This is a genomic window from Glycomyces lechevalierae (assembly GCF_027622945.1).
Classification (GTDB): domain Bacteria; phylum Actinomycetota; class Actinomycetes; order Mycobacteriales; family Micromonosporaceae; genus Glycomyces; species Glycomyces rutgersensis.
This window is the reverse complement of record NZ_JAPZVQ010000026.1, coordinates 1-47,565: the sequence shown is the minus strand read 5'-3', so window position 1 is coordinate 47,565 and position 47,565 is coordinate 1. Positions and strand designations below refer to the sequence as shown.

Annotated in this window: 48 protein-coding genes and 2 tRNA genes; 31 read left to right on the top strand and 19 right to left on the bottom strand. The window is 70.4% G+C overall.

Translation table 11 applies throughout. From position 1 onward, the window contains the following. The 6 genes from O2L01_RS25125 to O2L01_RS25100 all read left to right on the top strand — a co-directional run. A partial coding sequence (locus O2L01_RS25125) for a DNA gyrase C-terminal beta-propeller domain-containing protein (RefSeq protein ID WP_333490298.1) occupies positions 1–419 on the top strand: 419 nt, incomplete at its 5' end. Beyond that, the gene (locus O2L01_RS25120; RefSeq protein WP_270124798.1) at positions 420–1,124 is read left to right on the top strand and encodes a DUF3566 domain-containing protein; all 705 of its coding nucleotides are present in this window, start codon (positions 420–422) and stop codon (positions 1,122–1,124) included. A 228-nt stretch (positions 1,125–1,352) separates the two neighbouring features. Next, positions 1,353–1,429: transfer RNA gene (locus O2L01_RS25115), tRNA-Ile, on the top strand. A gap of 123 nt (positions 1,430–1,552) precedes the next feature. Then, positions 1,553–2,140, top strand: coding sequence for a flavodoxin family protein (locus O2L01_RS25110; RefSeq protein ID WP_270124797.1), 588 nt, complete (start codon positions 1,553–1,555; stop codon positions 2,138–2,140). 115 nt (positions 2,141–2,255) lie between these two features. After that, positions 2,256–2,387, top strand: a complete 132-nt coding sequence (locus O2L01_RS25105) for a DLW-39 family protein (protein ID WP_218125197.1) — start codon at positions 2,256–2,258, stop codon at positions 2,385–2,387. 113 nt (positions 2,388–2,500) lie between these two features. Next, positions 2,501–2,573: transfer RNA gene (locus tag O2L01_RS25100), tRNA-Ala, on the top strand. Between the two features lie 54 nt (positions 2,574–2,627). On the opposite strand, the gene O2L01_RS25095 is transcribed toward O2L01_RS25100, so the two are convergent. Both O2L01_RS25095 and O2L01_RS25090 read right to left on the bottom strand, forming a co-directional pair. Further along, entirely contained in the window at positions 2,628–2,885 is a 258-nt protein-coding gene (locus O2L01_RS25095) for a hypothetical protein (RefSeq protein WP_270124796.1), read from the bottom strand. Then, positions 2,875–3,429 (bottom strand): RNA polymerase sigma factor, encoded by a 555-nt coding sequence (locus tag O2L01_RS25090; RefSeq protein ID WP_270124795.1) that lies wholly within the window; start codon positions 3,427–3,429, stop codon positions 2,875–2,877. Before O2L01_RS25090 ends, O2L01_RS25095 begins: the two co-directional genes overlap by 11 nt. A gap of 241 nt (positions 3,430–3,670) precedes the next feature. On the opposite strand from O2L01_RS25090, the gene O2L01_RS25085 reads away from it, so the two are divergent. After that, positions 3,671–6,784, top strand: coding sequence for an AfsR/SARP family transcriptional regulator (locus O2L01_RS25085; protein ID WP_270124794.1), 3,114 nt, complete (start codon positions 3,671–3,673; stop codon positions 6,782–6,784). A gap of 14 nt (positions 6,785–6,798) precedes the next feature. On the opposite strand, the gene O2L01_RS25080 is transcribed toward O2L01_RS25085, so the two are convergent. Continuing rightward, on the bottom strand, positions 6,799–7,638 hold the full coding sequence (locus tag O2L01_RS25080) for a DUF4097 family beta strand repeat-containing protein (protein ID WP_270124793.1): 840 nt from the start codon (positions 7,636–7,638) through the stop codon (positions 6,799–6,801). 125 nt (positions 7,639–7,763) lie between these two features. Then, positions 7,764–8,537, bottom strand: a complete 774-nt coding sequence (locus tag O2L01_RS25075) for an NAD(P)-binding domain-containing protein (protein WP_270124792.1) — start codon at positions 8,535–8,537, stop codon at positions 7,764–7,766. Positions 8,538–8,733: 196 nt separating this feature from the next. On the opposite strand from O2L01_RS25075, the gene xynC reads away from it, so the two are divergent. Next, positions 8,734–9,999 carry a glucuronoarabinoxylan endo-1,4-beta-xylanase XynC gene (gene xynC, locus O2L01_RS25070; protein WP_270124791.1) on the top strand — a complete coding sequence of 422 codons (1,266 nt, stop codon included), beginning with the start codon at positions 8,734–8,736 and terminating at the stop codon, positions 9,997–9,999. Positions 10,000–10,084: 85 nt separating this feature from the next. Further along, positions 10,085–10,411 (top strand): GNAT family N-acetyltransferase, encoded by a 327-nt coding sequence (locus O2L01_RS25065; RefSeq protein WP_270124790.1) that lies wholly within the window; start codon positions 10,085–10,087, stop codon positions 10,409–10,411. A gap of 46 nt (positions 10,412–10,457) precedes the next feature. On the opposite strand, the gene O2L01_RS25060 is transcribed toward O2L01_RS25065, so the two are convergent. Beyond that, the gene (locus O2L01_RS25060; RefSeq protein ID WP_270124789.1) at positions 10,458–11,018 is read right to left on the bottom strand and encodes an ArsR/SmtB family transcription factor; all 561 of its coding nucleotides are present in this window, start codon (positions 11,016–11,018) and stop codon (positions 10,458–10,460) included. Between the two features lie 67 nt (positions 11,019–11,085). Between O2L01_RS25060 and O2L01_RS25055 the strand changes: the two genes are divergently transcribed. Further along, positions 11,086–11,655 carry a dienelactone hydrolase family protein gene (locus O2L01_RS25055; RefSeq protein WP_270124788.1) on the top strand — a complete coding sequence of 190 codons (570 nt, stop codon included), beginning with the start codon at positions 11,086–11,088 and terminating at the stop codon, positions 11,653–11,655. Positions 11,656–11,704: 49 nt separating this feature from the next. On the opposite strand, the gene O2L01_RS25050 is transcribed toward O2L01_RS25055, so the two are convergent. Beyond that, the gene (locus tag O2L01_RS25050) at positions 11,705–13,012 is read right to left on the bottom strand and encodes a replication-associated recombination protein A (RefSeq protein ID WP_270124787.1); all 1,308 of its coding nucleotides are present in this window, start codon (positions 13,010–13,012) and stop codon (positions 11,705–11,707) included. Positions 13,013–13,086: 74 nt separating this feature from the next. Here O2L01_RS25050 and cutA point away from each other — a divergent pair, with 74 nt between their 5' ends. Then, the gene (cutA, locus tag O2L01_RS25045; protein WP_270124786.1) at positions 13,087–13,422 is read left to right on the top strand and encodes a divalent-cation tolerance protein CutA; all 336 of its coding nucleotides are present in this window, start codon (positions 13,087–13,089) and stop codon (positions 13,420–13,422) included. A 75-nt stretch (positions 13,423–13,497) separates the two neighbouring features. Next, positions 13,498–14,190, top strand: a complete 693-nt coding sequence (locus O2L01_RS25040) for a haloacid dehalogenase type II (protein WP_270124785.1) — start codon at positions 13,498–13,500, stop codon at positions 14,188–14,190. Between the two features lie 82 nt (positions 14,191–14,272). On the opposite strand, the gene O2L01_RS25035 is transcribed toward O2L01_RS25040, so the two are convergent. From O2L01_RS25035 to O2L01_RS25010, 6 genes are all read right to left on the bottom strand, one after another. After that, positions 14,273–15,292 carry a PLL family lectin gene (locus O2L01_RS25035; protein ID WP_270124784.1) on the bottom strand — a complete coding sequence of 340 codons (1,020 nt, stop codon included), beginning with the start codon at positions 15,290–15,292 and terminating at the stop codon, positions 14,273–14,275. Positions 15,293–15,536: 244 nt separating this feature from the next. Then, positions 15,537–17,798, bottom strand: a complete 2,262-nt coding sequence (locus O2L01_RS25030) for a heavy metal translocating P-type ATPase (RefSeq protein ID WP_270124783.1) — start codon at positions 17,796–17,798, stop codon at positions 15,537–15,539. A gap of 30 nt (positions 17,799–17,828) precedes the next feature. Next, the gene (locus O2L01_RS25025) at positions 17,829–18,896 is read right to left on the bottom strand and encodes a heavy-metal-associated domain-containing protein (protein WP_270124782.1); all 1,068 of its coding nucleotides are present in this window, start codon (positions 18,894–18,896) and stop codon (positions 17,829–17,831) included. A gap of 133 nt (positions 18,897–19,029) precedes the next feature. After that, complete coding sequence (locus tag O2L01_RS25020; RefSeq protein ID WP_270124781.1) at positions 19,030–19,671, bottom strand: gamma carbonic anhydrase family protein; 642 nt, start codon at positions 19,669–19,671, stop codon at positions 19,030–19,032. A 92-nt stretch (positions 19,672–19,763) separates the two neighbouring features. Further along, a complete protein-coding gene (locus O2L01_RS25015) occupies positions 19,764–20,138 on the bottom strand; it encodes a hypothetical protein (protein WP_270124780.1) in 375 nt (124 codons plus the stop codon). Beyond that, positions 20,135–20,908: a hypothetical protein gene (locus O2L01_RS25010; protein ID WP_270124779.1), complete on the bottom strand. Its 774-nt coding sequence runs from the start codon at positions 20,906–20,908 to the stop codon at positions 20,135–20,137. The genes O2L01_RS25015 and O2L01_RS25010 overlap by 4 nt, the downstream gene beginning before the upstream one ends. Before the next feature lie 743 nt (positions 20,909–21,651). Between O2L01_RS25010 and O2L01_RS25005 the strand changes: the two genes are divergently transcribed. Then, the gene (locus O2L01_RS25005; protein WP_344469236.1) at positions 21,652–22,692 is read left to right on the top strand and encodes a fatty acid desaturase family protein; all 1,041 of its coding nucleotides are present in this window, start codon (positions 21,652–21,654) and stop codon (positions 22,690–22,692) included. Between the two features lie 25 nt (positions 22,693–22,717). Here O2L01_RS25005 and O2L01_RS25000 read toward each other — a convergent pair whose 3' ends face one another. Continuing rightward, a complete protein-coding gene (locus O2L01_RS25000) occupies positions 22,718–23,041 on the bottom strand; it encodes a hypothetical protein (RefSeq protein ID WP_270124777.1) in 324 nt (107 codons plus the stop codon). Positions 23,042–23,123: 82 nt separating this feature from the next. Next, complete coding sequence (locus tag O2L01_RS24995) at positions 23,124–23,291, bottom strand: hypothetical protein (RefSeq protein WP_270124776.1); 168 nt, start codon at positions 23,289–23,291, stop codon at positions 23,124–23,126. A gap of 202 nt (positions 23,292–23,493) precedes the next feature. Here O2L01_RS24995 and O2L01_RS24990 point away from each other — a divergent pair, with 202 nt between their 5' ends. The 7 genes from O2L01_RS24990 (at position 23,494) to O2L01_RS24960 (ending at position 31,927) form a co-directional block, all read left to right on the top strand. Continuing rightward, positions 23,494–24,699: a cytochrome P450 gene (locus O2L01_RS24990; RefSeq protein WP_270124775.1), complete on the top strand. Its 1,206-nt coding sequence runs from the start codon at positions 23,494–23,496 to the stop codon at positions 24,697–24,699. A 1-nt stretch (position 24,700) separates the two neighbouring features. Beyond that, positions 24,701–25,366: a TetR/AcrR family transcriptional regulator gene (locus O2L01_RS24985; protein ID WP_270124774.1), complete on the top strand. Its 666-nt coding sequence runs from the start codon at positions 24,701–24,703 to the stop codon at positions 25,364–25,366. Between the two features lie 15 nt (positions 25,367–25,381). Next, positions 25,382–25,582 carry a ferredoxin gene (locus O2L01_RS24980; protein WP_270124773.1) on the top strand — a complete coding sequence of 67 codons (201 nt, stop codon included), beginning with the start codon at positions 25,382–25,384 and terminating at the stop codon, positions 25,580–25,582. Further along, complete coding sequence (locus O2L01_RS24975) at positions 25,579–26,772, top strand: NAD(P)/FAD-dependent oxidoreductase (RefSeq protein ID WP_270124772.1); 1,194 nt, start codon at positions 25,579–25,581, stop codon at positions 26,770–26,772. Before O2L01_RS24980 ends, O2L01_RS24975 begins: the two co-directional genes overlap by 4 nt. A gap of 72 nt (positions 26,773–26,844) precedes the next feature. Continuing rightward, the gene (locus tag O2L01_RS24970) at positions 26,845–28,083 is read left to right on the top strand and encodes a cytochrome P450 (protein ID WP_270124771.1); all 1,239 of its coding nucleotides are present in this window, start codon (positions 26,845–26,847) and stop codon (positions 28,081–28,083) included. Between the two features lie 245 nt (positions 28,084–28,328). Next, positions 28,329–30,083 carry an ABC transporter ATP-binding protein gene (locus tag O2L01_RS24965; RefSeq protein ID WP_270124770.1) on the top strand — a complete coding sequence of 585 codons (1,755 nt, stop codon included), beginning with the start codon at positions 28,329–28,331 and terminating at the stop codon, positions 30,081–30,083. Between the two features lie 374 nt (positions 30,084–30,457). Continuing rightward, positions 30,458–31,927, top strand: coding sequence for a glycoside hydrolase family 43 protein (locus tag O2L01_RS24960; RefSeq protein ID WP_270124769.1), 1,470 nt, complete (start codon positions 30,458–30,460; stop codon positions 31,925–31,927). A gap of 64 nt (positions 31,928–31,991) precedes the next feature. On the opposite strand, the gene O2L01_RS24955 is transcribed toward O2L01_RS24960, so the two are convergent. From O2L01_RS24955 to O2L01_RS24945, 3 genes are all read right to left on the bottom strand, one after another. Beyond that, a complete protein-coding gene (locus O2L01_RS24955; protein WP_270124768.1) occupies positions 31,992–32,447 on the bottom strand; it encodes a universal stress protein in 456 nt (151 codons plus the stop codon). Positions 32,448–32,559: 112 nt separating this feature from the next. Next, on the bottom strand, positions 32,560–32,976 hold the full coding sequence (locus O2L01_RS24950) for a VOC family protein (RefSeq protein WP_270124767.1): 417 nt from the start codon (positions 32,974–32,976) through the stop codon (positions 32,560–32,562). A gap of 34 nt (positions 32,977–33,010) precedes the next feature. Next, positions 33,011–33,451 (bottom strand): helix-turn-helix domain-containing protein, encoded by a 441-nt coding sequence (locus tag O2L01_RS24945; RefSeq protein WP_374727636.1) that lies wholly within the window; start codon positions 33,449–33,451, stop codon positions 33,011–33,013. A 119-nt stretch (positions 33,452–33,570) separates the two neighbouring features. Here O2L01_RS24945 and O2L01_RS24940 point away from each other — a divergent pair, with 119 nt between their 5' ends. The 8 genes from O2L01_RS24940 (at position 33,571) to O2L01_RS24905 (ending at position 43,304) form a co-directional block, all read left to right on the top strand. Further along, positions 33,571–35,133, top strand: a complete 1,563-nt coding sequence (locus tag O2L01_RS24940) for an MDR family MFS transporter (protein WP_270124765.1) — start codon at positions 33,571–33,573, stop codon at positions 35,131–35,133. 23 nt (positions 35,134–35,156) lie between these two features. Then, positions 35,157–36,710 (top strand): ABC transporter substrate-binding protein, encoded by a 1,554-nt coding sequence (locus tag O2L01_RS24935; RefSeq protein ID WP_270124764.1) that lies wholly within the window; start codon positions 35,157–35,159, stop codon positions 36,708–36,710. After that, a complete protein-coding gene (locus tag O2L01_RS24930) occupies positions 36,710–37,651 on the top strand; it encodes an ABC transporter permease (RefSeq protein WP_270124763.1) in 942 nt (313 codons plus the stop codon). The genes O2L01_RS24935 and O2L01_RS24930 overlap by 1 nt, the downstream gene beginning before the upstream one ends. Further along, on the top strand, positions 37,648–38,634 hold the full coding sequence (locus tag O2L01_RS24925; protein WP_270124762.1) for an ABC transporter permease: 987 nt from the start codon (positions 37,648–37,650) through the stop codon (positions 38,632–38,634). Before O2L01_RS24930 ends, O2L01_RS24925 begins: the two co-directional genes overlap by 4 nt. Continuing rightward, positions 38,631–40,178 carry an ABC transporter ATP-binding protein gene (locus tag O2L01_RS24920; RefSeq protein WP_270124761.1) on the top strand — a complete coding sequence of 516 codons (1,548 nt, stop codon included), beginning with the start codon at positions 38,631–38,633 and terminating at the stop codon, positions 40,176–40,178. The genes O2L01_RS24925 and O2L01_RS24920 overlap by 4 nt, the downstream gene beginning before the upstream one ends. Positions 40,179–40,183: 5 nt before the next feature. Further along, the gene (locus O2L01_RS24915; RefSeq protein WP_270124760.1) at positions 40,184–40,456 is read left to right on the top strand and encodes a hypothetical protein; all 273 of its coding nucleotides are present in this window, start codon (positions 40,184–40,186) and stop codon (positions 40,454–40,456) included. Positions 40,457–40,587: 131 nt separating this feature from the next. Continuing rightward, a complete protein-coding gene (locus O2L01_RS24910; RefSeq protein ID WP_270122981.1) occupies positions 40,588–42,027 on the top strand; it encodes a basic amino acid/polyamine antiporter in 1,440 nt (479 codons plus the stop codon). A gap of 26 nt (positions 42,028–42,053) precedes the next feature. Further along, a complete protein-coding gene (locus tag O2L01_RS24905) occupies positions 42,054–43,304 on the top strand; it encodes an arginine deiminase (RefSeq protein WP_270122980.1) in 1,251 nt (416 codons plus the stop codon). 62 nt (positions 43,305–43,366) lie between these two features. Here O2L01_RS24905 and O2L01_RS24900 read toward each other — a convergent pair whose 3' ends face one another. Further along, complete coding sequence (locus O2L01_RS24900) at positions 43,367–43,837, bottom strand: carboxymuconolactone decarboxylase family protein (RefSeq protein WP_270122979.1); 471 nt, start codon at positions 43,835–43,837, stop codon at positions 43,367–43,369. 180 nt (positions 43,838–44,017) lie between these two features. Between O2L01_RS24900 and O2L01_RS24895 the strand changes: the two genes are divergently transcribed. After that, positions 44,018–44,899 carry a sigma-70 family RNA polymerase sigma factor gene (locus O2L01_RS24895; protein WP_270122978.1) on the top strand — a complete coding sequence of 294 codons (882 nt, stop codon included), beginning with the start codon at positions 44,018–44,020 and terminating at the stop codon, positions 44,897–44,899. Between the two features lie 210 nt (positions 44,900–45,109). On the opposite strand, the gene O2L01_RS24890 is transcribed toward O2L01_RS24895, so the two are convergent. After that, positions 45,110–45,946 carry an aldo/keto reductase gene (locus O2L01_RS24890; protein WP_270122976.1) on the bottom strand — a complete coding sequence of 279 codons (837 nt, stop codon included), beginning with the start codon at positions 45,944–45,946 and terminating at the stop codon, positions 45,110–45,112. Positions 45,947–46,179: 233 nt separating this feature from the next. Between O2L01_RS24890 and O2L01_RS24885 the strand changes: the two genes are divergently transcribed. After that, positions 46,180–46,650, top strand: a complete 471-nt coding sequence (locus O2L01_RS24885) for a rhodanese-like domain-containing protein (RefSeq protein WP_270122975.1) — start codon at positions 46,180–46,182, stop codon at positions 46,648–46,650. Between the two features lie 21 nt (positions 46,651–46,671). Further along, entirely contained in the window at positions 46,672–47,400 is a 729-nt protein-coding gene (locus O2L01_RS24880) for a PIG-L deacetylase family protein (protein WP_270122974.1), read from the top strand. Positions 47,401–47,565: the final 165 nt, after the last annotated feature.

The window sequence follows — 47,565 nt, the reverse complement described above, 5'->3', positions numbered from 1 at the left end:
TGGGCCGCGCGACCAGCGGTGTGATCGGGATGCGGTTCGTCGGAGACGACGAACTGCTCACCATGATCGTTCTGCGCGATAATATGGACATCCTCGTGGCCACCAGCCGCGGCTACGCGAAGCGGACTCCGGTCGACGCGTATCCGCCGCAAGGCCGCGGCGGCAAGGGCGTCCTGACCGCGAAGATCACGGAACGGCGCGGCGACTTGGTTGGGGCGCTGTCGGTGACGCCGGACGACGAGCTGTTCGCGATCACCTCGGAGGGAGGCGTCATCAGGACTCCGGTGCAGCCGGTCCGCAAGACTTCGGACCGCAACACTATGGGCGTCAAGCTGATCGACCTGCCCGACGAGGTCTCGCTGCTCGCGATCACCCAGAGCGCCGAGGAACCGGAACCCGATGAGGGGCAGGACGAGTAGATGACCGACGCGAAGGCCACCGCTGCGGAGACCGAGCGCGAAGACGACGTCCCGGAGTTCAGCTCCGAGGCGTCCGAGCCGGCCGGGCAGGCGACATCCGATGACTCGGCGTCCTCGGTCTCATCGCCGCCCGCTCCCGCCCAGGACCAGACGCTGACGCTGCGCCGCCCGCCGGGGATGACCCCGCCGCCGGTGACGCCGGATTCGATCCCGTCCTCGCCCACGGGGAACACCGCGGCCAACCAGGCCGCGGGAGTGGCCTCCTCGGCCCGCGTCGCGGACGCCGTCCGCGCCGCGCGCGCCGCGGTGAGCCAGGCGGCCGCGCGCGGTCCGCGCCGGGCCCGCCTGCGGCTCAAGCGGGTCGACCCGTGGTCGGTGATGAAGTTCTCGTTCGCCGTCTCGATCGTGCTGTTCATCGTGATGGTCGTGGCGACCACGGTCCTGTACATCGCGCTCGACGCGATGGGCGTGTTCGACACCGTGAACGACATGCTGCAGATGCTCATGGGCACGAACGCCGACGACGCGGCCGGCGGCGCGGCGCCGTTCCGGATCACCGCGAAGGGCGTCATCGGGGCCGCGGCCCTGCTCGGCGTGGTGAACATGGTCCTGTTCACGGCCTTGGCGACGCTCGGCTCGTTCATCTACAACGTGTGCGCCGACCTCGTCGGCGGCGTCGAGGTGACCCTCGCCGAACGCGACTAGCGACAAGCGACACGGGTGCCCGCGGCCTTCCGGCCGCGGGCATTCGCTTTCCCGGGCCGGCACGGGACGCCGCCCCGCAGAGCACAGGGGCGCCGCCCCGCAGAGCACCGGGGCGCCGCCCCTCGATGTGCAGTGACGGCCGTCCCTTAGGGCAGGGGGCCTGTTCGGCGAATCGCCGGGGCATGAGGTAATCTTTCTCAGCGCTGCCGATGAGGCCGCAACCTGTAAGGGCGTATAGCTCAGGTGGTTAGAGCGTCGAGCTGATAACTCGAAGGTCCCAAGTTCGAGTCTTGGTACGCCCACCAACAACCCGCCGTGAACCGGCGGGTTTTTTCATGCCTGTGGTTCCCGCCGCCCTGCGGAATACCCGGGCGCCGTCGCGGCCTTGCACCGGATGGCCCGTTCCCCCTTCGAGAAAGCAGCCCGCCATGCCCGACGCGCCCCGCTCGTTCCTGTTCCTCCTCGGCAGCGCCCGCACCGGCGGCAACACCGAGGTTCTGGCGCGCGCCGCCGCCGAGCACCTCGAGCCGGAGGTGCCGCAGCGGTGGATCCACGTGGGCGAGCTGGGCCTGCCGCCGTTCACCGACCGCCGCCACACCGGGGACGGGACGACGCCGTTCGCCGAGGGCGCCGAGCAGATCGTCCAGGACGCGACCCTCGCCGCCACGGACATCGTGATCGCCTCGCCCCTGTACTGGTACTCGGTGAGCGGCTCGATCAAGAACTACCTCGACTACTGGTCGGGCTGGCTGCGCGTGCCCGGGCTGGACTTCAAGGCCCGCATGGCAGGGCGGCGGCTGTGGGGCGTCACCGCACACGGAGACGACGAGCCCGGGGTGGCCGACCCGCTGGCCGGGACGCTGCGGCTGAGCGCCGCGTATTTGAAGATGGACTGGCGGGGCGTGCTCCTCGGCTACGGCTCCCGCCCGGGCGACGTGGACCGCGACGAGCGGGCCCGCGCGGCCGCGAAGACGTTCTTCGAGGACGGCGTCGAAACCCCGGACGTTCTGTACTGACAGGTACCGGCCCGGCGGCCGGTCGGGTCGCGGTTCGCTATGCTGAGGCGCATCGTGCAATGCCGATCACGGCGTTGCTGTACGCGGCAATCTCTGATATAGGGGGCCTGGGTCCATGTGGAAGAAGATCTTGATCGTCGCCGGGGTGGCCACGGTCGCGTTCGTCGTGGCCAAGAAGGTCAAGTCGATCAACGACGACCGCACCCTGTGGCACGAGGCCACCACCTCCGCCGAGGACGTTCGCTAGCGAAACGCGTTAGCCAGCTCACTGCGATCCGGGTATCCTCGCTGTTGCGGTGAGCGGGGCGGCGATACTTGGAGGGTCCAGTCTCGTAGGGTTCAGGCCGCGCGACTGACCGAGGGGCCTTAGCTCAATTGGCAGAGCACCTGCTTTGCAAGCAGGGGGTTAGGAGTTCGATTCTCCTAGGCTCCACCGCTGAAAAGGCGGCCGTCTGACGACGGCCGCCTTTCCTCGTATCTCGCCTGGTCAATGGCTGCGCAGCTGGCAGGCGCCGTCCACGCATTCACGCTGGAGGCGGCCCATCGACACCGTCTCGATCATGCCGAGGACCCAGCAGACCGGGCAGCCGCGCAGGGCCAGCAGGCCGACCGGCGCGAGCGCCAGGCTCCACAGGCCGAAGACCGGCAGGAGCGCGAACGCGGCGACGATCGCGCCGAAGCCGATCACCCCGCGCGTCACATGCCGCGCCACGGACTTGCTCGCGAAACCGCCGTTACCGGCCATCGCACTCCTCCGACCTGTCCCCAACGAGCCCTTCCTGGACGGCCGCCCGCGCACGGTGCAGCCGCGACTTCATCGCGGCCGTGCTGATGCCGAGCGCGTCGGCGGTCATGCGGCCGCTGTAGCCCTGGATGTCGCGCATGATGAGCACGCGCCGCTGGTCCCCCGGCAGCGCCGCGATCACATCGGCGACGATCCCGGCTTCCAAGAGCTGCAACGCCTCTTCCTCCGCGGAGGGCGTCGAGCGGTCCGGGAGCGGATCGCGCGGGCGCAGCGCCAGCCTGGCGCGCCTGATGCACTCGTTGCGCACGATGCGGAACATCCACGCCGCGAGCGCCCCGGTGGCGCGCAGCATCCCGATCTTGCGGTACAGGATGATGAGCGCCTCCTGCGCCGCGTCCTCCGCGTCCTGCGGTGTGGTGCAGAGGGAGTGCGCGAACCGCCGCACATGCGGGTGCGAGCCGGAGACGAGCGCGGTGATCGCCCCCGCGTCCCCGTCCTGCGCGGCCGTGATCAGTGCCCCGTCGGGCCATTCGTGCTCAGCCACGCGACCGGCTCCTTCTGCGCAGCACCACGATGCTGCACATGACCATGAGCAGCACCAGGACGCCGACTGCGATACCGATGACCATGAGAACCTCCGAATCAGGACCGGCCCTTCTGACCGGTCGGCTAAGAGAGGCGCGCACGGGCGCGAAGGATTCGCGCCGGCTCCGATTTTCTCCCCTCCCCTGGACGGGCTGACAGCGGCGTTGATCGCCGGTGCGCCGATGCGGCAAGATGGGCCGGTGAGAATCGGATTGCTCGGTGCGTTTGAGGTCCAGGTCGACGGGACCCCCGTGAACCTCCCCGGGGCGCGCTCGCGGGCGCTGCTCGCGGCGCTGGCCCTCGAAGCGGGGCGGATCGTCCCCAAGACCCGCCTGGTGGACTGGGTGTGGGGCGAGGAGCCGCCCTCCGACGAGGCGAACGCCTTGCAGGTCTTGGTGTCCCGGCTGCGCAAGGCCCTCCCGAAGGGCGCTGTCGAGTCGAAGGCCGGCGGGTACGTGCTCGCCGTCGAGCCCGATTCGGTGGACGTGAACCGCTTCGAGGCCCTGGTCGCGCGGGCCCGCACCGCCGAGGACGCCGAGAAGGCGGAGCTGCTGCGCGAGGCCCTGGGCCTGTGGCGCGGCGCCGCCATGGAGGGCGTCGCCCTGTTGGGCAGCAAGGCGTTCGACTCGGTCGTGGTCGGGCTCAACGAGCGGTACGTCGCGGTCCTGGGCGACCGCGTGGACGCCGAGATCCGGCTCGGGCGCGGCGCGGACCTCATCACCGAGCTGACCGATCTGGTCGCGAGGTACCCGATGCGCGAAGGCTTCGTGGCCGCCCTGATGCGGGCGCTCGCCGAGGCCGGCCGCAGCGCCGAGGCATTGACCGTGTACCAGCAGCTCTCGGAGCGGCTGGGCGACGAGCTGGGCGTGGACCCGTCCGCGGAGCTCTCGGCGCTGAACATCGCGCTGCTGCGCGGCGAGATCGGCGGCCGCACCGAGAACCGCCGCACCAACCTCCGCGCGGAGCTGACCGCGTTCGTGGGCAAGGAGGACGACGTGGCGGCCGTCGCCGACCTGGCGTCCCGGCACCGGCTCGTCACCCTCCACGGCGAGGGCGGCGCCGGCAAGACCCGCCTCGCGGTCGAGACCGCCCGCACCATGCTCGGCGACCTCCCCGACGGCGCGTGGCTCGTCGAGCTGGCGCCGCTGCACTCCGGTGACGAACTGGCGCAAGCGGTCCTGACCGCGATCGGCCTGCGCGACCAGCAGGGCGCGGCCGGCGGCGACGCGGCGGACCGGCTCGTCGCGGCGATCCGCGACCGCGTGATGCTCCTCGTCCTCGACAACTGCGAGCACGTGATCGAGGAGGTCTCGGCCTTCACCGACCGGCTCCTCGGCGAATGCCGCTCCCTGCGGATCATCGCCACGAGCCGGGAGCCGCTGGGCATCACCGGCGAGGCGCTGTGGCAGGTCGAACCTCTCGCGCTGCCCGCCGCGGGGGCGAGCCCGCAGGAGGCGGCCGCGTCCCCGGCCGTGCGGCTCCTGCGCGACCGCGCGGAAGCGGTGCGCCGCAACATCGGCGGCGACGAGGCCACACTGTCCACTATGGCCCGCATCTGCCGGGCGCTCGACGGGATGCCGCTCGCCATCGAGCTCGCGGCCGCGCGCCTGCGCACGATGTCCGTGGAGCAGCTCGCCGACCGCATCGACGACCGGTTCCAGCTCCTCACCGGCGGCAGCCGCACCGCCATGGCCCACCACCGCACGCTCCGCGCGGTCGTCGACTGGAGCTGGGACCTCCTCAGCGAGGCCGAACGGGAGCTCCTGCGCCGCCTCTCCGTGTTCACCGGCGGGGTGAGCCTCGAAGCGGCCGAACGGGTCTGCCCCGAAGGCGAGTACGCGCTCGACCTGCTCACCACCCTCACCGAGAAGTCGCTCCTGCGCACCGACGGCGAGGGCGAGCCGCGCTACCGGATGCTCAACACCATCCGCGAGTACGCGGCCCAGCGCCTCACCGAGGACGGCGGCGCGGAGGCCGCCCGCCGCGCCCACCTCGCGTTCGTCACCGAGCTCGCCGAGACCGCCGACCCGCACCTGCGCCGCGCCGAACAGGTCGAATGGCTCGCCCGTGTCGGCGCCGAGCACGACAACATCGCCGCCGCCCTGCGCGCCGCCGTCGCCGCCGGAGCAGCCGAGTCCGCGATGCGGCTCGTCGGCGCCGCCGGCTGGTACTGGTACATCGGCGGCCACAAGGCCGAGGGCACCGACTGGGCCATCGCCGCCGCGTCCCTCGACGGCGACGCACCCGACGCCGTCCGCGCCCTCGCTTACACGATCGTGAGCGTCTTCGTCTCCGCCGGCTTCGGCGGCGACCAGTACGTCGCGCAGGACTGGATCATGAAGGCCCACGAGGCCGCTGAGCGTTCCGGCTCCGACCACCCGATGCTCAGCTTCGTGACCCCCATGGCGCGCATGATCACCCACCCCGCGGACTTCCTCTCCGCGTTCGACCCGCTCGTCGACCACCCCGATCCGTGGGTCAGCGCCCTCGCCCGTCTCAGCCGTGGTCGCCTCAGCCTCACCGTCGGCGGCGACGCGACCGGTGTCGACACCGAGATCGCCGCCGCCCTCGCCGACTTCCGGGCCATCGGCGAACGGTGGGGCATCTACTCGTGCCTCCACGTCCTCGCCGAGCTCTACGCCGCCGCCGGTGACCTCGACGCCGCGTGCGACCACCTCGACCAGGCCGCCGCCGCCCTTGCCGAACTCGGCTCCGACGACGAGGTCGTCTCGCTCCTCGCCCGCGAGGCCGAGCTGCACTGGATGCGCGGCGACGCGACCGCCAGCCGCGCCGCGCTCGCCAGGGCCGAGCGCCTCGCCGACGGCATCACCTGGCCCGGAACAGTCGCCGAGCTGCTCCTCGCCAAGACGAACCTCGCGCGCTGGCGCGGCGACGGTGAGGAGGCCCGCGAGCACCTCGCGCGCATGCCCTCCCGGCCTGAGGGCGACAGTGCCGCGGTCGCGATCTCCGGGTCGATCCAGCGCTCGCTTCTCGCCGACGACCCCGCGGCCGCCCGCGTGCACGCCGCGGCGGCCTTCCGTGCCGCCGCCGATTTCGGGTACCCGCCGCTCAGCGCGCTCGCCCTCATCGCGGTCGCGGACGTCGCCGCGCGCGAAGGCCGGGACGACGAGGCCGTCCGGCTGCTCGGCGCCGCCGACACCGCTCGCGGCACCGCCGACCGGTCGCAGCCGGACGCGGCCCGCATCGCCGCCGCAGCGCGCGAAAGCCTCGGCGAAGCGGACTTCGCCGAGGCGATGCGCCTTGGGCACGAAGGGGATTGGCGGGCGATCGGGGAGGCGGCTCTCGCCTCGTGAAGGGCCGCAACGGCTTAGTTCGCCTGCGCCTCCTTGACGGTGATGTTGCCGCCGGAGGTGCGGGCCCGCACCTTCACGGTCCGCCCGGGCACGCCCGCGACGGCGACGTGGTTGTGGACGCGGCCGGTCGCGGACTTCGCGTCGAGTTCGACGACGGTGCCGACGGAGACGCCGATCTCGAGCCGGCCGACGGCGGTGGTGACCTCGACCGGGCCGGTGCCGATCCGGCCGATCGTGATGTCGCCGATGGCGGTCTTGGCCTCGACGGCGGCGTGCGCCGCGCCGATCGCGATGGGGCCGTTGGCGGAGTTGACACGGAGGTCGCCGTCGACGTCGCCGATCCAGGTATTGCCGCCGATGTTCTTCACGACGGCCTCGCCGCCGACGTGGTTGACGCGCACATCGCCGCTGCCGCTGACCTCGGCCTTGCCGTGGACGTGGTCGACGGTGATCCGGCCGCCGGTGGTCTTGACGCGGACCTCGGCGGCGCGGGCGACCTTGATGTCGCCGATGGCGTTCTTGAGGCGGCAGGCGCCGACCTCGCCTTGGACGACGTACTCGCCGTCGGCGGTGTCGCCCTGGACGTTCGAGCCGGTCGGGAGCTGCACGTGGACGCGCACGGACCCGAACTTGCGGGCGAAGGCGGTGCGGAGCTTCGGGTGCCAGACGCGGAGCTTGCCGTCCTCGAACTCGACGTTGACCTGCTCGGCGGCGGTGACGTCGAGCTTGCGGGTGGGGTCGATCGGGGCGATCTCGACGACGGTGTCGGTGCGGTCGGTGGCGGTGAAGCGGATGTCGCCGAGGATGATCTCGACGGCGGCGGTGATCGGCGCGGGGGTGGTGAAGGTCTGCATGTCAGTGCCTCTTTCGGTGCGGTCTCGCTGGCTTGATGCCATAACGATGCGCCCGCGCGCTGTCACCGGCCTTGCGTTCCCCTTTCACGGCCGCTGACATCCGTCATCGCAGGTAAGTTCGCCGGTCAGTGCGGTTGCTCGAGGTCGGCGAGGAGCCCGTCGAGCGCGGTTCCCAGCGCGGCGCCGTTGGCCTGGTCGAACCAGGTGGTGCGGATGCGCTCGTTGCTGCCGCCGGGCGTCTCGTGCTCCGCGGCGATGGCCTGGAGCGGCTTGGACTCCTCGCCGAGGGAGCGGTTCACGCCTTGGAAGAGGCTGCGCACGTACCGGTCGGCGGCCTCCTGCGGGACGCCGTTCCGGGCGGCCCAGTCGGCAAGGGCGCCAAGGTAGGCCAGGTAGGTGCTCACGGTGCTGGAGACCGCGGAGAGCACGTTGTAGGCGGTCTCGTCGGGGACCGGCTGGGCGCCGCCGAGCCGGTCGAAGAAGGCCTCGGCCACCGGGTGGGCGGGGTAGATGACGGTGACGGAGCCGCGTTCGCGCACGGTGGGGAGGGGGATGGCGGCCACGATGGGCGCGTCGGTGCCGAGGAGTCGGCGCAGCTCGTCGGCGGCGACACCGGGGATGACGTTGACGATGGTCTTCTCGGCGCTGATCCGGAGCCCGGCGAGGGCGTCGTGCCGGTCGGCGCGGCGCAACGCGATGAGCACGATGTCGGAGTGGTCCACGACCTCTTGGTTGTCCTTGCGCACCAGAGCATTCGGGAAGCGCTCGGCGAGGTCGGCGGCGGTGGCGGCGTTGCGCGGGGAGAGGCTGATGGGCGGGGCCTCCTGGGTGCCGTCGCTGAGGCCTTCCACCATCGCCTTGCTGATCTCGCCTACGCCGATGAATCCGATGCGTTCCACCGTGTCTCCCTTCGTCGCGCTCGAGGCTAGCGTACGCGAACGCAGGTTCTGAAACTTTCGGAACTATGAATTGAAGTGCATCAATAAAAATTAGTACTTGAGCTGGGATTGACGGCGCATGAACCCAAATTTATGCTGAATTCGGCAACCGGTATCGCCCGAAAGTTTCGGAACATCTCCAGCTTCAGGAGGAGCAATGGCGCATCACCCGAACGAACCCGAGACCACGAAAGCGAAGCTGAAACGGCGGTCCCTGCTCACCGCCGGCGCGGCCCTCCCGGTACTCGCCGCCGCCGAACCCGCCGCGGCCCAGACCACCATCCTGGTCGAGCCCAACACCGTCCAGCAGACCATCCAGGGCTTCGGCGGCATGAACCACGCGGTCTGGATCGCCGACCTCACCGCCGCCCAGCGCGACACCGCGTTCGGCAACGGCGCCAACCAGCTCGGCTTCTCCATCCTCCGCATCCCCGTCCACGAGGACCGCAACAACTGGAGCCGCGAGGTCGCCACCGCCCAACGCGCCCAAGCGCTCGGCGCGAAGGTCTTCGCGTCCCCGTGGAACCCGCCGGCCTCCATGACCGAGACCTTCTCCGGCGGTAAGCGGCTGCGCTACGACATGTACGACGACTATGCCCAGTACCTCAACGACTTCGACCAGTTCATGGCGAACAACGGGGTCGACCTCTACGGCATCTCCGTCCAGAACGAACCGGACTACGCGCACGACTGGACCGCCTGGACCCCGACCGAGATGCTCAACTTCTGCCGCAACAACGCGGGCACGATCGGCACCCGCGTCATCGCGCCTGAATCGTTCCAGTACCGCAAGAACATGTCCGACCCGATCCTCAACGACTCCCTCGCCCTCGGCAACGTCGACATCATCGGCGCCCACCTCTACGGCACCCAGAACGCCGACCTCCCGTACCCGCTCTTCCAGCAGAAGGGCGGCGGGAAGGAGCTGTGGATGACCGAGGTCTACCACCCGAACAGCACCGACTCGGCCGACCTCTGGCCCGGCGCGCTCGACACCGGCGAGCACATCCACCGCGCACTCGTCTACGGCCGCTTCCAGACCTACGTGTGGTGGTACATCCGCCGCAGCTACGGCCCGATGCGGGAGGACGGCCAGATCAGCAAGCGCGGGGCGAACATGGCCCACTTCTCCAAGTGGGTGCGCCCCGGGTACCAGCGGATCACCGCCACCGCGAACCCGCAGGCGAACGTCTACATCACGGCGTTCAAGAGCGGCGCCAAGATCGTCATCGTCGCCATCAACAAGAACTCCTCGGCCGTGTACTTCCCGTTCACGGTGCAGGGCGGCGGCAACGCCACCGTCGCCAGCTGGGTGACGACCTCGAGCCAGACGCTCGCGGCGTCCTCCTCCCCCACCATGACCAACGGCTCCTTCGGCGCCCAGCTCCCGGCGAGCAGCATCCGCACGTTCGTCATCAACTGACCGGGTGAGAACCCGGCCGCAGCGGGTACTCCTCCCACTCGAAGCGGGCGCCCTCGCGGGCGCCCGCCCACCTGAAGGAGGATCCATGTCCGTCAAGGAGCGCCTCGTCGTCCAAGTCACCGACGCGCCCGAGAAGAGCCGCTATGAGGCTTATGTCGATGGCGAGCTGGTCGGTTACACCGAATACCGCCACAACGACGGCACGACGATGCTCTCCATCACCGAAGTGCCGGAAGAGTTGCAGAACAAGGGCATCGGCGCGGCGCTGGCGCGCTTCGCGCTCGCGGCGGCACGCGAGTCCGGCAGGCGGATCGAGCCCGTCGACCCGTTCATCGCCGGATGGCTCGAACGCCACCCCGAGCACGCCCACATGATGCACGAGAAGGCGATCCACCTCGGCGAAGAGACCTGACGCGGCTGCGTGTCGGCCTTCGCCGCGTTCAGCTGCGGCGCGCGGGTCACTCCGTGCTCGGCAGGCTCGGATGAGCAGTGGGGTAGACGCCGATCGCGAACCCGTAGGTGGTCTCGCCGGACCTCGGCAGCCGGTCGAACTCGTCGACCAGTTCGGCCATGCGGTCCCAGAACGCCGAGGCCTGCTCCTCCGAGAGGCGCGCATGCCGGATGAAACCCCAGAGCTTCCCCTCCTCGAACGCCGCCGCCGATTCGCGTGCGGCCACCTCGAAATCGTTGAAGTCCCCTGACGTCGCTCCGGCGGGCGACGCCTCTGCCGCGACGTAGAACATGCGCGCGGTGCGACCGTAGAAGCGCTCCTCGATCGCCCGCACCTTCCTCGTGCGCACCACTTGGAGCAGGCCGTTGCGGAAGAGCACGTCCACATGGTGCGCGACCGTGCTCTTGGGGCGTTCGATCGCGGCCGCGAGCTCGGTGACGGTCGCGGCCCGCTCGTGGAGGAGCTGCAGGATCGCGGTGCGGACCGGGTGGCCTACGGCCTTCACCTGCGCCGGATCGGTCAAGGCCATCCGATCGGCGAGCTCGTAACCCGGGGGGTTGTCCGTCATGACAGAACAGACTAGCATCGTGGAATGATCCAGAAACGCCGATCAATTGGAGACAGGAGACGCTGACGTGGCCGAAATCCTGCTGTACCACCACATCCAGGGACTGACGGACGGCGTCTCGGCTTTCGCCGACGACCTGCGGCAGTCCGGCCACACCGTGCACACGCCCGACCTGTTCGAGGGCCGCACGTTCGGCGATCACGAGGAGGCGTTCGCATTCGCCCGCGCCACCGGGTTCGACACGATCCGGAAGCGCGGCGCCGCCGCAGCGGACGAGCTCGGCCCCGAACTCGTCTACGCCGGGTTCTCCTTCGGCGTCACGATCGCCCAGCGACTCGCGCAGACACGGCCGGGCGCCCGCGGGGCCCTGCTCATGTACTCCTGCATCCCGGTCTCGGAGTTCGGGGAGGCCTGGCCGCAAGGAGTGCCGGTGCAGATCCACGGCAAGGAAGGCGACGAATTCTTCGACGAGGACCTTCCGGCCGCGCGCGAGCTTGTCGGCGTCGCGGGCGACGCCGAACTGTTCCTCTACCCCGGCGATCAGCACCTCTTCGCCGACTCCTCGCTCGACGACTACGACCCGGAGGCGGCCGCGCTGCTCACGGAGCGGGTGAAGGCGTTCCTCGCCTCGGTCTGATCGCGCGTGCCCTGACGCCAAGCGCCGCAGCAGTACTCGGCCGGGCTGCTCAGCCCTGCTTCTTGGCGCGCAGCTCGGCCCAGTGCTCGAGCCGCTCGCCCACCCGCGCCTCGAACCCGTTGCGCGTGGGCCGGTAGAACCGCTCGCGCTCCATGTCCTCGGGGAAGTAGTCCGCGCCCGAGAAGCCGTCCTCGCTGTCCGGGTCGTACTGGTATCCCTTGCCGTACCCGATGTCCTTCATCAACCTCGTTGGCGCGTTGAGGATGTGCGGCGGCGGCGCGAGCGAACCGGTCTGCTTCGCGCTCCGCATCGCCTCGCCGAAACCCCGGTAGACCGCGATCGACTTCGGCGCGGTCGCGAGGTAGACGACGGCATGCGCGATCGCCAGCTCCCCTTCCGGCGAACCCAGCCGCTCGTAGACGTCCCAGGCGGCGAGCGCCTGCTGCACGGCCTGCGGGTCGGCGATCCCGATGTCCTCGTTGGCGAACCGCGTGATGCGCCGTGCGATGAACAGCGGGTCCTCGCCGCCGTCGAGCATCCGCGCGAGCCAGTACAGGGCCGCGTCCGGGTCGGAGCCGCGCATCGACTTGTGCAGGGCCGAGATGAGGTTGTAGTGGCTCTCCTGGGCCTTGTCGTACAGCGGCGCGCGCTTCTGGATCGTCTCCGCGAGCGCGGCCGTATCGAGGGGCGGCGTGCCTTCGGGCAGTTCTTGGAGCTGCTCGACCATGTTCAGCAGGTAGCGGCCGTCGCCGTCGGCCATGGCGATGAGGGAGCCGCGCGCCTCGTCCTCGAGCGGGACGGGCCGCACTTCCTGCTCGGCGCGGGCGAGGAGCGTTTCGAGTGCGGCGGTGTCGAGCCGGTGGAGGACGAACACCTGGCAGCGGGAGAGGAGCGCGCCGTTGAGTTCGAAGCTGGGGTTCTCGGTGGTGGCGCCGACGAGGATGATCGTGCCGTCCTCGACGTACGGCAGGAACGAGTCCTGCTGGGCGCGGTTGAACCGGTGGATCTCGTCGACGAACAGCATCGTGCCCTGGCCCATTTCGCGGCGCTGCTGCGCGGCCGCGAAGACTTTTCGCAGGTCCGCGACGCCCGAGAATGTGGCCGACAGGGGCTCGAACGCCAGGTTCGTCTGCTCGGCGAGGAGCCGCGCGATGGTGGTCTTGCCGCATCCGGGCGGGCCCCACAGGATCGTGGAGACGGGTTTCCCGCGCGCGACCATCCGGCCGAGGGGCGCATCGGCGGCGAGGAGGTGGTCCTGGCCGACGACTTCGGCGAGAGTGCGCGGCCGCAGCCGGTCGGCGAGGGGCCGCGGCGGGTCGTCGCCGAAGAGCGGCAGTGCGGGCGCCGGATCGGTCATGCCGCCACCTTAACGCTGGGGTGTGACATGCGGGGCGAACGTGAGAGGATGCTCGGGTCTGAAGGAGGCCCAGCGTGCAAGCGATCTGCGAGGTGGTGATCACCGCTCCCGACGCCGGCTGGCTCCGCGAGTTCACGCGGCGGCTGGTCGAGGAGCGCTTGGCGGCCTGCGGGCAGAACGTCACGGAGGTGCGTTCGATCTTCCGCTGGGAAGGGCGCATGCACGACGAGCCCGAGGCCCGGGTCATGCTGCACACCCGCCAGTCGCTGGTCCCGGAGATCATCCGGATCGTGCGCAAGGAGCACCCGTACGACGTGCCGTGCGTGCTCGCGACCCTCATCACCCAGGCCAACCCGGACTACCGCGCCTGGGTGCTCGAGTCGACGCGGGCTCCGGACGAAGAGGAATAGCCGGCGCGGCCCCGGTTGACCCCTCGCGCGGGCCGATGGCAGGATCGACCGTCCGGACAGCGAACAGGAGCGTTCATGACCGAGATCCGCGACATCGAAGTGGTCGTCTTCGACGTGCTGGGCACGTTGGTCGATGAACCGGACGGCATCGCCGCGGCGATCCGCGAGGCCCTGCCCGAAGCGGAGACTCCGGACGTCGATGCGCTGGTCGCCTTGTGGCAGAACCATGTCGAGGTGCAGCAGGCGCTCATCGCCGGTGGCGAACGCGACTACGCGAACACCGAGTTCATCGATGCCGAAGCGGCCCAAGCGGTCGCGGAACGCGCCGGGATCACCGACGAGTCGGTCATCGCGAGGATGGCGACGGCCGGCCAGCGACTGGCCCCCTGGGACGACTCGGTCGCCGGTCTCGAGCGGCTCTCGTGGCACTTCCCGGTCATCGGCCTCTCCAACGCCAGCCGTGCGGCGCTGTTGCGGCTCAACTCTTTCGCTGGTCTGCGCTGGCATCAGGCGTTGTCGTGCGAACTGGCCCGGGCGTACAAGCCTTCGCCTGAGGTTTACCGGCTCGCTTTGGATGCGGCCGGGTGCGCGCCGGAGCGGGTGCTGATGGTGGCGGCGCATGCGTGGGATCTCCGTGGCGCCCAAGGGGTCGGGATGCGCACGGCTTATGTGTCGCGGCCGGTCGGCGACCCGCCGAAGGATTCGGACACGTTCGACGCCCACTTCGACGGGCTGGTCGCCTTGGCCGACGCTCTCGTCGCTGACTAGCCGGTGGCAATACCGCCTCGCTGCGCCGAGAGCGCCGACCTCTAGACCCAGTCGAGCCCTGCCGACTCCGCTGAGCCCCGGTCTACCGGGGAGTGGCGGCCAATGACAGCGTCGCCAGGTCGTTGTCGGTCGTCGGCAGGCCTGCGGTGGGGATGGACCTCACCGACTGCCATGTTCCATCGGCGCGACGGATGGTGTGTCTGCCGACCTGCTTGCCGTCGATCAGTTCGCCGACCCCCAACTGCAGTTCGCCGCCGGCGTTGGCGGCACTGGCGGTAAACGGAAGCTTGCCGGAGAACACGGGCACCTGCTGGAACCGCTGCCAGGTCGCGTCCGCTCTGCGGATGCCGTGGTAGATGCGGTAGGCGCTGGCCAGCGCTACGACATGGAGATTCGAGCCGATCCCCGCCAAGGTCACCTCGTTGATATCGCCGATCTCGCCGGCCGCGCTCTCGATGTTGCCCCAGCCGCTCCAAGTCCCGCCCGAGCTTCGGATCGAGTGGAGGATTTCGCCGTTGGAGACGACGGCGGTGTCGATTGTCGTGCCTACTCTGGTCGTGGCGATGTGATCGATGCTGCTGAAGGTCCGGAGCAGTTTCCAACTGGCCCACCAAGTGCCGTCCGCGTTGCGGACGGTGTGGTACAGGTCGCCGCTGTCGCGGGTCGCGGCGAAGACATGTAGCTGGCTGTCGACGGACGTCGCCGCGACTCTGACGATGCCCGTGGGGCCCGATTGCGAGGGAATGGGACTGAATGCGGTCCAGGAACCGTCGGTGCCGTTCCGGATGGCGTGCTTCGGGCCCTCCTCACCGATGCAAGCGGCGACGTGAACATCCTTGGAGATGCCGACAGCAGAGAGGGAGTAGAGGGCGTAGGGATTGGGGGCGATCTCGTTCCAGCGCGTGTTCCAGCTTCCGTCGCCGGCGCGCATTTGATACATGATATTGCCGCTCAGCGTGTCCGCGAGAAAGTGCGTGTTCCAGTCGGCGGGGGCGGCCGAGGCCGCCGCGGGAGCGAGTGCCCCTAGGCCCGTGCCGACCAGCGCGGCGGCCGGTAGGGCGAGGAGCGAGCGGGTGAATTGCCGGCGGTCGAGCGAGGTCATGTCCGATTCCTTGGAGATCGAGTGAGCTTGTGGGCCATGGCGTTGCGGCGTTCGCCGCGCAGTCGTGGCGCGGCCTTCCCGCAGTACTCGCACAGCCTGCCGTCGCGCGAGGCGTTTGTCGAGGCGGTGCACCGGCGGAAAAGCGGCAGGAATCAGGGCCGGTACCCAGCCAGACTCTGACGAAACGACAAGGCGCGCTTCCCATTTCGATGGGAAGCGCGCCTCGGCGTTGATAAAGCCGGGGTCAGTCGCGGGCGTTGCTCTTGAACGACCTCAGCCGGAGGCTGTTGCCGACCACGAAGACGCTCGAGAACGCCATCGCCGCACCGGCGAGCATCGGGTTGAGCAGGCCCAGGGCCGCGAGCGGGATCGCCGCCACGTTGTAGGCGAAGGCCCAGAACAGGTTGCCCTTGATGGTGCCGAGCGTTCTGCGGGACAAGCGGATCGCGTCGGCGGCGGCCCGGAGGTCGCCGCGGACCAGGGTCAGGTCGGCGGCCTCGATCGCTACGTCCGTGCCGGTGCCCATGGCCAGGCCGAGGTCGGCCTTGGCGAGCGCCGCCGCGTCGTTCACGCCGTCGCCGACCATCGCCACGACCCGGCCTTCGCGCTGCAGCCGCGCCACCTGGTCCACCTTGTCCTGCGGCAGGACCTCGGCGATGACCTCGTCGATGCCGACCTCGGCGGCGATGCGCTCGGCCACGGTCGTGTTGTCGCCGGTCAGCAGGACCGGGGTCAACCCGAGGGCCTTGAACTGGGCGATGGCCTCGGCGCTGGTGGGCTTCACGGTGTCGGCGACGACGAGCACGCCGCGCGCCTCGCCGTCCCAGCCGACCGCGACGGCGGTCTTGCCTTCGCGTTCGGCCTCCGACTTCGCTTCGGCCAGTTCGGCACTGAGCTCGAGGGTCCAGTCGTTGAGGAGGGATTCGCGGCCGACCACGACGAGGTGGCCGTCCACGACGCCCTGCACGCCCTTGCCTTCGATGTTCTTGAAGTCCTCGACCTCGGGCAGCGCGCCCTCAGTAGCGGCGGACTTCGCGATCGCCTGGGCCACAGGGTGTTCCGAGGCGTGCTCCAGCGCCCCGGCGAGGCGCAGCAGCTCGGCGCGGTCGGTGCCCGCGGCCGGGACGGCCTCGGTGAGGGTCATCTTGCCGGTGGTCACGGTGCCGGTCTTGTCGAGCACGATCGTGTCGACCTTGCGCGTCGACTCCAGGACCTCCGGGCCCTTGATGAGCACGCCCATCTGCGCGCCGCGACCGGTGCCGACCAGCAGCGCGGTGGGCGTCGCGAGCCCGAGGGCGCAGGGGCAGGCGATGATCAGGACCGCGACGGCGGCGGTGAACGCGGCCGCCGTCGGGTACCCGGCGCCCAGCCAGAACCCGAGCGTCGCGACGGCGATCGCGATGACGATCGGCACGAAGATCCCCGCCACGCGGTCGGCCAGGCGCTGGACCTCGGCCTTTCCCGACTGGGCGTCCTCGACCAGCTTCGCCATCTGCGCCAACTGGGTGTCGCCGCCGATCGCGGTGGCGCGCACGACGAGTCGTCCGCCCGCGTTGACGGTCGCGCCGGTGACCGCGTCGCCCTCGCCGACCTCGACCGGGACGGACTCGCCGGTGAGCATCGAGGCGTCGACGGCGGAGGTGCCGGTGACGATCACGCCGTCAGTGGCGATCTTCTCGCCGGGGCGCACGACGAACTCGTCCCCCACGGCCAGGTCCTTGATCGGAATCCGGGTCTCGGCGCCACCGCGCAGGACGGCGACGTCCTTGGCGCCCATGTGGAGCAGCGCCCGCAGGGCCGCGCCGGCCTGGCGCTTCGAGCGCTTCTCGAAGTACCGCCCGGCCAGGATGAACATGGTGACCCCGGCGGCCACCTCGAGGTAGATGTTGCCTGCGCCGTCGCTCGGGGCGACCTTGAACGTGAACGGGTGGGTCATGCCCGGCGTACCGGCCGTGCCGAGGAACAGGGCGTACAGGGACCAGGCGAACGCGGCCAGGGTGCCGACCGACACCAGTGTGTCCATAGTGGCCGCACCGTGGCGCAGGTTGATGGCGGCCGCCTTGTGGAACGGCCAAGCGGCCCAAAGGACTACCGGCGCGGCGAGCGCCAGGGACGCCCACTGCCAGTACTCGAACTGGAGCGCTGGGGCCATGGCCATCGCGATCACGGGGACTGAGAGCACCACCGAGCCGATGAGCCGCTGGCGCAGGCCCGTCAGCTCCGGGTCGGGCTTCTCGTCGTCCTCGGACTCCGTCGTCTCGGGCTCCGGCGGGGCCGGGAGCGCCGCCGTGTAGCCGGTCTTCTCGACGATCGCGATGAGTGAGGCCGGGTCGGTGCCCTCGGGGGCCTCGATGCGGGCCTTCTCGGTCGCGTAGTTGACGGTGGCGTTGACGCCCTCGACCTTGTTGAGCTTCTTCTCGATCCGCATCGCGCAGGAAGCGCAGGTCATGCCGCCGATCTCGAGTTCGATGCGGTCGACCGGGCCGGCCGGTAGCGAAGTCGTCATGGGGTGGTCCTTCCTCTCTCGGCTGGGGGCCTAGTGGCCGTGTCCGTCGGTCGCATCGTGCGAGGTGGTCTCGGCGCCGGGTCCGGTGGCGGACTCGCTGGGCGAGGCCTCCGCACTTTCAGTGTCGTGCCCCGAGTCGTGATCGGTGCTCGTTTCGGCTTCCGGGTCGCCCGCGTCGATCACGAAGGCCGCGCTGTGGACCCGGCCCTCGACCTGGAAGTCGAAGTAGAGGAAGTACCGGCCCGCGGTGGGCACCTCGGTCGCGAAGGCGACGGACGGCCCGCTGAGGTCGCCCGCCTGCGGCTCCTCCCCCTCGGGGTGGACGTGCAGGTAAGCGAGGTCCCCTTCGCGAAGGGCCACAAGGTGTCCGAACGCGCCGAGGTAGGGCTCGATGGTGGTGACGGGCTGTCCGTCGCGGGTGACGGTCGCGGTGACCTCGGCGGAGGTTCCGGCGGTGAGGTCGCCGTCGAGGGTCACGGTGTAGCCGTCGACCTCGGCGGTGAGGGAGGGCGCGGTCGCGACGACCGGGCCGTAGTCGCCGGTGACCTCGACGGTGCGGGTGAGGGTGACGTCCGGGGCGTCCTCCGCGGCGCCCGCGCCGCCCTGGCCGTCGCCGCCGTCGGCGGGGACGAAGTCGGCGTAGACGCGGTAGGTGCCGGCGGCGTCCCAGGTCCAGGGGAGGGTCCAGGTGCCGTCCGCGCCGAGCTCGGGGTGCACGTGGCGGAAGTTGGTGCCGTCCGCGCGGACCACGATGAGGTGGAGTTCCTTCTCGTGCGAGAGGGTGTAGTCGGTGAGCGGCCTGCCGTCCGAGGCGGTGATGTGGAAGGCGAGTTCGCCCGCCGCGCCGACGCCCGCGGGGGCGGCGACCTCGCTGAGGACGTAGCCGTCCTGCTCGATCGAGAGGCCGCGAACGGGTTGGGCCGCATCGTGACCGCCGTGTTCCCCGCTCTCGCCGCCATGCTCTTCGTCGTGGCCGGACTGCTCGTTCCAGTCGTCGGCGGCGTCCTCGGGGACGACGGCGGCGGCCGTGCCGAACGCGGCGGCGAACAGCACCGCGAGTCCGCCGCCGTAGAGGCCGAGTCGTGTACCGGTGTTCATTGGCGTTCCTCCCGCTCCGATGATACCCCCTTAGGGTATCTGCATGACTCGCATTCTTACCCCCAGGGGGTATCCAAGTCAAGCGTGGAGCCCAGACGTGAGCCAAGGAACAGGGCTGGTGCACCGGACGGCGCTAGCCGGGATCGACGACCTCATCGTCGGCGTGCGCGCCGAACTCGGCGACGCGCACCTCCGCAATGTGCTCGTACCGGTTGATCCGGTCGGTCCACTCCGTGTCGACACCGAAGGCCACCTGCGCGAAGCCGACCCGGCCGATGGCCTCGGCCAGGCCCGGATCGCCAGGGGCCAGCAGCCGAACCGGCGCGTCGAGTGCCACGGTGTGCGGCGGCACGAAGTACTCGTTCGGCAGAACGGTGCGCGCATGGACGAGCGCGCCGACGGCGACGACCGAGCCGGCCCCCAATCGTGCGCTCTGGAGGACGGTCGCCGCGGTCGCCACGTAGACGCACCTGCCGACCTCGCAGCCCAGCAGCGTGGCATGCGGCCCCACGAAGACATGGTCGCCGACGACCACTGACTGATCGCCGACGACCGCAGACCCGCGCAGCACCGCGTTCTCGCAGATCACCGCCGCCTCCCCGATCTCGATCCGAGACCCCTCGGCATTGAGCACCGCGCCGTACATCACCCGCGCCCGCGGCCCCACGCGGACATCGCCGACCAGCGTGGCCGTCGGGGCGACGTAGGCGGTGGGGTGGACCCGCGGTTCATGCCCGCGATGCCGGATACGGATTCCCTGTGTCTCAGCGATCATGAACGGAGTCTGGCACCACCGATCGCGAACATGCTGGCCAAATTTCGACGTCGCGTCGCCGCGACGAGGACCGGCCGTCTCCCCCGGCCGTACTAGCCGTCGCAATCGCGCAGGCATTCCTGCCAGACGCGCACGGCGGCCTCCTCGATCTGGTCGGCGATGTCGCCGCTCAGGATCCAGGGCCAGGATTCGTGGTCGCAGATCCAGAGGTCGGGGACGTCGTTGACGACTCCGCTGAGGTGCCCGAGGAGGGTCGGGCCCTCCGGGGCGTCGGCGGTGATCCAGATGCGCGGGTGGTTGCGGAGGATGCCGAAGGCGAGCGTCTGGCCGTCGACGACGGCGGTGCCCACGGTCGTGAGCGAGTCGACGTCCGGAGGGAAGACGACGCTGGATTGGACGGGGAGGGCGGCGAGCGCGCGTTGGTAGGCGCGACGGACCTCCAAGGGCGCGTTGCGGAATCGGCTCATCGTCGGCCTCCGACCGGGAGCCGGGACGAGGCGGCGGCCCGGACCATGCGGCCGAGCGATTCGGTCGGGAGTTGCGGTGGGGCGAGCGGGAGCAGCCGGGCGGTCCCGACCGGGGCCGGGCGGCTGGTCGCGCCCACCGGAAAGACGGGAGTCGTGGTCGGGAACGAGCGGGCGAGCGCGAGATTTCGCGGACGGCGGTTTCGGCGGCGCTTGATCGCGCCCCGGCGAGGGTTGACCGGGAAGGTTTCGGAGACGTCGAAGCCCGTCCAGCTTCCCCTGGGCCAGTTGAGGTTTCGGTGGTTCTGGTCGCGGGTCATGCCGTAGGTGTGCAGGAAGATGCGGCGGGTGTCGGCACGGCGGCGGCTCCGAGCGCCGTTTCGCGGAGCCATGACCGGATGGGGCCGGTGCGGTCGGCGTGGCCGCGGCGGGCCGGGACGCCGAACCGGCGCGGGCCGAACCTGCGCGGGGCGGGCGAATGACTGTGTGGCGGTGCGCCACTCGACCGGAATCGCGGGCGGTTCGGTGAGCGCACGCGGATCCGCTGGTGGCGGCTCGGCTGCATCGATCGTTTCCACCGACTCGGCGACCGGAGCGCGACCGACATACCGATTCGGCTGGCGCGCTTCGCATGAGGCACGTGAACGTCGGCAGCGCGAGGGCGGATCGGGGAACGGCAGCACTCGCCAGTACAGGACCGCGAGCACGATCTGGAGGTACCAGCGCAGGTAGACGAGCACGCGGTTCGGCTCGGACGGTTCGAGGTGGGCCATGTGCAGCTCCTCCGAGTCACGGAGGAACGCGTGGTACGCGGCCTCGCGCATCGGTGAGAAGTCCTGCGGCTCAAGCGGTTCCGAGCGGACTTGCGGCTCAGCCGGTTCCGGGCGGACCTGCGATGGGCGTCGCCGCTCGGTCGGCAGTGGGTCCGGGAGTTCGCCTCTGCGCCTTCGGCCCCTTCGCGGGTCGGGCTGCCAGCCGGGTGTGCCGTACGGCCCCGGGTCGAGCGGGTCGAACGGCTTCTCGCCGATCCGCCATGAGGCGGTCGTGGCCGAATGGGTGTTTTCAGGTACGCCGGAATGGCGTATCGTCGTCGACGACACGATAGGTTCGCCCTTCGTTGTTAGGTCGCCCGGTGGGCTGGAGTTGGTAGCTGCAAGGCCACCGGGCGACTGCTGGAAATTCTGCACTATGGAGTTGTCGCGTTCTGAGCGGGCTCTGACGTAACCCATTCGGGTGACGACGTAAACCCTTGTCGCACTAGGCAGAGTGCCGATTGCGGTCCCTGCATGATGAGCGATGTTTGCACGCATTGTCAACATCACCGTCTAGATGCGCATTGTCGTTTTCTTCGATTCCCTTGTCTCGCATCAGAAACTCGAAGTGTGACCGAGATCGCCCAGGTGGCGGGATACCGCTTATTGCGGGATGAACGTCCTTCGCCTTGTGCGGCGTTCCGAGTCATGGTTATGGTGGAGATGACCGGTTCCGTTGAGCGCGCACGACTGGTGAGAGGACTGTGCTCGTGGGCGATGCAAGAGTCGGGAGTGACTTCGCCGAGCTGTCGCGCAGGATCCGCGCGGCCGGACTCATGCGCCACCGCCCCCGCTACTACGCGATCCGATTCGCGCTCGTCGGCGGCGTGTTCGTGGCCTCATGGACGGCCTTCGTCCTGATCGGCGACAGCTGGTTCCAGATGTTCATGGCCGTGTTCATGGCCATCGTGAGCGCCCAGGTGGCGCTGCTGGGCCACGATCTGGCCCACCGTCAGGTCTTCCGGGGCCGCGCCGACACCGAGCGGGCGGGCTGGTTCACCGGCAACCTCGCCAACGGCATGGGCTACGGGTGGTGGACCGAGAAGCACAACCGCCACCACGCCAACCCCAACCATGAGGAGCTCGACCCGGACGTCTCACCGGGCCTGTTCGTGTGGACGCAGCGTCAGGCGCGCGTCGCCCAGGGCCTGAGCCGGTTCGTGATCAAGTACGAGGCGGAGTTGTTCTTCCCGGCCTTGCTCTTCGAGGGCTTCAACCTCAACTGGTCGGGCATCAGATCGGTCCTCAAACCGGGCCTGAGGCACCGAGGCATGGAGGCGGCGCTGCTCGCGGTGCACTTCGTCGCGTATCTCTCGGTCGTGTTCCTGGTGCTCTCGCCCGGCAAGGCGGTCGCGTTCATCGTGATCCACAAGGCGGTCTGGGGCCTCTACATGGGCTCGGTCTTCGCCCCCAACCACAAGGGCATGCCGACGTTCATTGGCGAAACTGAGCTGGACTATCTGCGCAAGCAGGTGCTGACTTCCCGGAACGTCAAGGGCGGCTGGCTGATGGAGGTCGCGCTAGGCGGCCTGAACCTCCAGATCGAGCACCATCTGTTCCCGGGCATGCCGTCGGTGCACCTGAGTCGGGCCAGGCCGATCGTGCGCGACTTCTGCGCCGAGAAGGGCATCCCCTACCACGAGACCGGCCTGATCCAGTCCTGGCGCGAGGCCCTTGCCCAGTTGCACCGCAACGGCGAATACCTTCGTCACCAGCGGAAGGGCACCATCTCCCCGGCCGGGTGAGGTGGTCGCCGGTCGGGCCGGAGGGCTAGCGGTGGACCCGCCGCACCACGGCCTTGCCGCGTTCGGGCAGGCCGGCCGCGGTGTGCGACAGGGCCTTCCTGGCGTCCTCCATATGGGCCGCCGCACGCCGCAGGAGCGTCTTCGACCTTCTACGGCGGCTGAGCTGCACTCCGACTACGGCGACTGCGGCGATGCCGACTGCGACCGACCCCACGATGACCGGGAGCGTCGATCGCAGGAGGTCACTTCCGCTCTGATGGCCGCCGTGTTCCTCGTCGTGCCAGTCCTCTGCCTGCGACGGTTCGTCATCGGTCTCGGATTGCTTCGTCGGTTCGATCGCCGTGTCCATGGCCGTCTCCTCTTGTCGGGGTGTGGAGGCATGCCCGTTCGAGGCGAGGCGAAACCCCGTCTTGAGCGCACGCTCGCAGCGGTCAAGCCGTGCGGTGGTGACCGGCGCGACGCCTGATGGCCGCGAAGACGATAGTGCCGACGAACAGCACGATGCCGATGATGGCGAGCCAGAGCAGGCCCTTGATGACGAACCCGAGGATCGCGAGCAGTACCCACGCGATGATCAAGATCCAAATAACGGTAGCCATATCTGGATCGTATGCCCGTGAACAGGGCAAAGGGCTCGTATGCGAATACCATTCGCAGGCAGACCGGCGCCCTCGCGGCGGGCCGGTCGTCGTCGGGATCCTCGTGCCTCTCTCGATGAATTTTAAGTCAAACAGTTGACTTAGAATGATTTCCGCGCTTCAATTAGGGCGAAATCGTCGCCGAAGCCGAGGAGGCAGCGCAATGGTTCAGGACAGCACAGACGTGTTGAAATACCCGATCCCCAACGAAGGCACCCTGGAGCCGCCCGCCGAATGGGCCGAGCTGCGCGGCAAATGCCCCGTCGCCCACGTGACCTTCCCCAGCGGGGACCCGGCCCGCCTGCTCACCCGCTACGACGACGTCAAGACCCTGCTCGCCGACCCGCGCTTCGGGCGCGGCACCGGACAGGACGCCGCCAGCGTCACCGAAGGCGACCACGACCCGCTCAACAACTCCGAGATGGCCATGGCCATCCCGCAGGACGGTGAAGGCCACCTCGCGTGGCGCCGCCACCTCAACAAATGGTTCACCGCCAAGCAGATGGCGCGCCTGCGGCCCCGCATCACCGAAGTCGCCGAACGCCTCGTCGACGAGATGACCGCCAAAGGCGCGCCCGCAGACATCAAGGGGGGCTTGGGATTCCCGCTCCCCGTATGGGTGATCTGCGAAATCCTGGGCGTCCCGGAGGAAGACCGCGACAAGTTCTCCTACTGGTCCGACACCCTGCTCAACATGAGCAGGTACGACGGCGAGGAGATCCGGGCCGCGCAGACCGAGTTCTACACGTACCTGGCGGGCCACGTGGCCGCCAAGCGCGAGAACCCCGGCGAAGACCTGCTGAGCGAGCTGGCGAACGACCCCGAGTCGACCATGTCCGACGCGACCCTCATCGCCACCGGACAAGGCCTCCTCGTCGCCGGGCACGAGACCACCGCCAACATGATCGGGAAGATGATCGCGATGCTGCTCGCCGACCGCAGCAAGTGGGAGGCGCTGCTCGCCGACCCGAAGCTCATCCGGTCGGCCGTCGAAGAGGCGCTGCGGCTCGACGTCAACGCCGGCTTCGGCATGATCCGCTACATCGACCAGGAGATCGCGATCGCAGGCGAGACGATCGCACCCGGAACCACGGTCGTCTGCTCCATGGCCGCCGCCAACCGCGACGAGGCCGCGTTCGAACGCGCCGACGAGATGGACCTCGCCCGGACTCCCAACCCGCACTTGGCCTTCGGGGCCGGACTCCACTCCTGCCTCGGGCAGGCCCTGGCCCGCACCGAACTCCAGGTGACCCTGGAAGTGCTGCTGCGGAGGCTCCCCACGCTGGAGCTGGCCGTTCCGGAGGGCGACCTGGAGAAGGTCGAAGGCCTGCTCGTCGGCGGATTGGTCGCAGTCCCGGTTAGATGGTGACATGAACATCCAGAGCACCAAGCGCACCGACCGCGTCGCGGCCACCCGCGACGCCATCATCGCCGCCGCCGAGCGCCTGTTCGCCGAGGAAGGCGTGCAGGCCGTCTCGAACCGCCAGATCAGCGAGGCCGCCGGGCAGGGCAACAACGCCGCCGTCGGCTACCACTTCGGCGGCAAGACCGACCTCATCCGCGAGATCGTGCGCAGGCACGTGGAGCAGATGGAACCGCTCCGCGATCGCATGTACGCCGCGATCAAGGACTCGAAGGACCTGCGGGACTGGGTCGAATGCCTCGTGGCGCCCGTCATGGAGCACTACGACGCGCTCGGCACGCCGTCCTGGTTCGCGCGGTTCGCCGCGCAGATCCAGTTCGACCCGCAACTGCGGTCCATTGTCGAGGATGAGGCGCTGCGCGCCGAGTCGTTGGACCGCACGGTCGAAGGACTCCGCCGATGCGTGCCTTCACTGCCCGAAGGCGTTGTGGACGAACGGTTCCGGATGATGCAGATGCTCCTGGTGCTCAACCCCGCCTCGCGAGAGGCGTCGATGGCCAAGGGCGAGCCGGTCTACGGCTCGTCGTGGCGCGAAGCCGGGGGCGCGCTGACCGATGCGATCGTCGGCCTGCTGGAAGCCCCGCACCACACCCAGGAAACAGCACGGGAATGAGCAAGGAGAAACACCATGAAGGTCACCGTTTACGAGGACAAATGCTGCGGCGCCGGCTCCTGCGTCATGGCCGCGCCGGACGTCTTCGACCAGCGCGACGAGGACGGCATCGTCGTCCTCCTGGAGGAGTCGCCCGGTGAGGACCAGTTCGACGCGGTCCGCGAGGCCGCCAGCATCTGCCCGGCGCTCGCGATCGAGTTGAGCGAGGCGAAGTGAACGGCCCCGCGAACGGGGCAGGGAGCGCGAACCGGAGCCGCAGCGTGCTCGTGGTCGGCGCCTCGGCCGCCGGCCTCGCCACCGCCGAAGCGCTGCGGCGCAAGGGCTTCGACGGCCGCGTGACGCTCCTCGGAGCGGAATCGCACCTGCCCTACGACCGGCCGCCGCTCTCCAAGCAGGTGCTCAGCGGCGACTGGGAACCCGAGCGGGCACGGCTGCGGCCGGAGGCGATGCTCGCCGATCTCGACATCGAGCTGGCGCTCGGCGAGGCGGCCGTCAGTCTCGACGCCGCGAACCGGCGGGTCAAGACCGAGCACGGCCGTGAACTCAGTGCCGATGCGATCGTCATCGCGACCGGGATCCGGCCGCGAGCCTTCCCCGGCACTGCGGGGATCGCCGGCGTGCATCTGCTTCGCACGCTGGAGGACGCGTTGCGCTTGCAGTCCGAGCTTTCGGAGTCCTGTCGGCTGGTGGTGGTCGGTGACGGCGTGCTCGGCGCCGAGATCGCGGCCACCTCGAAGCGGCTGTGCGCCGGCGTCACGCTCGTCGGGCCGCAGGCCGCTCCCATGGAGCTGCAGCTCGGCGGCGAAGTCGCCAAAGCGCTTGCGGCGCTGCACGTTGAGCAGGGCGTGGATCTTCGCCCCGGGGTGGGCGTGGACGGCCTGGTGGAGACGGGCGGGCGCGTGAGCGGCGTCCGGCTCGAATCGGGCGAGGTGCTTCCGGCGGATGCGGTGGTCGTCTCGATCGGCTCGACGCCGGTGACCGAATGGCTGGCCGGGTCCGGGCTGCGCGTCGAGAACGGCGTCGTATGCGACTCGCAGTGCCTTGCGGCCGAGGGCATCTGGGCCGTGGGCGATGTGGCCCGGTGGGACCACGTCGGGCTCGGACGCTCGCTGCGGCTGGAGAACCGCACGAACGCCACCGAGCAGGCCGGGGTCGTCGCGGCGAACATCCTGGGCGAGGCGGCGCCGTACGCGCCCGTGCCCTATTTCTGGACCGACCAGTTCAACGTGAAGATCCAGGTGTACGGCCTGCCGAGCGCGCACGCTGCGACCGAGGTCGTCGAAGGCGACCCGGCAGACGGCCGGTTCGTGCTGCGCTGCACGGAGAACGGCCGCGTGAGTGCGGTGATCGGCTGGAACATGCCGAAGCAGGCGCGGCTGCGCCGCGCCGAAGTGTTCTACGCCTAGCCGCGTGCCCCCGGATTCGCCCGCCCTCGCCCCGGCGCACCGCGCCGCCGACACCCGAGAGAGGCAAGCGCCATGACCGACACCGACATTCCCGCCTACCCGATGGAGCGGGCCGCCCAGTGCCCGTTCAACCCGCCGCCAGAACTGCAAGCGCTGCAAGCCGAAACGCCGATCACGCGGGTGCGGCTCGCCGACGGGACCACGCCGTGGCTCGTCACCGGCTACGCCGACCAGAAGGCCGTGCTCGCCGACCCGCGCGTCTCGTCCGACGCGACCCGGCCCGGCTACCCGATCGGGCGCGAAGGCGACCGGTACGAGACCGAGGAGGCCCCGCCCGCCGAAGCGGAGGACGGGCCGGGCATCGGGTTCATCCTCATGGACGACCCCGAGCACGCCCGGTTGCGGCGCATGGTGACCGCGCCCTTCATGGTGAAGCGCATCGAGGCGATGCGCCCGGCCGTGCAGAAGATCGTGGACGACCTGCTCGACGAGATGCTGGCCGGGCCGAAACCCGTCGACCTGGTGGAGGCGTTCGCGCTGCCCGTACCGTCGCTCGTGATCTCCGAGCTGCTCGGCGTGCCGTACGGCGACCACGAGTTCTTCCAGGAGCAGAGCAAGATCATCATCAACCGCTTCACGACCGACGCGCAGCGGCGCGGCGCGATGGGCGCGCTCGTCGGCTACCTCGCGAAGCTCATGGGCGAGAAGACGCAGTCGCCCGGGGAGGACCTCCTCTCGGGGCTCTTGCCGCGCATCGAGAACGGCGAGATCAGCGTCATCGACGCCGCGCAGATCGGGATGCTGCTGCTCATCGCCGGGCACGAGACCACCGCGAACATGATCGCGCTCGGCACGCTCGCCCTGCTCGAACACCCTGATCAGCTCAAGCTGCTGCAGGAGACGGACGACCCGAAGCTCATCGCGCGCGCCGTGGAGGAACTGCTGCGGTTCCTGCACATCACGCACAGCGGGCGGCGGCGGGTCGCCTTGGAGGACATGGAGATCGGCGGCACCACGGTGCGCGCCGGCGAGGGCCTCATCATGGCCAACGACATCGGGAACCGCGACCCGCGCGTGTTCGCCGAACCGGACCGGCTCGACCTCACGCGTGAGGCGCGCAACCATGTGGCGTTCGGGTTCGGGGTGCACCAGTGCCTCGGGCAGTCGCTCGCGCGGATGGAACTGCAGGTCGTGTACGGGACGCTGTACAAGCGGATCCCGACGCTCGCGCTCGCGGGCGACATCGCGGACGTGCCGTTCAAGCACGACGCCTCGGTCTACGGGGTCTATGAACTGCCCGTGACCTGGTAGAACGGGGGAGGGCCGCCGCCGCTCGTCGCGGCGGCGGCCCTGTCGTCGGCGGCCCGGTTCTGGCGGCGCTGTGGCGTGCGACCAAAAGCGGAGGCGGTTCGCGGACGCCGGGGTTATGGTCGGGGGCGGTGACCTCGCGCGGACGGTGCGTTGCGGGGGACCATGTGGCGGCGGGTGCTCGATCCCATCCGAACCCCGTTGCCGCCCAACCAGACCCTCCAAATCGAATACGAGGCTTACGCCCCATGGAGACTCCCGTCCTCGACGGTCGGCACCCGCTCAAGTCGGTCGCGCGATCCCTTCGGCCCCACCGGGGCCGGCTCGTCGCCGCCATGTTCATCTTCATCCTCAAAGACAGCCCCAGCTGGCTGCTGCCCGTGATCACGGGCGCGGCCGTCGACGCCGTGGTGCGCGGCGGGCCCGTGTCCACGCTCGGGTGGCTCGCCATCGGCGCCACGGTACTTGTGCTGCAGAACGCGTTCACGCACGTCTGGTTCACCCGGTTCTACATGGGCGCGGTGCGCTCGCTCGGCGCGGACTTCCGGAACGCGCTCGCCGCGCGGCTCCAGCTGCTGTCGATCGGGTTCCACTCCCGGTCGAACGCGTCGATCATCCAGTCGAAGGTCGTGCGCGACGTCGAGAACATCGAGATGATGTTCGCCCAGTCCGGCGGGCCGCTGCTCTCGGCCGTGTTCGTGTTCGCGGGCGCGATCACCATGACCGCGCTGACGGTGCCGCAGTTCCTGCCGGTGTTCGCGCTGTCCCTGCCGTGCGGCTTCGGCGTCTGGTGGTTCACGCGGCGGCGCACGCAGGAGCGCAACCAGGAGTTCCGCAAGGAGATGGAGGTCTTCTCGTCGCGGGTCGGCGAGATGGCCGCGCTCATGCCGATCACGCGCGCGCACGGGCTCGAGCACGTTGCGGCCGAACGGGTCTCGCAGGTCGCCGAAGAAGTGCGGCACCGCGGGCTGCGGCTCGACGTGGTCAACGGGCGGTTCGGCGCGGCGAGCTGGGTGACCATGCAGCTCCTGTCCGTCGGGTGCCTGCTGCTGGCGGCGACCGTGGCCGTCATGGACTGGGCGCCGATCACGGCCGGGCAGGTCGTGGTGCTCGGAACCTACTTCTCGATGCTCACCGGCTCGGTCGGATCGGTGCTGAACCTCGTGCCGATCACGGCGCGCGGCACGGAGTCGGTGCGGTCGATCGCGGAGGTCCTGCAGGACCCGGACGTCGAGTACAACGAAGGCAAGCCCACTGTGGACAGTGTGGAGGGCCGGATCGAGCTTCGCGGGGTCACGGTGAAGTACCCGGACGGCGGCGCGCCCGCGCTGGACGCGGTGGACCTCGAGATCGAGGCGGGCAAGACCGTTGCGCTCGTGGGGCCTTCGGGCTCGGGCAAGTCGACGATGATGAACACCGTGCTCGGCCTGATCCGCCCGGCCGGCGGGACCGTGCTGCTCGACGGCGCGGACATGGAGGCGCTGGACATGCGCTCGGTGCGCCGGCACGTGTCCGTGGTGCCGCAGGACTCGGTGCTGTTCGAGGGGTCGGTGCGGGACAACATCACGTACGGCCTCGGGCCGATCGACGACGAGCAGGTGCGGCAGGCGCTGCGCGACGCGAACGCGCTCGACTTCGTCGAGGCGCTGCAGGACGGGTGGGACACGGTCGTGGGCGAGCGCGGCGCGCGGCTCTCGGGCGGGCAGCGCCAGCGGCTCTCGATCGCGCGGGCGCTCATCCGCGACCCGCGGATCCTGTTCCTGGACGAGGCGACGAGCGCGCTCGACTCGGAGTCGGAGCGGCACATCCAGGGCGCGCTCGAGACGCTCATGCGCGGGCGCACGACCCTCGTGGTCGCGCACCGGCTGAGCACGATCCAGCGCGCGGACGTGATCGTGGTGCTCGAGCACGGGCGTGTGACCGAGCAGGGCACGCACGAGGAGCTGTTGGAGCGCTCGGGCCGGTACGCGCGGTCGTGGGGCGCGCAGCACGCGGCTGTTTGAGCGGCGGTGGCCGGGGCGGCCGCGCGGCGCGGCGCGGGCCGTCGCCCGCGCGTACGGGCGGCCCCGGTTACCCACCCGTTCCCACCTGCACCACTACCGATGAAAAAGACCACCCTTTCACAGGGGTGCGACACTGCTTGAATTCGCACAGGACGTGAGCCTGGCTCGCCTGCGAGCGGGCTGCTGCAAGCGATCGGCCGGAGGCGGCCCGAAGCGGACTCCTGGTGGCCCTCACCGAGTGCCGCGCGAGGTGCGGCTTCCGGGATCCGCTCGGAGGCCGCCTCCGGCCGATGTCGTCGAGGGCTTCGTAGTCGGTTGACAAAGTTTGGCGACACAACTTAATCTGGGGCTTCCATGCCGTAGAGGGGAACACCGTGAGCCGCACTGCCGTGTCCGGGGCCGAGCACCCGATCGTCTCGGGCTTCCACCCGGACCCGTCGATCTGCCGCGTCGGCGAGGACTACTACCTCGCCCACTCGAGCTTCGAGTACTTCCCCGGCGCCCCGATCTTCCACAGCCGGGACCTCGTGCACTGGAAGCAGATCGGCAATATCCTCGACCGCCGCAGCCAGTTCGTGCCCGGCGGCGGCAACGCCTCCGGCGGGATCTACGGCCCCACCCTGCGCCACCACGGCGGCCGGTTCTACTACATCACCACGAACGTCTACGACTCCCGCGGCCAGCTCATCGTCTCCGCCGAGGACCCGGCCGGCGACTGGAGCGAACCGGTCTTCGTGCGCGAGGCGATGGGCATCGACCCCGACCTCTGCTGGGGCGACGACGGCGAGTGCTACCTGACCTGGACCGGCCGCACCGAGAGCGGGCTCGAGGGCATCCTCCAGGCCCGCATCGACCCCGACACCGGCGAACTGCGGTCCGAGCCGTACCGGGTGTGGCAGGGCACGGGACTCGCCGCCTGCGAAGCGCCCCATATGCATCGCATCGGCGACTACTGGTACCTGATGCTCGCCGAGGGCGGGACCGAACGCGGCCACTCCGTCACGTTCGCGCGCGCGGAGCGCCCCGAGGGGCCCTGGGAGGCCTGCCCGTCGAACCCGGTCTTCTCCCACCGTTCGACGGCGCTGCCGGTCCAGAACACCGGGCACGCCGACCTCGTCGAGACCGCTGCGGGCGAGTGGGCCGCCGTCTACCTGGCGGTGCGTCCCCGCGGGTTCACGCCGCAGTTCCACGTGCTCGGCCGCGAGACGTTCCTCGCCGGCGTCGACTGGGTCGACGGCTGGCCCGTGTTCGACGCGGGCCGGTACGAGTTCACCCCGGACGACACCACGTTCACCGACGACTTCACCTCGGACGCTTGGGATCTGCGCTGGGTCGCGGCCTCGAGCGAACCGGACGCGGTCGCGACCCGCACCGGCAAGGGCCTCGACCTGCGCGACCCGGCCGACGGCTCCCCCGGGCTCCTCTGCACCCGCGTGAAGGACCTGCGCTGGAGCGCCGAAGCCGAGTTCGAGGACGCCGGCCGGTTCCTGCTGTGGCTCGACAAGCGCCACTGGTACGGCCTCACCTGCGAGAACGGCGAGATCCGGGCGGAGGCCCGCTTGGGCGCCGCGACGGCGCTCCTCGGTTCGGCCCCCGCACCGCAGGGCCCGGTCGTGCTGCGGATCGAAGCGGTCGAGCCGGAGGCGGAGGACATGACCGGCTACGGCCCGGACGACATCGTGCTCTCCGTCAAGACGGGCGATGAGTTCACGGAACTCGGCCGGCTCGACGGCCGCTACCTCTCGACCGAGGTCGCGACCGGCTTCACCGGCCGGATGCTGGGGCTGGGCGCGGTCGGGGGCTCCTCGCGCGTGCAGGCGTTCCGGTACGCCCCGACGCGGTAACCGCCTGCGGCCCAAGCGAATGCGCCGCTCACGCCCGGGCGCGCGAGCGGTGCCGCCGTCTGCCTTAGTCCGTGTCGCGGACGATGACGACCGGGCAGGTCGCGTGGCTGACGCAGTAGTGGCTGACCGAGCCGATCAAAGCGCCGACGAATCCGCCGTGCCCTCGGCTGCCGACGACGAGGAGGTCGGCGCCCTCGGCCATGTCGATGAGCGACTTGGCCGGGTGGCCGCCCACGGTGTGGGGCTCGATATCGACGTCCAACCTGCCGCCGAGCGCGTTGTTGACCGCCGCTTCGAGCGACTGCCGGGCGGAATTGTCGAACTCCTCGCCGCCGGGCAGGACCATCATGCCGCTGCCGTACATCGTCGGCACTTCCCACGCCTGCACGGCCTCGACCTTCGCGCCGGTGCGCCGTGCCTGCTCAATGGCCCATTCGAGGGCCTTGATCGAGGGCGCGGAGCCGTCGACGCCGACGACGATGCGCTCCTGGCGCTCCGGCCGCTCCAACTGCTCGTCCATGTCCCCTCCTCGGGAGCCGCTTCGAGCTTCTGGAGTACCCGCCTGAACAGCGGCCGAACCCTCCAGGACACGCGGAACGCCCGGCCTCGGCCGGGCGTTTCGCGCACGGTCGTCAGGCGTCCGTTCCGCCCGGCTGGGTGATCCGGATGTGGTTGCCGAACGGGTCGCGCAGCGCGCAGTCGATGCCGTACGGCTGCTCGGTCGGCTCCTCGGTGAACTCGACGCCGAGGTCCTTGAGGCGCTTGTAGTCCCCGCGGCAGTCGTCGGTGTTGAGGATCGTCGAGCCCAACGCGCCCTTGGTGAGCAGGTCGCGGATGACGGCCGCGGTCTCGTCGCTCTGCGAGGGCGGGCCGGGGACCTCGAGGAGGATGCTCCGGTCGGGCTGGTTCGGCGGGGCCACGGTCAACCAGCGCATGAACCCGAGGTCGACGTCCGAGGAGATCTCGAAGCCGAGCTTGCCGACGTAGAAGTCGATCGCCTCTTCCTGGTCGAGGACGAACACGGTGTGGATGCTGATTCCTGTGAACATGCCCCCAGCCTATGGGCCCGGCGGGGCGGAGGGCTTATCCGAAACTGCTCGGTCGGGTCCAGGAGCGCACGAAGCAGCTCGGCGCGTTGAACGGGACGGCGTCGGCGCGGTACCGGGTGGGGGAGCGGCCGATGATCGTGTTGAAGGTGCGGCTGAACGTGCCGAGCGAGTCGAAACCGACCGCGAGCGCGACCTCGGTGACGGTGGCCTGGGTGTCGCGGAGCATCGCGCAGGCGCGTTCGATGCGGCGGCGCTGCAGGTAGCGGTGCGGGGTCTCCCCGAAGGCGGCGCGGAACTGGCGGCTGAAGTGCGCGGGGGACATGAGGGCGACGCGGGCGAGGCTCGGCACGTCGAGGGGTTCGGCGAAGTCCCGGTCCATGGCGTCGCGGGCGCGCAGGAGGCGGCGGTTCTGGTCTTCGCCTGGGGTCTTCACGGCATCCTCCGAGGTCACGTGCGCGTATGCCGATGATCGCATGGGCGGGGGCAGGTCACATCCGGACCTTCGCTTCCAGTAATGAAAACGGGTTCCGTTATCTTTGTCGTGTCCGATCGCCCCCGGCGCTCCCCCGGCGCCACCGCCCCCGATGAGGTCCCTTGCGCACCATACGGTCCTTCACGGCGCAGCCGCTCGCCGTGCGGCTGCTCCTGGTGAACCAGCTCGGCGTCAACCTCGGCTTCTACATGGTCATCCCCTACCTCGCGGTGCACCTCGAAGCCTCCGCCGGGATGTCGCTCGCCGCGATCGGGATCGTGCTCGGAGTGCGGAACCTCGCCCAGCAGGGCCTGTTCCTCATCGGCGGCACGGCCTCGGACCGGCTCGGCCCCCGCGGCGTCATCATCGCCGGATGCCTCATGCGCGCCTTCGGGTTCGGGCTGTTCGCACTCACACCGAGCCTGCCGGTGCTCCTCGCCGCGTCGGTCGTGAGCGGCGTGGCCGGGGCCCTGTTCAACCCGGCGGTGCGCGCGTACGTCGCCGAAGCGGCCGGTGAGCGGCGGGCCGAAGCGTTCGCGCTGTTCAACCTGTTCGCCAACACCGGGATGTGCCTCGGGCCGGTCGCGGGCAGCGCGCTCGTGGTCGTGGACTTCCGGCTCGGGGCGCTCGTCTCCGCGCTGGTGTTCTTGGCGCTGGCGGTCGCCCAGATGCTCGCGCTGCCGCCGCACCGCGCGCCGAAAGCCGCGACGACGGTGCTCGGCGGGTGGCGGGACGCCTTCGCGGACAAGGGGTTCCTGGCGTTCACGCTCGCCACGGCCGCGCTGTTCGCGCTCCAGAACCAGCTGTACCTGCTGCTGCCGAAGGCCGCGGTGGACGCCACGGGCACCGCGTGGGCGACGGCCGCGGTGTTCGGCGCATCGACTGTGGCGACGCTCGGCCTGCAGGTGCGCAGCACCGACTGGTGCCAGCGGCACCTGAGCCGGGCGGCGGCGATCGCGCTGGGCATGGCGCTCATCGGCGCGGCGTTCCTGCCGCCGGTGCTGGTGCCCGCGAGCGCGCCCGGGCCGCACTTCGCGGCCGTGCTGGCCGCCGCGCTGCTGCTGTCGATCGGCGTCATGGTCGCGCAGCCGTTCGTCATGGAGCTCATCCCCGGCTATGCGCCGCAAGGACTCACGGGCACGTACTTCGGCGTCTACTACCTCCTCTCGGGAGTCGTGGCCGCGCTCGGCACGAGCGCGGTCGGGCTCGTCGCGGACCTCGCGGGCGACCGCGCCGCCTGGGCCTCCTGGCTCTGCTGCGCCCTCCTCGGACTCGCCTCGGCCGGAGCCGTGGCCGCGATGCGCGGCTCGCGCTCGCTGGCGCGAGCCGCGGCGGGAGCGCCGAACGCCGAGTCGCAGGCGTCGGCTTCGGAAGGCGATGCGCCGCAAGACGACTCCGGTCCGCGGTCCGACGCGCTGGCCGGCGATCTACCGGGTGCCGCTCGGAACGATGCCGGGTCGGCATGCGCTGCGCCCGCCGAGTCTGACGCCGCGAACCTGTCCCTCGCGCGCGACGCCGACGCGGAGAGCGTCGGTTCGCACAGTGCCGCTTCGCTCAGCGTCGGTTCGCGGAACGCCGCGGATCAGAGCGCCGCGCGGTACGACTCCGGACCAGAGCAACCCGCGCCTTCCGCGTCCGACGCCGCGAACCCGTCCCCCTCGCGCAATGCCGCGCAGACCGCCTGAACCGCAACCACGAAGGAACCGACATGCCTCACCCGTCGACCAGCCCCCAGATGAGCCGCCGCGTCGTCCTCAGCGCCGCAAGCCTCGCCGTCGGCGCCTCCAGCGCCGTGCTCACCGCCTGCAGCGGCGACTCCGGAACCGGCGCAAGCGAACCCAAGACCGGCGGCACCCTCCGCGCGGCCTTCGCCGGCGGCGGCGCGGACGAGACGATCGACCCGCACCGCGTCAACCTCTTCGCCGACGCCGCCCGCGCCAAAGCCGTGTACGACAAGCTCGCCGACCTCGGCACCGACATGGACGCCGTGCCGCGCCTCGCCGAATCCTGGACGCCCGACGCCGACCTCACGGTCTGGACCGTGAAGCTCCGCGAAGCCGTCTTCCACGACGGCGGCCCCGTGCGCGCCGCCGACGTCCTCTACAGCTACCGGCGCATCGCCGACCCCGAGGGCACCTTCCGCGCCAAGCAGGACCTCGCCCCGATCGACCTCGAAGCCAGCAAGGCCGTCGACGACCTGACCGTCGAGTTCGTCCTGCACCACCCGCTCGCCGAGTTCCCGAACGCCCTCGCCGCCTTCGGCGCCTACATCGTCCCCGAAGGGACCGACACGTTCGACTCGCCCGTGGGCTCCGGGCCGTTCAAATTCGTCTCCTTCACCCCCGGCAGCGAGTTCACCGCCGAACGCTTCGACGACCACTGGGACGGCGCGCCGAAGCTCGACCGGATCCAGATCGTCGTCGCCGACGAGGAGTCGGCGCGCATCAACGCCCTCCTCGGCGGCCAGGTCGAATACGCCCACGACCTCTCCGCCACGACCGCCCGCGCCAACGAGGGCAACGACGCCGTCGTGCTCGTCGCCTCCCCCGGCTCCAACATGCTCGGCTTCGCCATGAAGACCGACCGCGCGCCCTTCGACGACCCCCAAGTGCGCCAAGCGATGTTCCTCCTCTGCGACCGCGAGGAACTCGTCGAGTCCGTCCTCTCCGGGCGCGGCCAGACCGGCAACGACCTGTTCGGCCTCGGCTTCGAGCACTACGCCGCCGACATCCCCCAGCGCGAACGCGACCTCGAGACCGCCAAGGCCCTCCTCGCCGCCGCCGGCGTCCAGACCATCACCCTCGACACCGCCGACGTCGGCTCCGGCTTCACCGAGGCCGCCCAGATCTTCGCCGAGCAGGCCCGCGAGGCCGGCATCGAAGTCGAGATCAACGAGCGCAACGCCGACACCTACTGGTCCGAGGTGCTCACGGAAGGCCAGATCGCCTCCTACCGCTCCGGGGCGATGCCCATCGCCTCCCACATCTCGCAGCGGCTCCTCACCGACTCGCCTACCAACGTCACCCAGTGGCACCACGCCGACTTCGACGAGCGGTACCTCCAGCTCCAGTCCACAGCGGACGAAGCCGACCGCGAGGTGCTGTACCAGCAGATCCAGCAGCGCCTCCACGACGAGGGCGGCTACCTCGTGTGGGGCTTCGCCGACTGGATCGTCGGCACCCTCCCGAGCGTCCACGGCGTCGAGCAGGCCCCCGCCAACACCCTCGACTGGGCCCGCTTCGACAAGGTGTGGATGGACTAGTGCTCGCGTACGCGGCCAAGCGGATCGGCCTCGGCGCGGTGCAGGTCCTCGCCGTCGCGTGCCTGGCGTTCGCGCTGGTCGAACTGCTCCCCGGCGACGCGGCCGTCGCGCTCGCCGGGGACCAGCCCGACCCCGCCGCGATCGCCCGCATCCGCGAGCAGATGCACCTCGACGAACCGGCCCTCGCGCGGCTCCGCGACTGGCTCGGCGGGCTCCTCACCGGCGACTTCGGCGCCTCGCTCGTCTCCGGACGCCCCGTCGCCGACCTCCTCGCCACCGCCCTCCGGCCGACGCTCGTCCTCGCCGTTTCGACCCTGGTCCTGCTGCTGCCCTTGTCGATCGGTCTCGGCGTCGCCGCCGCCCGGCGGCAGGGCCGCTGGCCGGACCGGGTCATCACGACGTTCACCGTCGGGCTCTACTCGGTGCCCGAGTTCGCGCTCGCCGTGCTGCTGGTGAGCGTCTTCGCGATCGGCCTCGCGTGGCTGCCGCCGACGGCCGTCGGCGTGCCGTCGCTCCTGGCCGAGCCCGCGGTCCTGGTGCTGCCCTTGCTGGTCCTGCTGGCGCGGCCGATCTGCTCGATCGCGCGGCTCGTGCGCGCCGGGATGATCGAAGCGCTCGACTCGGAGTACGTCGCGCACGCGCGCCGCGTCGGCATTCCGGAGCGCCGGGTCGTCCTCGCGCACGCCCTCCCGAACGCGATCACCCCGGCGACCGCGCAGATCGCCCGGACCGCCGACTGGCTGCTCGGCGGCGTGATCGTGGTCGAGAGCGTCTTCGTCATCCCCGGCCTCGGCACCGCCCTGGTGGACGCGGTGAACGCCCGGGACCTGCCTGTGGTGCAAGGCATCGCGGTGGTCTTCGGTGCGACCACGGTCCTCGTGAACCTGACGGCCGACCTGGTCGCGTTCCGCCTCGCCCCGAGACTGGAGGTCGCCCGATGAACCCCGAATCATCCTCGCATCGGACTTCGTCCGACGACGAATGTCGTACCCCTCGGGCACCCTCGAAACCGGGGGCGCTCGAATCGCGACACACCCGACCCCGGGATCGCCGCAGAACAACCCGCGCCGATCGCGCCGACCGATCCTCCCGGACCGACCCCGACACGCGGACCGGCCGCAGCACCCGGACCCGCACCCGCCTACGCGCCGAACACTTCGCGATCCTCGCCCTCCTCGCGCTGCCGCTCGGGATCGCCCTCGCCGGGCCCTTCATCCCGCTCGCCGAAGGCGACCGGACCCAGCCGTTCGACCCCGCCGCGCCCTGGCCCGGGACCGACTACCTGGGGTCGAGCGTGCTCGACGGGATCCTCGACGGCGGCTGGGGCATCGTCGTCACCGCCGCGGCGGCGACCGGCCTCGCGTTCCTCGTCGGCCTCCCGATCGGCCTCGTCGCCGCCGCGACCCGCCACCGCTGGCTCGACGAGATCCTCATGCGCCCCTTCGACCTCCTCCTCGCCCTGCCGTCGCTCCTCCTCATGCTGCTGCTCGCCGCGATCGCCCCGCCCACCGCGTGGATGCTCGTCCTCATCGTGGCGCTCGTGAACCTCCCGGACATCGCCCGGATCGTGCGCGCCGCCGCCCTCGAGACCGCCCGCCGCCCCGCCGTCGAAGCCTTGTGGCTGCAAGGCGAGAGCTGGTGGCGCACCGCGATCGGCTACATCGCCAGATCCCTCCTCCCCACGGTCGCCGCGGACGCCGGGGTGCGCCTCGTCGGCGCGTTCTACCTCGTGGCCGCCGCGAGCTTCCTCGGCGTCGGCGCGGGCCCCGAAGCGAGCGACTGGGCCGTGATGGTCGACGTCAACCGCGGCGGGATCTTCCTGTCCCCCTGGGGAGTCGTGCTCCCGGCCGCGCTGCTCGTCGCGCTCTCGGTCGGCCTGAACCTGCTGTTCGACCGGCTCCTCACCCGAAAGGCCCCGGCATGACCGTGACCGTGACCGGCCTGCGGGCCGAAGCCGCCGGGAAGACTCTGGTCGACGGTATCGACTTCACCGTGGACGCCGGCCGGATCCTCGCCGTCGTCGGCGCCTCGGGCTCCGGCAAGACCACGATCGGCTCGGCCCTCCTCGGCGCCGTGAAACCCGGCGTGACGGCGACCGGCACGGTCGAGGTCGCGGGCGTCGACGTCCTGCACTGCGCCCCAGGCGAAGTGCCCGCCGCGTACCTCCCGCAGCACCCGGCCGCCGTCCTCAACCCCGTCCGCCGCGTCGGCGGCGTCCTCACCGAGATCGCGAACGCCCACGGCCCCAAGACCAATGACACCTGGGCCACCGAGCGGATCGCCGACGCCATGCGCCGCGCCGGACTCGACGACCCCGCGTTCCTGCGCCGCTTCCCGCACCAGCTCTCCGGCGGCCAGCAGCAGCGGCTCGTCCTCGCCCAGGCGTTCCTGTGCGAGGCGCGGCTCCTCGTCGCCGACGAGCCGACCACCGGCCAGGACCTCGGCAACCGCGACAGGATCGCCGCCGAACTCCGCCTCGCCGCCGCGGGCGGCATGGCCGTCGTCCTCCTCAGCCACGACCTCGGACTCGTCGCGACCGTCGCGGACGACCTGCTCGTCCTCGACACCGGCCGCATCGTCGAACGCGGCCCCGCACCACGCGTCCTCACCGAACCCCGGCACGACCACACGCGCCGCCTCCTCGCCGCCCGCACCACCCGGCCCGCCCCGCCCGGCGATCCGGAGGCCCCGATCCGCATCGCCGGGCGAGGCCTCGCCGTCACCGTGGGCGCCCGCCGCACCCGCCTCCTCGACGACGTCGACTTCGAAGCGCGCCAAGGCGAATGCCTCGCCGTCCTCGGCGCCTCCGGCTCCGGCAAGACCACCCTCGCCCGCACCGTCGCCGGGCTCCAGCCGGCCGCCGCCGGCGAACTCCGCCTCGACGGCGCCGCGCTCCCGGTGCGCGGCCGCCGCCGCGACCGGGCCGAACGCGCCCGCGTCCAGTACGTCTTCCAAGACGCCCGCGCCTCCTTCGACGAGCACCGCAGCATCCACGACCAGGTCGCCCGCACCGCGATCCGCCTCCGCGGCCTCACGAGAGCCGACGCCGCCACCGCGGCAACGACCCTCCTCGCCGACCTCGGCCTCCCCGCCGAGACCGCCGCGCGCCGCCCCGGCCGGCTCTCCGGCGGCCAGCTCCAGCGCGCCGCACTCGCCCGGGCGCTCGCCGCCGAACCCGAGGTCCTGGTCTGCGACGAGATCACCTCCGGCCTCGACGCCATCGCCAGGAAAGGCGTCCTCGACCTCCTCGCCTCGCTCAAAGGCCAGGGCGGCATGACGATCCTGCTCATCACCCACGAACCCGCCGTCGCCGAACACCTCGCCGACCGCGTCCTCCGCATCGCAGACGGCCGCGCCGCCGAAGACCAACTGTCGGATAGCCGATCCGCGAAATCGCGCGATGAGCGGCGGCCCGCCCCCGCGCGCCATACGCTCACCAGCGGCCGTACGACCGGAAGAGAGGAATGAACGGCATGGCGACACAGACCCACAGGATCGTGCAGGGCCTCGCGGCCCTCGCACTCGCGGCGGGCGCCGCGCTCGCGATCGCGGCACCCGCGCAGGCCAATGCGCTCGCCTGCACCGACCACCTCAAGGCCAACGGGATCCGCGTCGGACCGATCGCCGAGGCGGCGTGCGCGGAAGGCGAGCAGTGGGACGGGCACGTCAGGTGCGTCAACCGGCTCACCGGCGCGAACGTCCCGTTCGGCGTGGCCGAGACCGCCTGCCACCAGGCCGCGCTGTAACGAACCGGCGGGCGGGCCCCCCCCCGCCCGCCGCGTTCCCCGAATCCGAGCCTGCGTCCCCTTTGCGGCGATATATTCAGGACTCCAGTGCCCTCATCGGGCCTCAACGGCGCGACCTGCGAGGACTCCACATGGCCCATGCCGCGAACACGACCGAGACCCCGCGCACCGCCAAACTCGCGTTCTGGACGCTGACCTCGATGGTGGTCGGCTCCATGGTCGGCGCCGGCGTCTTCTCCCTCCCCTCCCGCTTCGCCCAGGAGACCGGCGTCGCCGGCGCCCTCATCGCCTGGGCCGTCGCCGGCACGGGCATGCTCATGCTCGCGTTCGTGTTCCAGAACCTCGCGGTCCGCCGCCCCGACCTCGACGCCGGCGTCTACGCCTACGCCAAAGCCGGGTTCGGCGAGTACCCCGGCTTCTTCTCCGCGTTCGGCTACTGGGCCAGCGCCTGCGTCGGCAACGTGACCTACTGGGTCCTCATCATGTCGACCGCCGGCGCGCTCATCCCCGCGCTCGGCGAAGGGGACACGATCCTCGCGATCGTGCTCTCCTCCGCGGGCCTGTGGGGGTTCTTCCTCCTCATCAAGCAGGGCGTGAAGGAGGCCGCGGCGATCAACCGGATCGTGACGGTCGCGAAGCTGATCCCCATCGGCGTGTTCGTGATCCTCGCGCTGTTCTTCCTCGACCCCGGCGTCTTCGCGGACAACTTCGCCGGCGCCGACTACGCCGGTTCGCTGTTCAGCCAGGTCAGGGGCACGATGCTCGCCACCGTGTTCGTGTTCCTCGGCGTCGAGGGCGCGAGCGTGTACTCGCGGCACGCGAAGCGCCGCGAGGACGTCGGGCGGGCCACGATCACCGGTTTCCTCTCGGTGTTCGCGGTCTTCGCGTCCGTCACGATCGTGTCGTACGGGATCATGCCGATGGCCGAGATCGCGGAGCTGCGCCAGCCGTCGATGGCCGGGGTCCTGGAGGCCGCGGTCGGCACCTGGGGCATGGTGTTCGTCTCGATCGGCCTCATCGTCTCGGTCCTCGGGGCGTACCTCGCGTGGACGCTCATGGCCGCCGAGGTCCTGTTCGTGGCCGCGCAGGACAAGGACATGCCGCGGTTCCTCGGCCGCTCCACGAAGGCGGACGTGCCCGTCCCGGCCCTCGCGCTGAGCACCGCGCTCAGCCAGGTCGTCCTGGCCGTCACCTACTTCTCCGACGACGCGTTCAACTTCGCGCTCGACCTCACCAGCGCCCTGACGCTCATACCGTTCCTCCTCGCGGCCCTGTTCGCCGTCAAGGTCGCGTCCGGCCGGGACGGGACGCCGGCGCGCGGCGGCTCGAGCGAGCTCACTGTGGCCGTCCTCGCCTCCCTGTACACGGCGTTCCTGCTGTTCGCGGCCGGATTGAAGTTCGTGCTCGTGTCCTTCATCGTCTACGCCCCCGCCACGATCCTGTTCGTCATGGCCCGCCGCGAGCAGGGCCGCCGCGTCTTCAGCCCCGGGGAGGCCGCCCTGCTGGCGGTCTCGATCGCGGGCGCCGTGCTCGGCGTCGTCGCGCTCGCCGCCGGCTGGATCACCATCTGAAGGCCATCGAGCTAGGGGGAACCGCAATGAACGACCGCGTCCAGTCCTACGGCGTCCATTCCGAGGTCGGGAGGCTCCGGAAGGTCCTGGTGTGCGCGCCGGGCCTCGCGCATCGGCGCCTCACGCCGACGAACGCGGAGGGGCTGCTGTTCGACGACGTCATGTGGGTCGAGAACGCCCAGCGCGACCACGCCGAGTTCGTCGAGAACATGCGCGACCGGGGCGTGGAGGTCGTCGAGCTGCACGAGCTCCTGGCGCAGACCATGGCGGACAAGGAGGCCCGCTCGTGGCTCCTCGACCGCAAGATCACCGCGAACGAGGTCGGGATCGGGCTCATCGAGCCCACCCGCGAGTTCCTGGAGTCGCTGGGCCCGGCCGAGCTCGCCGAGCACCTCATCGGCGGACTGTCCACATACGACCTTCCGAACGACCTGCGTCCCGGGTACGTGGCGCTGGCGCGGGAGTCGACCGGCGCGCGCGAGTACCTGATGCCGCCGCTGCCGAACACGTTGTACACCAGGGACACCACGTGCTGGCTGTACGGCGGCGTGACCCTCAATCCGCTGTACTGGCCTGCGCGCCATGACGAGACGCTGCTGATGAAGGCGGTCTACACGTTCCATCCCGAGTTCAAGGGCTCGCAGGTGTGGTGGGGCGACCCGGACGAGTCGTGGGGGCAGGCGACGTTCGAGGGCGGCGACATCATGCCCGTGGGGAACGGCGTGGTGCTCATGGGCATGAGCGAGCGCACCTCCCGGCAGGCGATCACGCAGGTCGCGAAGGCCCTCTTCGACCAGGGCGCGGCCGACCGGGTGATCGTGGCGGGCATGCCGAAGCTGCGGGCGGCCATGCACCTCGACACGGTGTTCACGTTCGCGGACCGGGACGTGGTCACGCTGTACCCGAAGATCATGGACGCGGTGCACACGTTCTCCTTGCGGCCCAGCGACAGAGCGCCGGGACTCGAACTGGAGGACCACAATTCGGCGGCGTTCACCGAGGTCGTGGCGAAGGCGCTGGGCCTGCCGAGCCTGCGCGTCATCGCGACCGGCGGCGACGTGTACGCCTCCGAGCGGCAGCAGTGGGACTCGGGGAACAACGCGGTCGCGCTCGAGCCGGGCGTGGTCATGACGTACGACCGGAACACGCAGACGAACACGCTCCTGCGGGACGCCGGCATCGAGGTCATCCCGATCGTGGGCGCCGAACTCGGACGCGGACGGGGCGGCGGGCACTGCATGACCTGCCCGATCATCCGCGATCCCGTCGACTTCTGACCCTGGGACAGGGGTAGGGGCGCGGCCGGCGGCCGCGCCCCTTTTCCGGTCTCCTCGCGGGTCTAGCTCCAGGCGCCGGGGGTGTAGTTGCCGCCGGGGATGCGGGGGATCGCGTTCATCCGGTTGTAGGCGTTGATGAGCGCGATGAGGGAGACGAGGCCCGAGAGCTGGTCGTCGTCGAAGTGCTTGCGGGCGGTGTCCCACACGTCGTCCGAGACGCCCGCGCTGTCGGCGAGGCGGGTGCCCGCCTCGGTGAGGGCGAGGGCCGCGCGCTCGGGTTCGGTGAAGACCACGGAGTCGCGCCAGGCGGCGACCATGGTGAGGCGGACGGTGGTCTCGCCGGCGTGGGCGGCGTCCTTGGCGTGCATGTCCGTGCAGACGCCGCAGCCGTTGATCTGGCTGGCGCGGAGGAGGACCAGGTTCGGGATCTCGGCGGGGAGGCCGGTCTTCTTGAGGGCCAGGCCCGCGGCGTTGATGTGCTTGGCGAACTTCGCGGCGATGGGGTTGGCGTAGTAGTCGATGCGGGCTTCCATGGCGGTCTCCTTCATGATTCGTTCGATACACGGGGATGACGGAACCCGGCGCGATGATGTGACCGGTCGAATGTGCGTAGTGTCTTGGATCACAGTGTCGGTCTCGCGGGGGCGGGACGGTCACGTTCGCGCGCCCGCGCGCGTCATAGATTCGACAGGCCCCGCCGAAGGAGGAACGACATGAACGACGACCAGTGGCTCGCCGAGCGCTTCGAGACCGACCGGCCTCGACTGGAGGCCGTGGCGTTCCGGATGCTCGGCTCCTCCGGCGAGGCCGAGGACGCGGTGCAGGAGGCCTGGTTCCGCCTGGCCGCCAGCGACACCGCGCGCATCGACAACCTGAGCGGCTGGCTGACCACGGTCGTCGGACGGGTCTGCCTCGACCAGTTGCGGCGCCGCAAGTCCCGCGCCGAGCAGCCGATGCCGGACTACGGGACGGAGCCGACCGCGCTGCCGGGACCCGCCGACGTGGAGGCCGACCCGGAGTCGGCCGCCGTCATCGCCGACTCGGTGAGCCTCGCGCTGCTGGTCGTCCTGGAGACGCTCGACCCCGCCGAGCGGCTCGCGTTCGTCCTCCACGACATGTTCGGCGTGCCCTTCGACGACATCGCCCAGATCGTCGACCGCACCCCGACCGCCGCCCGCAAGCTCGCGAGCCGCGCCCGGGCCCGCGTGCGGGGGACCGATGTGCCGCAGCGCAAAGAGGTCTCGAAGCAGCGCTCGGTGGTCGAGGCGTTCCTCGCGGCCGCCCGCGGCGGCGACTTCGAGGCGCTCGTGTCGGTGCTCGACCCCGAGATCACGCTGCGGACGGACGCGGCCGAGGTCGGCCAGATCATCCGCGGCGCCGCCCAGATCGCCGGCGGCGCGATGACCTTCGCGGCCATGGCCTCCGCCGCGCAGCTCGTGCTCGCCGACGGCAAGATCGGCGTCATCTCGTCCCTGCCGAACGCGGCGACGCGCGTGCTCGTCTTCACGGTCGAAGGGGACCGGATCATCGCCATGGAAGGCATCACCGACCCGGACCGCGTGCGCGGCATGGAACTCACCCTGCTCGACGCGTAAGGGAGCAGACGAGAACGGTGTGGGCCGCATGCTCAAGCCACCTCGCGGAAGTGTCGTACCCCCGAGCCACCCTTGTGATCGGGGGAGTTCCGTTGCGACACACCCGACCCCGGGGAGCGGACCGGCCGAAACCGTCGTACCCACCGGCCACCCTTGTCATCGGGGGCGCGGCGTACCGACACACCCGACCCCGCGGGCGGGACGAATCGCCTAGTGGCCGAACTGGTCCGAGTCCGCCGCCGCGGCCTCGCCCTGGTCGAGGGCGGCAAGGGACATCACGTCGTCCGGCTCCAGCTCGAAGTCGAACACGTCCAGGTTCTGCGCCAAGCGCTCCGGGTCGCTCGACTTCGGGACCACCGTGAGCCCCGAGTCGAGGTGCCAGCGCAGGACCACCTGCACGGGCGTCTTCCCGTACTTCTCGGCCAACTGCAGCACCTTCGGCTCGTTGCGGACCTCGCCGCCCTGGCCGCCGATCGGCGACCACGACTGCGTCACGATCCCCCGCTCCTTGTGGTACGCCCGCGCCTCGAGGCGAGTCGTCAAGGGGCTCAACTGGATCTGGTTCACGTCCGGAATCACGCCCGTGGCCTCTATGATCCGGTCCAGGTGCGTCGGCTTGAAGTTCGACGTGCCGATCGCCTTCACCCGCCCCGACTCCAGCAGCCCGACCAGGCCCTCCCAGGCCTCGATGTACTTCCCGTGCTGCGGGTTCGGCCAGTGGATGAGCAGCAGGTCGAGGTAGTCGAGCCCGAGCCGGTCGAGCCCGCGCTCGCAGGCCTCGGCGGCCAGGTCGACGCCGTGCCACTCCTTGTTGAACTTCGTGGTCACGAACAGGTCCTCGCGGGCCACGCCGGAAGCCTTGAGCCCCAGGCCGACGCCGCGTTCGTTCTGGTAGTTCTCGGCCGTGTCGACCAGCCGGTAGCCGAGCCCGATCGCCTCGGCGACCACGCGTTCGGCCTCGGCGTCGTCCATCGGCCACGTGCCCAGGCCCAGCTGCGGCATGGCCGCGCCGTGGCCGAGTTCGACGGTGGGTGCTGTGGGTGCCATGGAGGAAGCCTCTCTCATCGGAGGCGCCGCCGGGGGCGGCGCGGTATCGGGGTCTGCGAAGGCGGACGTGAGGGCGCCGCGGTCTACGCTACCGCCCGGGTACCCGAGAACCAGAGCTCGGAAAACAGCGCTCGAGAACGGCGCGAGACACCTGCGGCTACCCGTCGTTCCCACATCATGGCCAATTTTGTGTCAAGTGCTCGGATCTTTGTACCGACACATAGATTCGCGTCATGGAAACGAACCCGAACCCCGTCCTGCGCGTTCCCCCGGCCGCCCCCGCCGACGCCCTCGCGTACTTCACCGGCCTCATGGCCTACAGCACCGACGTCTCCGACGTCTACGCCGCCGGCCAGAACGACGACCTCGGCTTCACCCTCGTCGACACCCGCGGCGACGCCGCCTGGTTCCAGGGCCGCGTCCCCGGCGCCCTCCACCTCCCCACCGACGAGATCGCCGCCCGCGCCGCCGCGCTCGTCGACCCCGCCCGGCCCGTCGTCGTCTACTGCTGGGGCCCCGGCTGCAACGGCGCCTACCGCGCCGCCGTCGAGTTCGCGAAACTCGGCTACCAGGTCAAATACATGATGGGCGGCTACGAGTACTGGGTGCGCGAAGGCCTCCCGGTCGCCACCGACGCCGGCGTCGAACGCGGCAAGCCCGACCCGCTCACCGCCCCGTCGAGCGGCGTCTCCTGCGCCTGCTGAACCGCGAGCGATAATCGACGCATGAGTGAACTCCTTGCCATGCCCGAGGACTGGACGAAGGCGCTGGCCATCGTGGCCCACCCCGACGACATGGAATACGGCGCCGCCGCGGCCGTCGCCCGCTGGACCGGCGGCGGACGCGAGGTCGCGTACGTCATGGTCAGCCGCGGCGAGGCCGGCATCGACACCCTGCCGCCCGAGGAGTGCGCGCCGGTGCGCGACGCCGAGCAGCGCGCCTCGGCCGCGGTCGTCGGCGTCACCTCGGTCGAGTTCCTGGACCACCCCGACGGCGTCATCGAATCCGGAGTCGCGCTCCGCCGCGACATCGCCGCCGCGATCCGCAGGCACCGGCCCGAACTCGTGATCACCCTCAACCGGCGCGACCACTTCATGCCCGGGAACTGGAACAGCGCCGACCACCGCGCCGTCGCCGAATCGGTGCTCGACGCCGCCAACGACGCGGGCAACCGGTGGATCTTCCCCGAACTCGTCGAGGAGGGGCTCGAACCTTGGGGCGGGGTGCGGTGGGTCGCGCTCGCGGCCTCGCCGGAGTCGACGCACGCGGTCGACGTGACCGACACGATCGAGACCGGCGTCGCTTCGCTTCTCAAGCACCACGCCTACATCACGGCGCTCACCGACGAGGACCCGGAGACGTACGTGCGAGGCTTCCTCACCCGCATCGCCTCGGCCGCCGGCGAACGCTTCGGAACGAAGTACGCGACCACCTTCGAGCTGATCAATTTCTGACAGCGGCCTCGGCGTGTCTTGGATTTCCGGACGTGATCGTGGTGGTGATCGGACGTTCGGGCGTTTCCTGTCGGACCTCGGGCGTACTTTTACGCCAGGGGTCCCTTAGGGGGGATTTATCCGGATATTACGGGATCGCACCCGTTTCACATTCCCGGAGCGGGG

Coding starts and splice junctions, on each gene's coding strand:
- O2L01_RS25110 (WP_270124797.1), top strand. CDS start 1,553: ATGCCCGACGCGCCCCGCTCGTTCCTGTTCCTCCTCGGCAGCGCCCGC.
- O2L01_RS25105 (WP_218125197.1), top strand. CDS start 2,256: ATGTGGAAGAAGATCTTGATCGTCGCCGGGGTGGCCACGGTCGCGTTC.
- O2L01_RS24905 (WP_270122980.1), top strand. CDS start 42,054: ATGAACGACCGCGTCCAGTCCTACGGCGTCCATTCCGAGGTCGGGAGG.
- O2L01_RS24895 (WP_270122978.1), top strand. CDS start 44,018: ATGAACGACGACCAGTGGCTCGCCGAGCGCTTCGAGACCGACCGGCCT.
- O2L01_RS25025 (WP_270124782.1), bottom strand. CDS start 18,896: ATGAACACCGGTACACGACTCGGCCTCTACGGCGGCGGACTCGCGGTG.
- O2L01_RS24915 (WP_270124760.1), top strand. CDS start 40,184: ATGGCGACACAGACCCACAGGATCGTGCAGGGCCTCGCGGCCCTCGCA.
- O2L01_RS25095 (WP_270124796.1), bottom strand. CDS start 2,885: ATGGCCGGTAACGGCGGTTTCGCGAGCAAGTCCGTGGCGCGGCATGTG.
- O2L01_RS25080 (WP_270124793.1), bottom strand. CDS start 7,638: ATGCAGACCTTCACCACCCCCGCGCCGATCACCGCCGCCGTCGAGATC.
- O2L01_RS24945 (WP_374727636.1), bottom strand. CDS start 33,451: ATGCGATCATCGGCATACGCGCACGTGACCTCGGAGGATGCCGTGAAG.
- O2L01_RS24990 (WP_270124775.1), top strand. CDS start 23,494: ATGGTTCAGGACAGCACAGACGTGTTGAAATACCCGATCCCCAACGAA.
- O2L01_RS24980 (WP_270124773.1), top strand. CDS start 25,382: ATGAAGGTCACCGTTTACGAGGACAAATGCTGCGGCGCCGGCTCCTGC.
- O2L01_RS25020 (WP_270124781.1), bottom strand. CDS start 19,671: ATGATCGCTGAGACACAGGGAATCCGTATCCGGCATCGCGGGCATGAA.
- O2L01_RS25060 (WP_270124789.1), bottom strand. CDS start 11,018: ATGACGGACAACCCCCCGGGTTACGAGCTCGCCGATCGGATGGCCTTG.
- O2L01_RS24950 (WP_270124767.1), bottom strand. CDS start 32,976: ATGTTCACAGGAATCAGCATCCACACCGTGTTCGTCCTCGACCAGGAA.
- O2L01_RS25065 (WP_270124790.1), top strand. CDS start 10,085: ATGTCCGTCAAGGAGCGCCTCGTCGTCCAAGTCACCGACGCGCCCGAG.
- O2L01_RS25035 (WP_270124784.1), bottom strand. CDS start 15,292: ATGACCTCGCTCGACCGCCGGCAATTCACCCGCTCGCTCCTCGCCCTA.
- O2L01_RS24885 (WP_270122975.1), top strand. CDS start 46,180: ATGGAAACGAACCCGAACCCCGTCCTGCGCGTTCCCCCGGCCGCCCCC.
- O2L01_RS25010 (WP_270124779.1), bottom strand. CDS start 20,908: ATGGCCCACCTCGAACCGTCCGAGCCGAACCGCGTGCTCGTCTACCTG.
- O2L01_RS24970 (WP_270124771.1), top strand. CDS start 26,845: ATGACCGACACCGACATTCCCGCCTACCCGATGGAGCGGGCCGCCCAG.
- xynC (WP_270124791.1), top strand. CDS start 8,734: ATGGCGCATCACCCGAACGAACCCGAGACCACGAAAGCGAAGCTGAAA.
- O2L01_RS24935 (WP_270124764.1), top strand. CDS start 35,157: ATGCCTCACCCGTCGACCAGCCCCCAGATGAGCCGCCGCGTCGTCCTC.
- O2L01_RS24900 (WP_270122979.1), bottom strand. CDS start 43,837: ATGGAAGCCCGCATCGACTACTACGCCAACCCCATCGCCGCGAAGTTC.
- O2L01_RS25120 (WP_270124798.1), top strand. CDS start 420: ATGACCGACGCGAAGGCCACCGCTGCGGAGACCGAGCGCGAAGACGAC.
- O2L01_RS24880 (WP_270122974.1), top strand. CDS start 46,672: ATGAGTGAACTCCTTGCCATGCCCGAGGACTGGACGAAGGCGCTGGCC.
- O2L01_RS24920 (WP_270124761.1), top strand. CDS start 38,631: ATGACCGTGACCGTGACCGGCCTGCGGGCCGAAGCCGCCGGGAAGACT.
- O2L01_RS25015 (WP_270124780.1), bottom strand. CDS start 20,138: ATGAGCCGATTCCGCAACGCGCCCTTGGAGGTCCGTCGCGCCTACCAA.
- O2L01_RS24965 (WP_270124770.1), top strand. CDS start 28,329: ATGGAGACTCCCGTCCTCGACGGTCGGCACCCGCTCAAGTCGGTCGCG.
- O2L01_RS24955 (WP_270124768.1), bottom strand. CDS start 32,447: ATGGACGAGCAGTTGGAGCGGCCGGAGCGCCAGGAGCGCATCGTCGTC.
- O2L01_RS24985 (WP_270124774.1), top strand. CDS start 24,701: ATGAACATCCAGAGCACCAAGCGCACCGACCGCGTCGCGGCCACCCGC.
- O2L01_RS25040 (WP_270124785.1), top strand. CDS start 13,498: ATGACCGAGATCCGCGACATCGAAGTGGTCGTCTTCGACGTGCTGGGC.
- O2L01_RS24890 (WP_270122976.1), bottom strand. CDS start 45,946: ATGGCACCCACAGCACCCACCGTCGAACTCGGCCACGGCGCGGCCATG.
- O2L01_RS24925 (WP_270124762.1), top strand. CDS start 37,648: ATGAACCCCGAATCATCCTCGCATCGGACTTCGTCCGACGACGAATGT.
- O2L01_RS24910 (WP_270122981.1), top strand. CDS start 40,588: ATGGCCCATGCCGCGAACACGACCGAGACCCCGCGCACCGCCAAACTC.
- O2L01_RS25050 (WP_270124787.1), bottom strand. CDS start 13,012: ATGACCGATCCGGCGCCCGCACTGCCGCTCTTCGGCGACGACCCGCCG.
- O2L01_RS24995 (WP_270124776.1), bottom strand. CDS start 23,291: ATGGCTACCGTTATTTGGATCTTGATCATCGCGTGGGTACTGCTCGCG.
- O2L01_RS25030 (WP_270124783.1), bottom strand. CDS start 17,798: ATGACGACTTCGCTACCGGCCGGCCCGGTCGACCGCATCGAACTCGAG.
- O2L01_RS25000 (WP_270124777.1), bottom strand. CDS start 23,041: ATGGACACGGCGATCGAACCGACGAAGCAATCCGAGACCGATGACGAA.